Below are 54611 nucleotides of genomic sequence, written 5' to 3' on the forward strand. Positions count from 1 at the left end.
ACCGCGGGCGAGCCGCACCGGCTGCTCGGGGGCGGCGGCTTCGGGCTGGGCGGGCGCGGGCGAGGCTGGTTCCACCCACCCATTGTTAACCATGTCGCTGAGCCGAGACTTCGCGCGTCCGGGCATGTGAGGATCGGTGGACCCACCAAGCCCCGCAACGTCGCGAGGAGGCGCCCATGCCCGCACGGGTCCCGCAGGATCTCGACCGCAACATCGCCCTCGATCTGGTCCGCGTCACCGAGGCCGCCGCGATGGCGGCCGGCCGCTGGGTCGGCCGCGGCGACAAGAACGGCGGTGACGGCGCCGCCGTCGACGCCATGCGCAAACTGATCAATTCGATTCAGATGCGCGGCACCGTGGTCATCGGTGAGGGCGAGAAGGACGAGGCGCCCATGCTCTTCAACGGGGAGCAGGTGGGCGACGGCACCGGCCCCGAGGTCGACGTGGCCGTGGACCCGATCGACGGCACCACGCTGATGAGCAAGGGCATGCCCGGCGCCGTCGCGGTGCTGGCCGTGGCCGAGCGCGGCGCCATGTTCGACCCCAGCGCCGTCTTCTACATGGAGAAGATCGCCGTCGGCCCGGACTGCGCCGATGTCGTGGACATCAACGCCGGCACGGCCGAGAACCTGCGCCGCATCGCCCGGGCCAAGCGGTCCAGCATCAACGACGTGACCGTCTGCATCCTCGACCGGCCGCGCCACGCGCAGCTGGTCGAAGAGGTCCGCCAGGCCGGCGCCAACATCAAGTTCATCTCCGACGGCGACATCGCCGGGGCCATCTCGGCCGCCCGGTCCGAGTCCGACGTGGACGTGCTGATGGGCATCGGCGGCACGCCCGAGGGGATCACCGCGGCCTGCGCGCTCAAGTGCCTGGGCGGCATGATCCAGGCCAAGCTGTGGCCGCGCGACGACGCCGAGCGCGAGAAGGCGCTGGCCGCCGGGCACGACCTCGACCGCGTGCTCACCACCGACGACCTGGTCACCGGGGACAACTGCTTCTTCGTGGCCACCGGCGTGACCTCGGGCGACCTGCTCAAGGGCGTTCGTTACCGCTCGGGCGGCGCGCACACCCAGTCGATCGTCATGCGGTCCAAGAGCGGCACCATCCGGGTGATCGACTCGTACCACCGGCTCGAGAAGCTGGCCCTCTATTCGGCCGTCGACTTCGACGGCCACCTGCCGACCGTACCGCTGGGCGACGGCGACCCCGTTATCTGAGAACTAGCTGATGGCAGGGTCCGCCCATTGGCGGGCCTTGCCGTTGCCTGGAACTATCGAATGATGAGTTACGGGGCGCAAGCACGCGCGGACGCCGAGGCGAAGTTCGGCACTGATGCTTTCTACGCGTCCCTGGGCCGGGCGTTCGTGACCATGTGCGCCGTCATCCCGGTGCTCTTCCTGGTCGAGGCGATCGACGTCGGCATCGGCTCGGGCCAGCTCGACGTGGCCGGCGGCATCATCCCGCACCGCATCGACGGCCTGGACGGCGTGTTGTTCAGCCCGTTCCTGCACGCCGGGTGGGATCACCTCTACGGCAACGCCGTGCCGCTGATCCTGGTCGGCACGTTCGCGCTGGCCGGCGGCACGAAGCGGTTCATCTGGTCGACCTTCGTGATCATGCTGGTGAGCGGTCTCGGCGTCTGGTTCGTGGGCGACCCCAACAGCGTGGTCGTCGGGGCCAGCGGCGTCATCTTCGGCTATCTGGGCCTGCTGCTGACCCGCGGCCTGGTCGAGCGTTCGTGGTGGAACCTGGGTGTGGCCGCCTTCATCGGCTTGCTGTACTGGTACCAGCTCTACAACATCCTGCCGACCGACCAGCCCGTGTCGTGGCAGGGCCACCTGCTGGGCCTGCTGGGCGGTGCGATCGCGGCCATCATTTTCCGCCGCAAGCGGGTCCGCCCCGCATCCTCGGCCGGCGACACGTCGACGCTGAAGTTCTAACGCAGTTTCCGTACGGCGGCCTTGATCGCGGGGCGGAAGGTGGACAGCTGGGTGTAGACGCCCGGGTAACCGTTCCGGGCGCAGCCCAGCCCCCAGCTCACGATGCCCACCTGCACCCATTCGCCGTGCCGGCCGTGGCCGATCATCGGGCCGCCGCTGTCGCCCTGGCACGTGTCGACGCCGGGCGAGCCGGCACACAGCTGCTCGTCGGGCACAAGAGCCACACCCATTTTCTGGTACGCCGTGGCGCAGGTGCCGTCGGGCACGGTGGGCACAGTCGCGTAGTGCAGGCGCTCCTCCTGCTGGATCGAGTCCTCGCGGGTCTGGCCCCAGCCCATCACCACGTACCGCCCGTCACCGATCGCGTCGCGGCCGATGGGCAGGGTCGGCAGGTGCAGGGGCTTGTCGAGCCGTACGACCGCCCAGTCGTCCCCGTGGACCTCGTCGACGAAGCCCTCGGCTCGGATCACCCGTTCCGACCGGGCCGTCTGGGCACGACGGGATTTGAGGTCGGTGACGCCCGCGGTGACGATGATGCTCTTGTTCTTGCCGGTGCCCTCGACGCAGTGCCCCGCGGTGAGCACGACCCGGGGGTCGACCAGCGTCCCGCCGCAGCCCATCGAGAGCCGCACCGCCCACGGGAACTTGCCCTGTGGCGCCACCAGACCGCCGACCACCGGCCGGACCGTCCGGGCGTCACGACTGGCTTGAGCGGGCTGCCCGCCGATCAGGAGCAATGCGGCCAAGGCCAGCAAAGCGGCTTTTCGGACCATACGCCCATTTGATCACAGCAAAACGGGCCGCGCGGGTTCGCCGCGCGGCCCGTCATACTGCTTGTCTACTTAGTACCAACCCACGTCCTGTGAGTGGCCCCACGCGCTGCACGGGGTGCCGTAGCGACCCTCGATGTAGCCGAGACCCCACTCGATCTGGGTGGCCGGGTTGGACTTCCAGTCGCTGCCGGCCGACGCCATCTTGCTGCCCGGCAGGGCCTGCGGGATGCCGTACGCGCCCGAGCTGCGGTTGGTGGCCTTGTGGTTCCAGCCGCTTTCCTTCTTCCACAGCTTCTCGAGGCAGGAGAACTGGGAGATCTTGAAGCCGGCGTCGAGCATGAGCGAGCAACCGATGGCCCGGTTGCCGCTGAACTCGTCGCACGAGGCCGGGATGTCGCCGGTGAACTCCGGTGTGCTGCCCGAGTCCTCGTCGCTGTCGGCCTTCTTCTTGGCCGCCTCTTCCTCGGCCTTCTTCTTGGCAGCTTCCTCGTCGGCCTTCTTCTTGGCGATGGCTTTCGTCTCGAGCTTGTGCGCCTTGTCGGCGGCGACCTTGGCCGCGGTGGCGGCCTTGGCGGCGGCGTCACCCTCGGCCTCGCGGCGGGAGGCGCGCGCGGCGGCGTGCTCGGCCTGGCGCTGCTTCAGCAGCATCACGTCGTCGACGGCGGCAACCTGCGCGACGGTGCTGGCTTCGGCGGACTGCTGAACTTCGCGGTCTGTTCCGAGGTAGATGCCGGTGGCCGCACCCGCGACAAGCAGGCTGACCGAGGCAACTCGTACTCCGACCCGGCTCAAGAGCCGATTCACGAAGGTTCCCTTCGTCGGGGGCAATGACGCGGCGACCGCCACCGGAAAGGTGGCCGGACACGCCGCGAGCACCGCGACCCATCGGCTCGAAACTCGATCTTCGACCACGATGAACACGCATGGCGCTCGTCAGACACCATGGCCCACGGTGAAGTGGATGTGAAATGACGACGCGGTCTTGTGAACTTGCTCACAAGAATGACACGCTTAAACCGGGTGAAAAAGCCCGTAAATCGCGACACTCCGGAGGGGAATCCGCGCTCACGGCACGGATTCCCCCCACTACTCAGAGTGGAATTTCCTCCAGCAGATCGGTGACCACTTCAGCGATCGGCGACCGCTCGGAACGGGTCAGCGTGACGTGCGCGAAGATCGGGTGGCCCTTGAGCGCCTCGATCACCGCCGTGACGCCGTCGTGCCGGCCGACGCGCAGGTTGTCGCGCTGAGCCACGTCGTGCGTGAGCACCACGCGCGAGCCCTGGCCGATACGCGAGAGCACAGTGAGCAGCACGTTGCGTTCCAGCGACTGCGCCTCGTCGACGATCACGAAGGCGTCGTGCAGGCTGCGGCCTCGGATGTGGGTCAGCGGAAGCACCTCGAGCATCCCGCGCGCCATCACCTCTTCGACCACATTGGCGTGCACGACGGCGCCCAGTGTGTCGAAGACGGCCTGTGCCCAGGGCGACATCTTCTCGTTCTCGGTGCCGGGCAGATAGCCGAGCTCCTGGCCACCGACGGCGTACAGCGGACGGAACACGATGACCTTTTTGTGGCGGTTGCGCTCCATTGTGGCTTCGAGTCCCGCGCACAGCGCGAGCGCCGACTTGCCGGTGCCGGCCCGGCCGCCGAGCGAGACGATGCCGATCGACTCGTCCAGCAGCAGGTCCAGGGCGACCCGCTGCTCGGCCGACCGGCCACGCAGCCCGAATGCCTCACGGTCACCGCGTACCAGTCGTACGGTCTTGTCGGGGTTGACCCGGCCCAGCGCCGACCCGCGCGGCGAGTGAACGACGAGGCCCGTGTGACAGGGCAGGTGGTCGACCTCTTCCAGCTCGAGCTCGTCGCCGCTGTAGAGCGCGTTGACCTCGTCCTCGCCGAGCTTGAGATCGGCCATGCCGGTCCACGTCGGGTCGCTGGCCTGACCGTGACGGTACTCGTCGGCGGTGATGCCGACCGATGCCGCCTTGACCCGCAGCGGCATGTCCTTGCTGACCAGAGTTACCTCACGGCCCTCGGCGGCGAGCCCGAGGGCCACCGAGAGGATCCGGGTGTCGTTCGAGTCGTTGCGGAAGCCCTGCGGCAGCACGCTCTGGTCGGCGTGGTTGAGCTCGACGCGCAGCGTGCCGCCCTCGTCGTTGCAGAGCACAGGCTGGTCGAGCCGGCCGTACTTGATCCGCAATTCGTCCAGGAACCGCAGCGACTGCCGCGCGAACCACCCGAGCTCGGGGTGGTGACGCTTGCCCTCCAACTCGCTGATGACCACGAGGGGAATGACCACCTCGTGATCGGTGAAGCGGCGGAACGCCGCCGGGTCGGACAGCAGGACCGAAGTGTCCAGAACGAAAACACGGCCCTCAGGGGCCGGTTCCGCGTCAGCGTGCCTGTCCCGGGACTTGCGCCCGGTACGCGCTGTGCTGGGAGAGACTTCGGCGGCCGAGTCGCGGGCGACGTCGGCGTCTGATCGGCGAGATGTCACAGGCCTGCTCCAGCGGCGGGCGTGCAACCCGGTACGCCCGCGGTCCGCCACCTCCGGCGCCCGTCTCTCATGCACGGGGTCGGATTGCGGGGCCCCGTGGCGCACTTGTCGCAGGTCCGGGCCGGCCGGCTGGCTCGGGATGACCCCGTGCCATGACTCAAACGCTAGCGGTCAACTGCGCTGCGCGGTAGTACGCAAAAACGGGTGACGGACGACGTCCAGGCAAATTTCTCCGGCATGAAACGTCACCTCAGGCGGGTAATCTGACCCCGTGGCACAGACTCCGCGTCCGACCCATCCGCCGAGCATCGACGAGGCGTGGGCGTTCACCGCCGGCCACGCGTCGGCGACCACCTTCTTCTTCGACTTCGACGGTGTGCTCTCACCCGTCACCGACGACCCCGACGCGTCCCAGCCCGCGCCGGCCGTCCTCGGCACCCTCGAGCGCCTGGCCGAGGTGGTCCAGCGCGTCGCGATCGTGTCGGCCCGCCCGGTCAGCTTCCTGCGCTCCCGGTTCTCGTCGCTCGAGCGGGTCGACCTCTACGGCTTGTACGGCCTCGAGGTGTGGCACGAGGGCGAGGTTGTGACCAACCCGGCCGCCGAGCCCTGGGTGCCCGCCATGGCCGAGCTGGCCGAGCGGGCCAAGGCCGAGCTGCCCGGGTCGATCCTGGTCGAGTACAAGCGCCTCTCTGTGGCCCTGCACTACCGCACCGCCCCGCACGAGGCGCCAGTGGTCGAGCGCTGGGGTCACGAACAGGCCGAGAAGCTGGGCCTGCGGGTCCAGGCAGGCCGCATGGTGGTCGAGCTCAAGCCCCCCGTCGACCAGGACAAGGGCATGGTCATCACCGAGGGCGTCCGCAACGCCGGGTGCGCCTGGTATTTCGGCGACGACATGTCCGACATCAAGGCGTTCGACGCGCTGCGCGCCCGCGAGGCCGTCGACCCGTCGTTCTTCGGGGTCGCCGTGGCCGTGGCCAATCCCGAGACGGGGGCCGAGGTGTCCAGCGCGGCCGACCTCACCCTCGACTCGCCGGATGCGGTCGCGGCCTTCCTCAACGAGGGCCTGCGGAAGTTCTAGCGGTTCAGGCGCCGTAGCGGCGCTGCGTGTTGCCTCTACGACCGCAGCGCCCGGTCAGGCGCCGTAGCGGCGCTGCCGGTTGCCGTACGACCGCAGCGCCCGCAGGAAGTCGATGCGCCGGAAATCCGGCCAGTTGGCGTCGTGGAAATAGAACTCCGAGTGCGCCGACTGCCACAGCAGGAAGCCCGACAACCGCTGCTCCCCACTTGTGCGGATGACCAGGTCGGGATCGGGTTGCCCGCGGGTGTAAAGGTGCTCGGCGATGTGCTCGACGTCGAGGATCTCGGCCATCTCTTCGATGGTGCGCCCGTTGGCCGCCTGCTCGTGCAGCAGCGAACGCACGGCATCGGTGATCTCACGCCGCCCGCCGTAGCCGACGGCCATGTTGACCTCGACGCCGATCGTGCGGTCGCGCGTCTTCTCTTGCGCGGCCTTCAGGGTGGCCGCGGTGGCGGCGGGCAGCACGTCGAGCGCGCCCACCATGCGCAGGCGCCATGGGTTGCCGTCCTCGGCCAGCTCGGTGGCCAGATCCTCGATGATCTTCACCAGCGGGTCGAGCTCGGCGGCCGGCCGCTGCAGGTTGTCGGTGGCCAGCAGATAGAGCGTGACGTGCTTGATGCCGGCCTGGTCGCACCAGGTCAGCAGCTCTTTGACCCGGGCCGCGCCGACACGGTGACCGTCGTTGGGGTCGACGAAACCCATCTCGCGGGCCCACCGGCGGTTGCCGTCGCACATGACGCCGACGTGCCGCGGCACGGGTTTGCCGGCCAGCTTGCCGGCCAGCCGACGTTCGTACACGCGGTAGAACGGAGTGGAAATCAACGACCGCAGACTCATCGCTTGAAACCCTAGCCCTGTTCGGTAGCGACTCAAGGGGCGGCCGGGTGACGCTGACCCAACCGGGAGGCGATGCGACCGATCGTGCGGAGGTCGAAAACCCCGTCACCGAGGCCCAGGTCCACCATCCGGTCGAAGACCTCCGCATCTCGGGCAGCCGCCGCCACCGCCGCGTCGACCACGCGCGACTGCCGGGTGAGCAGGGCCGCGAAGCCCGAGTGCCGCAGGTGCCGGCCGAGCCGGTGGCGAAGAGCACGCCCGTACCGTTCGGCCACCCGGACGGGACCGGCGGCCGCGGCCTCGCCCGCCAGCGCCCCGGAAAGAACGGCATAAAAAATGCCCTCCCCGGTGAACGGGTTGATCAACGACAGCGCGTCCCCGGCGAGCAACACGCGCCCGCGAGCCGGCGGCGGCCGGTGAGTCGACAACGGCAGGTGGTGCCCGCGCACCCCGGTCGTCTCGCGACCAGGCAGCAGCGCGTCCAGGCGTTCGAGCAGATACGCCCGGGACAGCGGCTCACCCCGCAGAACCTCGCCGTACCCGACGTTCGCGGTGCCGTCACCCAGCGGAAATTCCCACGCGTACGCGGGCCAGCGCGCCTTCGTCGTCACGATGACCTGCTCGTCCGTGTTGGTCGTGGGCGCGTACCCGCGAATCGCGACAGCCAGATGCCCCGGCGGATTCACCGCGAACCCGAGCGCCCGCCGAACCACCGACCCGGCGCCGTCGGCCCCGATGATCACCTGCGCTCGGTAGTGCCCGTCGATCGTGATGCCCGCTTCGGTCGCTCTCACCGCCCGTACGGTGTGTCGGCGCAGTTCCGCCCCGGCCGCGACAGCTGCCCGCACCAGCCGCTCGTCGAACACCCGCCGAGGAATGGTGTGCGCCGCCCGCGGAAGCGGCCGAGCCACCGCCGACCCGCCCGGGCCGACCAGCCGCAGGCGCTCAATCGCTGGATAACCGTCGGTGATGTTCTCAACGCTAAGTCCACGTAGGACGGAGATGGCCTCGGCCGCGATCCCGTCACCGCACACTTTGTCGCGCGGGAAGTCGGCCCGATCGAGCAGCAGAACGCGCGCCCCGCCTCGGCAGGCCGCCAAGGCCGCCGCCGCCCCCGCAGGCCCCGCCCCGATAACCGCAACGTCAAACTCGCGCAAGATCGTTCTTCATCCGTCGGCCCATCCCTAACCCCCTCCCGCCAAGGGGCATGTGGGGTGGACGTTACGCCTTGTCAAGAACACCGGCCCGAGTTGTCCACAGCCCGGCGCCGAGCAAGTCCGCGGCACTATGTCTCGAGACGAGTTGTCCACAGCCGGCTCGGCTGGTTTCGCAGCACGAGGCCTATTTCGCTGTGGTGACGCCAGGAATGGGTGCAAGCCAATCGCGCCGGCTGGTCGGGATCGACCGTAAGACCGGGTATCGGTGGCGCACGGGCGCGCCTAACCGCCTGTTACGCGTGGCTTGCAGCGGCAACCTGAGGCAGTAGCCGCGAAGGCCGTGGCGGCCTCGCTACGGCATCTGTCACAAGACGACCGGGTCGTGATCGCTGACCGGTTGCGTGAGGGCGCCGGGCCGTCGTTCATCCGGCCGATCTGGGCCGTTCACCGTCGACGGTCAGTCGGGAGATCGCCCGTTACAGCGATCCTGCCGTGACTCCCCAAGCGAAGCCAGCCGCACGTATCCCACGAAACGATCTATCGGGCCCTCTAAGTTCGATGCCGCACTCGCCCTGGCAACGCCGCGACGACGAGAACACCGACGGGCTGCTGCGTCAGTACTTTCCAACAGACACCACCTGACCGCACACATCCGTGAACGTCCAAGTGCTGCCGCGGCCGATCTCAACGGCGGACCCGCAAACCTCGGCTGTGACGCCGCTGCCGAACTCATGACCACCAATGGCGTTGCAACGACCCCTTGAAATCACCCCGCCAAAGGGCATGTGGGATCAACGTTACGCATTTCAAGAAACCTCGGCCCGGGTTGTCCACAGCCCGGCGCCGAGCTCGCTCGAGACACCTGCGCGTCGAGCCGAGTTGTCCACAGCCGGCTCGGCTGGCCGGGGCAGCGCGGGGCCTAGTTCGCTCTCGTGACGCAAGATATGGGTGCCAGCCAGTCGCGCCGGCTGGTCGGGATCTCAACCGTAAGACCGGGTGTCGGTGGCGCCGGACACTCATTGCGCATGGGCGGCGGCAACGTGACGCGGCAGCGGCCTGCGCTGCGAGCCGCTCGCCCGGCCGCGATGCATACCAGCCGGGCAGTCCGCCGTCTCCTGCGGCGGCCAGGACAGCGCCACCAATATCGATTGCGCCGCCTCGGTGGGGTTTCTAGCGTCGGTCGCACTCCATGGAAAGGATTGGCGGATGCGTCTGCGGCGTCTTGAACCTGATGACTGGGAGTGCTGGCGGGACATGCGGCTGGCTGCCCTCTCGGACTCGCCGGACGCGTTTGCCTCGTCGTTGGCGGAGGAGGGGGACTACACCGAGGCTCGTTGGCGGGACTGGATTCGGCCTGCCTCTCAGCTGCAGGTTGTGGTTGAGGGTGGGGCGGGGATGGTCGGTGCCTGGAAGGCCGAGCATCAGCCGGCGGTGGAGCTCTACAGCATGTGGGTGCATCCGGAATGGCGCGGCCGCGGGATCGGTGACCTGCTGGTCGGGGAGGTTCTGGACTGGGCCGCCGCGCAAGGCCATCAGCGTGTCGCCCTCTGGGTGGCCGAGGGCAACGTGGCAGCCGAGCGCCTTTATCGGCGTCACGGCTTTCAGATGACTGACGAGCGGCAACCGCATCCTGGCTACCCGGGTGTGTTCGAGCGGGCTATGACTTTGCGGCTCGATGCAGCGCGTACAGGGTGAGGGCTGCGGCTGCCACTAGTGGGGCGCCGTCGCGGATCAGGCCGTCTGCGCCCAGCAGGAAGTAGCAGAGGGGTAGGTCCCAGGCCAGGACGAAGACGGTGAGCCAGGCCATGTAGCGCCGCGCGCCGGCCTTGCCGCGGAGCAGGAAGAACGTGCCGAGCAGGACGGCGTAGCTGACGCCGATGCCGGTGAACAGCCAGAACAGGACGGCGAGCGACCACTCCGGACGGTCGCGCAGCTGGCCGAACGAGATCAGGCAGGGCACGAGCATCAGGGGGCTGTAGGTGAAGGCCGCGATGCGGGCCGTCAGCAGCCAGCCGGTCACGGGGGCTCGGCGTGGGGTGGCTTCCTGCATGCGCAGGCCGTCGCGGGTGAACACCAGGCGGTTCGGGTGCCGCACCAGATGGGCGCGAACGACCGGGTGGCGGTAGAGCAGCGCGACCACGGCCACGCACAGGATGAGCAGCACGACGAAGCCGGCCACGCCAGGTAGCGGGGGCAGGCCGGAGCGCGGCACTATCAGGCGGCCGACGGCGAACACCGTGGTCACGGCCAGGATGAGGCCCAGTGGGCGGGCGACTGCGCGGTCGCGGCGGACCTGCCGGACGAGCAAGAGCCAGCCCAACGTACGCAGCAACGCCCAACCCGTGCGCACCGCCAAGCCGAAGCCGTGCTCCGGGGCGTACCAGTAGTTCAGCACCTCGACCACGACGGTGGCGGCCGCGGTGGCCAGCAGGAGGGCGGTCAGCGCGCTCAGCACGCGTGGCCGCCGCTCCGCTTCGATCGTCACCACCGGGTCATACCCGATGCGCGTGAACTTCAGGCCAGGCGGGCCTTCAGCGCGTCCAGCTCGGCCCACAGCACGGCCGGCAGTTTGTCGCCGAACTTTTCGAACCACTCGGTGACCTGCGGGATCTCGGCCAGCCACTCGTCGCGGTCGACCCGCAGGGCGGCTTCCAAGGCGGCGTCGTCCAGGTCCAGGCCCGTACGGTCGATGGCCGCCACCGTCGGCACGTGCCCGATCGCCGTCTCGACCGCCTCGCCCCGGCCGTCCAGCCGTTCGACGATCCACTTGAGGACGCGGCTGTTCTCGCCGAAGCCGGGCCACAGGAACCCGCCGTCCTCGTCGCGGCGGAACCAGTTGACGTAGAAGATCTTCGGCAGTTGAGCGGCGTCGCCCGGTGCGCCCTTGGCCATGTCGATCCAGTGCCGGAAGTAGTCGCCGGCGTGGTAGCCGATGAACGGCAGCATCGCCATCGGGTCGCGGCGCACCACCCCGACCTGGCCGACCGCGGCCGCCGTGGTCTCGCTGGAAAGCGTGGCGCCGAGGTAGACGCCGTGCACCCAGTCGCGCGCCTCGGCCACCAGCGGCACCGTCGTCTTGCGGCGGCCGCCGAACAGGATCGCGTCGATGGGCACGCCGCGGGGGTCGTGATATTCGTCGGCCAGGATCGGGCACTGCTCGATGGGCGTACAGAAACGGCTGTTGGGGTGGCTCGACGGGGCGTCCGAGTCGGGCGTCCAGTCCTCGCCCTTCCACGACACGAGGTGGTCGGGCGGCGTGCCCATGCCTTCCCACCAGATGTCCCCGTCGTCGGTCAGGGCCACGTTGGTGAAGACCGAGTTGCCGCGGGCCAGCGTGCGCATCGCGTTGGGGTTGGTGTGGAAGTCGGTGCCGGGCGCGACGCCGAACAGTCCGTACTCGGGGTTGGTGGCCCACAGCCGGCCGTCCTCGCCGAAACGCATCCAGGCGATGTCGTCGCCGACCGTCTCGACCTTCCAGCCGGGCAGGGTCGGTTCGAGCATCGCCAGGTTGGTCTTGCCGCAGGCCGACGGGAAGGCGCCGGCGATGTAGCGGACCTGCCCCTCGGGCGAGGTCAGCTTCATGATCAGCATGTGCTCGGCCAGCCAGCCCTCGTCGCGAGCGGCCACGCTGGCGATCCGCAGCGCGTAGCACTTCTTGCCGAGCAGCGAGTTGCCGCCGTACCCGGAACCGAACGACCAGATCTCGCGGGTCTCGGGAAAATGCGAGATGTACTTGGTCTCGTTGCACGGCCAGGCCACGTCGGCCTGGCCCGGTTCGAGCGGGGCGCCCACCGAGTGCAGGGCCGGCACGAAGTCGGCGTCGGCGCCCATCGCCTCGAGCACGGCCGAGCCCATCCGGGTCATGATGCGCATGCTGGCCACGACATACGGGCTGTCGGTGAGTTCCACGCCGAACATCGGCTGCTCGGCGTCGAGCGGTCCCATGCAGAACGGCACCACGTACATCGTGCGGCCGCGCATGCAGCCCCGGTACAGCTCGGTCATCGTCGACTTCATCCGAGCCGGGTCCATCCAGTTGTTGGTGGGACCGGCATCGGCCTCGTCGGCCGAGCAGATGAACGTGCGCTCCTCGACCCGGGCCACGTCGTTCGGGTCGGTGCGGGCCCAGAACGAGTTGGGCTTCTTCGCGGGGTCGAGGCGGACCAGCGCCCCCGACGCGACCAGCTCGTCGGTGATCGCGGCCCATTCCTGGTCGGAGCCGTCGCACCAGACGATGCGGTCGGGGGTGGTCAAGGCCGCTACTTCGTCGATCCAAGCGGCGAGGCGGGCATGCTTCTTCAAACCAGTGCTCCTTCGGTCGGCGCTGACCAATGAGATGGCTCAGCCTAAGCCGCCGACACTGTGAGTTCATCGGCCGTTGCTGTGGATAACCGCACAATCCTCGGTGTCGATGCTCGTACGCGATCGATCCTTCACCGAAGAGCGCAACTCCGCGCAACGGCCGGGCACGCCCAGCCGAAAGTCGACTTTCGCAAAACGGACGTAACCGCCTAAGCTGGGCCGCATCGGGCTTTCCTCTTACTCCCGCCGCAGGAGGCAGGAATGACGCCGGACACCGAGCTGCTGGCCGCCGTCCGAGCCGGAGACACCGCGGCGTACGGGACGCTCTACGAACGCCACCGCGCGGCCGCCCGTCAGCTGGCGTGGGGCCTGACCAACGACCCGGCCGACGTCGACGACCTGGTCGCCGAGACCTTCGCCAAGGTGTTCGCCTCGCTGCGGGCCGGCCGCGGACCCCTCGTGGCGTTCCGGGCCTACCTGAACACGACCATGCGGCACGTCTGCTATCACCGCGCCCAGCGCGACCGGCGGCTCGAGTTCACCGACGATCTGACCCGGTACGACGAGGGCCAGCCCTACGTCGACCCGGCGCTCGACCGGCTGGAGCGCACGTACGCCGCGGCCGCGTTCCGCCAGCTGCCCGAGCGCTGGCGTGACGTGCTGTGGCAGACCGCCGTTGAAGGGAACAGCCCGGCCGAGGTGGCCGGGATGCTGGGCATGACCCCCAACGCGGTGGCCGTGCTGGCCCACCGCGCCCGGGAGGGGCTGCGCAGCCTCTACCTGCAGCAACATGTGACGACCGCCGACCACCCGGAGTGCCGGTGGGCGGGCGACCGGCTCGGCGTCCACCTGCGCGGGCGGCTCGCCCCGCGCGACGGCCACCGGATGCGCGCCCATCTGGGGTGGTGCGCCGAGTGCCGGAAGAGAGTGGACGAGATTGCCGAGATCAGCGAGATCCACCCTCCGTACCGGCAGCGTCACCATGCGAGATCCAGCGGTTAAGACTCGCCAACGAAAACAGCGGCCCGTGACTACCGCCGGTACTCTCGGGACCGTGCCCGAATCCTCGTCGACGCAGCCGTCCGGCTGGCGTTCCCGGATCCGGGCACTGATTCGCGAGCTCGGCAAGTTCGGCACCGTCGGCGGCATCTCGTTCGCCATCGACGTGGCGATCTTCAACGTGCTGCTGCAGGCCGGCTTCGAGACGCTGATCGCCAAGACCATCTCGACGGTGATCGCGACCACCTTCGCGTTCGCCGGCAACCGGTTCTGGACGTGGCGTGACCGTGCCCACACCAACATGGCCCGGCAGTACACGGTCTTCTTCGTGCTCAACGCCATAGGCCTGGGTATCGGGCTCGCCTGCCTGGCCATCAGCCACTACGGTCTCGGACAGCTCTCACCCGTCTTCCAGACCCAGCTCGCGGACAACATCTCGGGCCAGCTGGTCGGCACCGCGGCCGGCTCGCTGTTCCGCTTCTGGTCGTACCGCCGGTTCGTCTTCCCGGCCACGACCCCGCCGGGCACGCCGCCACGACAGGAGAACAGGCCGGCCGGCGCCTCCCCGCCGCCTTCCCCCATTCGTGACACGGCGTAACCGCCCACTCTCCCGTAAGGTTGACCAATGCCCTCAGCTCGTGCGCTGACGGAACACGTACGCCGTCTTGCCCCTGAAGTCCTGGCGTTCGGCGTCATCGGCGCCGGAAACACGCTGCTGTACCTGGTGATCACGTGGGTCGCGCTGCCCATCGGCGCCGTGAAGGCCAGCGTGATCGCCACCGTCGTGACGACCACGCTGGCGTACATCGCGAACCGGTACTGGACCTATCGCAACCACAGCCGCACCGCGCTGCGGCGGGAGTACACGCTCTTCTTCGGCTTCAACCTGATCGGCATGGTCATCCAGTCCGGGGCGATCGCCATCGGCAAGTACGGCTTCGGGCTGACCGAGGCGAACGACGCGCACGCCTTCATGGCCGTCACGGCGGCCGGCATCGTCTTCGCCACGGTGTTCCGGTTCTGGGCCTACCGCACCTTCGTCTTCCTCAAGCCGCCGGTCGACGGGCACGAGGGCGACCTGGCCGAGCTGGACGCGGTGGCCGGCCTGGCCGAGCTGAGCACCGAGGACGAGCCTAGCCGCGCTGCTTCCTGAACAGACCTTTCCGCTGTACGGGAACCTCGGGCGCATCCTCTTCCTGGTCTTCATCCGGCCGTAGCACCCGGTCCTGCTCGATCAGCTCATAGAGCAGCGTCTGCACCTGCTGAGCGCGCGGCACGGCGGTCAGCACCGCGGCCTGCTCGCCGATCGAGTCGACCTTGAGGGTGCCCGTGCCGAACAGCCGGTCGAGCACCGACTGGGTCACCACGTGGTCGTTGACGCGGTTGAGCGGCAGGTCCCGCCGCTCCCGGGCGATCACGCCGTCCTGCAGCAGGATCCGCTCGTCGGTCAGCACGTAGTGGGTGCACCGCCAGATCACCAGCGGCGCCACCCCGTACCGGACGCCCTGATAGAGCATGATGGCCGCCACCACCAGGAACGCGATGCGGCCGCCCTCGGTGCCGGGCAGCATCACCCAGGCCACGGCGGTCACGACCACGGCCAGCAGCACGAGCAGGCCGGGGCGCAGGGCCGTCTTCCAGTGCGGGTGCAGGTGGAGGACCAGCTCTTCCTCTTCGGCCAAGACTTCAGTGGGGAACGCCACGCGGTCAGCGTACGTGCAACACGTCACCCGCCGAGACGCGATGCTCGGCGCCGTCCGCCGTCCGGACGACCAATTGGCCGGCCCGGTCCACCTCGGTCGCCTCGCCGATCAGCGTCTCGCCCGCCGGCAGCAGCACGCGCACCTGCTGGCCGATCGTCGAGCAACCCCTGCGGTACGCCGCGAGCAGCCCCGACATCTCGGCGTCGCCGCCCGCCTCACGCCAGCCCGCGTAATACGAGGCGAAGCCGCGCAGTAGTGCCCGCAGCAGCGGGTCGCGGTCGGTAACAGCAGCCCCGGCCACCCGCAGTGAAGTGGCGGGCACGCCGGTGGTTTCGGGAAGCTCTTCGGCCCGGGTGGTCACGTTGAGGCCGATGCCCACCACGACTGCGTCGCCCGACACCTCGGCCAGGATGCCGGCGCACTTGCGGTCGCCCACGAGCAGGTCGTTCGGCCACTTCAGGGCGGCCTCGACCTCGGCCACCCGCTCGACCGCGTCGCGCAGGGCGACCCCGGCCAGCAGCGGCAACCAGGCGAACGTGGCAGGCGACAGCGTGGGCCACTCGCGCTCGCGGTCGGGCCGGCCCGGTCGCAACAGGACACTCAGGGTGAGGCCGGCCCGGGCCGGTGAGACCCACTGCCGATCGCGGCGGCCACGGCCCGCGGTCTGCTGCTCGGCCACGATGACCAGTCCCTCGGGCTCGCCCTTGGCGGCCGCGGCGGCGACGTCGGCGTTCGTGGAGGCCGTCTGGGCCACGACCTCGACCCGCGACCACAGGCTGCCCGGGGTCACCAGGGCCCGGTCGAGCGAGCGCGGCGACAGCGGAGGGCGGTCGAGGTCGGTGAACGGCGAGGACATTCGCCGAGCGTAGTCCCTATCGGGGCGGAGGCTCCGCGGCGTGACGGCTGACATACACCCGGGTGCTGCGGTCCGACGGCTCGGCCGACGGGCGGGGCCGCGGGCGGGGGCGGCGCCGGCGGGCCGGTGGCGCGTCGTCGGCGAAGAGCGGGGTGGTGGGCAGAGCCTCGTTCTCGGTACGCCACTCGCGCCGCTCGCGCTTGTCGTTGCGGTCCGACCAGGTGCGGGGCAGGCGGACCCGCTGTTCGCTGCGGCGGGCGAAATCGATCTCGGTCGGCTCGTGCTCGACCGGGGCCAGGTCGAAACCGGTGGCGGGCTCGTAGTCGGGGACGGCGGGCAGGCGCTCGACGGGAGCCGGCCAGCCGTAGCCCTTGGCCGAGGGCTCGGGGTCGGGATCCAGGTCGACGGGGATGGGCGTCCAGTACTCGCCGGACGGGGGCGCGGCACGGACGGGGCGGTACTCGGGGCGGACCCAGCCCTGCACGCGGTGGCCGTAGCGGTCGCCGGAGTAGGCCGGCTCGGGGTCGTCGGGCGGCAGGTCGGGGACCAGCTCGAGACCGACCAGCTCGGCCGGCTCGGGGGCGTACTCAACCGGCGCGGGGCCGAAATCGACCGGCTCGGGGGCGTACTCGCCGGGATCAGGGGCGTACTCGCCGGGGTCGGGGGCGTAATCGCGGGCGCCGGGTTCGTCGCGGCGGGGCACCCGATCGGTGAACTCCGGCTCGTCGGGGTGCGGCTCGTCGTCGTACGGGAAACGCTCGTCGTTCTCCTCGAGGAGCCCGATCGACGCCAGCGGGCCGCGCGGATCCTCCTCGGCCGGCGGGATCAACGGCTCGGGCGCGCGGCTCCGGCGGCGGTTGCCCGGAGCCCGGCGGGACTTGGGCTGGATGTCGGCGGGCTCGGCGTCCCGGTCGCGCCGGCCGAACAGCACGGATCGGAAGCAGATCAGCGTGGCGAGGCCCCCGGCGATGAGGGCGATCCCGGCCGCGGTCATCCAGTTGGTCACGACACAGGTAACGAATGGGGCATTGAGTGCGAAACGCCACCGTAGCGGCGCGACACCTGCTAGCGCACTACGATCATTACCGATCAGTACACCGCCGCCCGTGGAGAGCGCAGGAAAGTCACAGTGACCGACATCCACACCACGGCGGGCAAGCTCGCCGACCTCGCCCGGCGCACCGACGAAGCTGTGCACGCCGGCTCGGCCCGCGCGGTCGAGAAGCAGCACGCGCGGGGCAAGAAGACGGCCCGCGAACGCATCGAGATGCTGCTCGACGAGGGCTCGTTCGTCGAACTCGACGAGCTGGCCCGGCACCGGTCGACCAACTTCGGGCTCGACAAGAACCGCCCGTACGGCGACGGCGTGGTCACCGGATACGGCACCGTCGACGGCCGGCAGGTCTGCGTCTTCTCGCAAGACTTCACGGTCTTCGGCGGCTCACTGGGCGAGGTCTTCGGCGAGAAGATCGTCAAGGTGCTCGACCTGGCCATGAAGATCGGCTGCCCGATCATCGGTATCAACGACTCCGGCGGCGCCCGCATCCAGGAGGGCGTGGTCGCGCTCGGCCTCTACGCCGACATCTTCTTCCGCAACGTCCGGGCCAGCGGGGTCATCCCGCAGATCTCGCTGATCATGGGCCCGTGCGCGGGCGGCGCGGTCTACTCCCCCGCGATCACCGACTTCACCGTCATGGTCGACCAGACCTCGCACATGTTCATCACCGGCCCCGACGTGATCAAGACGGTGACCGGCGAAGAGGTCGGCATGGAAGAGCTGGGCGGCGCGCGCACCCACAACAGCCGCAGTGGCAACGCGCACTATCTGGCCTCCGACGAGGACGACGCGATTGATTACGTACGGGCGTTGCTGTCCTATCTGCCGTCGAACAACCTGGACGAGCCGGTCGTCCTCTCCTCCGGGGAGGATCCCGGTGAGGCCGACCTCGCCCTGGACACCCTGATTCCCGACTCGGCCAATCAGCCGTACGACATCAAAACTGTTGTCGAAACGGTGGTCGACGACTTTCTCGAGGTGCAGCCGCTCTACGCGCAGAACATCGTGGTCGGCTTCGGCCGGGTCGAGGGGCGGCCGGTCGGTGTCGTCGCCAATCAGCCGTTGCATCTGGCAGGCACCCTCGACATCGCGGCCTCGGAAAAGGCGGCCCGATTCGTGCGTACGTGCGACGCCTTCAACATTCCGGTGGTGACCTTCGTCGACGTGCCGGGATTCCTGCCCGGGACGTCGCAGGAATGGGACGGGATCATCCGGCGCGGTGCGAAACTGATTTACGCGTACGCCGAAGCGACAGTCCCCAAGGTCACGGTGATCACCCGCAAGGCCTACGGCGGCGCGTACGACGTGATGGGCTCCAAGCACCTCGGGGCCGACCTGAATTTCGCGTGGCCGACCGCGCAGATCGCCGTTATGGGCGCGCAGGGCGCGGTCAACATCCTCTACCGGGCCGAACTGGGTGCCGCCGAAGACCCGGCCGGGCGCCGCTCCGAACTGATCCAGGAGTACGAGGACACGCTGGCCAACCCGTACATCGCGGCCGAGCGAGGCTACGTCGACGCGGTGATCATGCCGTCCCAGACGCGAGCCCAGGTCACCCGCGGACTGCGCACCCTACGCACGAAGCGCGAGACTCTGCCGCCGAAGAAGCACGGCAACATCCCCCTCTAGAGCGGATTTCGCAGCATCAACACACCGCCGTAGACCAGGGCGACCATCGAACCCAGCCAGAAGAACGCGACGAAGAACGCGTCCGAGAGGCCGGTCGCCTTGGACAGGTGCTGCGTGTCCGCCTCGCCGCCGTTCTTCCAGTTGCCATAGAGCTCCGGTATCTGCCGGGTGCCGCCCATGAGCAGAAACCAGATCCAGATGTACGTGAACACGAGCTGGATGTTCTCGGCGGCCCGCATCGCGACCGTCCAAATGAGCGCAATGGTCAACGGCACGGCGATGAACCCGAAGACGTTGCGCACCATGACCAGCAGCATGGCCATCAGCACCAGAGTCATGAGCAGGATCGACCGCGGGCTGATGCCACGCACCAGCATCCACGCCCCGGCCAGCCCGAAGATCGACGGACCGAGGTAGCCGGCCAGGCCCGCAGCCAGGGTCTGGAAGAACGACCACTTCTCCTGCCGGAAGCCGGTCGCGCCGGCACCGCCCCGATCCACCCGGATCTTCTTGACAAAAAGCCCGGTGAGCGAGCCGAACATGGCGTGCCCACCCTCATGGGCGATCGTGATGGCATGCGTGGTGATCTTCCACAGCGGCACGGCCGCCACAAAGGCGATCACCGCCGTCGTCCACGCCAGCCCCGGACCCTCCATGCCCGGAAGCTATCGCCGCTGGTGCAGCCACCCCATCGTCCGTTGGTGCGAGCGGATGACCTTAAAAGAGCGTTCCGTGAATGCGGCTCATCGCACTCGCACCTGTGGACGACTCCGCTTTCCACCGCCGTCACCTGTGGACAACCGAGCCCGGTCAGCTTGACACCCGCGTAACGTCCCCACCCAGTCCCCGAGGCGGGAGGGGGTTAGGGATGGGCGGCCTCGAAATTCAAGATCAGGAGGTGGCGGCGGGAAGCCACTGGCCGGCCAGCAGGAAAGCGCCGACGACCAGGGCGGCCAGGTTCACCACCAGGAAGACGCCGACCCAGAAGATCGCGGGCACGTGCGAGACGTGGGCCAGCTGGTCGGCGTCGGACTCGGGCATGCGGCCGCGGCGGCGCAGACTCTGCAGCTCGAAGACGGGGCGGATGCCGCCGAACAGCAGGAACCACACCCCGGCGTACGCGAAAGCGGCCTGCACCTGCGGCGACGCGTACCAGGAAACGGCGAAGACGATCGCGCCGGTGACGACCAGCGAGAGCACGCCGAAGACGTTCCGGATGTTGATCAGCATGAGCAGCAGAAGCACCACGGCCAGCCACAACAGCAGCGTGATGCGGTTGCCGCCGAGCAGCCAGGCGCCCAGCAGACCGACCAGAGACGGCGCGATGTAGCCGCCCAGCAGGGTCAGCATCATGCCGGGACCGGTCGGGCGGCCCGACGACAGGGTCAGGCCGGACGTGTCGAACTCGAGCCGGATGCCCCGCAGCCGACGCCCGGTGAGCAGGGCGAACAGAGCATGACCACCCTCGTGGGCGATCGTGACGGCGTTGCGGGCGACCCGCCAGACCGGGCGGAAGGCCACCGCCAGCAAGCCGGCCAGGGCGGTGAGCAGCACGAGCAGACCGGGTGGGTCCGGTTGAGCACCGAGCAGCTTGTCCCAGAAGTCAGTCATACTCTCGATCGACACAGCGCGGAACTGTATCCGATCGAGCTAAGCGTGACGCTCAGTCACGCGCGGCGGCGGGTCACGGAACGGGCGGGCACCGGGGCGGGGCGCTTCGCGCCGAGCTGCCGGGCGACGACCACGCCACCGGCCAGCACCGCGAGCGCCGCAACGACCGAGATCGTGACCAGGGCGCCCGCCGCAGCGGCGAGAATGGCCAGGTCAGCGAGGGCCACGAGCATCCACAGAGCCATCGTGGGCTTCCTGCCGTGCCGTCGGCAGATCATGTCGTACCTCCGATCGTGATGCGAAGTGAATTACCCATTCACTCGCGTCATCACTCACCGGATTTACTTTTTGGGCTGAAACCACTGGTAAACGCGCTTCAAATCGGCCTGCGAGGCGGCCCAGTCGTCGGGTGAGACGTACCATGAGATCGAGTACGCCTGGCTGTCGCTGACGATGATGTTGCGCTTCACCGCGTGCTGGGCGTTGCCGGTGCTGGTCGTGTAGTAGAACTCCCAGTCTGCGGCCTGCTTGAAGTAGTTGCTGACCGGAACGAGCTTGACCTTTTCGTAGTCCCGGTAGTCGCGGTTGGCGCGGTCCCGCTCCTGCTGCTTCCAGTCGGCCAGCGCGTCCGGCTTGGGATCGTCGGTCTGGTCGATCAGCAGGTAGCGGTTGTTCCAGCGGATCTGGGTCTCGCTGCCGGACTGCCTGATCGAGGCGCTCTTGGGCAGCGGCACCTTGTAGCCGGAGCCGTCCGAATAGATCCGCCAGGTCGAGGGCAGGGCGAGCCCGGCCGGGCTGGACGGCGGCGCGGTTGTCGTCGGCTTGGGCGACGGGGTCGAGGTCGTCGCACCGCCAGCCGCAGGCTGTTGTGAAGTGCCGCCAGCCGAAGCGGTGGGAGCGATCGCGCCCTGCTGGGTCTGGTTGTCGTCGCCGCCGTCCTCGCTGCCCAGGACGCCGATCAGCACCACCACCAGCACGATGATGAGCAGTACGACGCCACCGCCGACCGCGGCCTGTCCGTAGGTCAAGCGGGTGCCGAACACCGTGACGCCGGGTGACTGCCGCACCGGCATGGGGGTCCAGGCGGGGCGGGACGAGCGGTTGAACGCGGGGGCGGGGCTCATCGGCTCGGGGTCGTCGTGGCCGGGGCCTACCGGTGTGGTGCTGCGGTCGGTCGCTGGGGGCACTTCATTGCGCGTACGGCGGGGAGGCGCATGCGGCACGTCGGTGCTCACGCGGTCGACGGCGGCGGCGGGCGCCGCGGCGCTGTCTTTGCTCTCCGCGCCGGCGATCTTCGCTGCGTCGCTCTCATCGGCCTTCTCGGCTGCGGGCGGCTCGTCAGCCTTTGCGTTCGGGGTGCTCTCGGCCTTGGCGTCTTCCTTGGCGGGAGTGCTCTCCGCCTTTTCGACGGCCCGATCCGTCTTGGCGCCCGCGCTGGTCGGCGAGCTCCCGGCATCGCCTTCGACCGGCGTGGTTTTCGCCCGGCCGGCGGCCGGAGCGTCCTTGCCCGGGGCGCTCTTGGCGTCGGCTTCGGCCGGGGTGGTGTTCGCTTGGTCGACGGCCGGAGCGTCCTTGGCCGACCCGCTCTTGGCGTCGCCTTCGGCCGGGGTGGTCTTGGCGTCGCCCTCGGCTGAGGTGGACTTCGCGTCTTGCTCGGCCGGAGTGGACTTCGCGTCCTGCTCGCCCGGAGTGGACTTCGCGTCGAGCTCGGCCGGCGTGGACTTCGCGTCGAGCTCGGCCGGCGTGGACTTCGCGTCGAGCTCGGCCGGCGTGGACTTCGCGTCGAGCTCGGCCGCCGTGGTCTTCGCGTCCTGCTCGGCCGGGACGTTCTCGGCACTGCTCGGGGCGTTCTCGGCGTCTCCGGCGGCCGGGGCGCTTTCCGCAGGACTGGTGAGTGAGGTCGCGGCGGCGACAACGGGCTTCTCGGTCTCGGCGGCGGCCGGCTTATCAGTCTTGGTGTCCTGGGCCTTGGCGGTCGCGGGCTCGACCTTCTCGGCCGGCTTCGCCCCCGGCTTGTTCGCCGGCTTCGGCTCCGCGATCTTGGTCGTCTTGTCGACGGGTGCGTCCGAGATCTTGGTGGTCTTGTCGACCGGGGCCACGGGCTCGGAGATCTTCGTCGTCCTGTCGACCGGGGCGTCCGAGATCTTCGTCGTCTTGTCGATCGGGGCGACCGGCGGCGTCTTGGTCTTGTTGATCGGGGCGACCGGCGGCGTGTTGGTCTTGTCGACCGGAGTGACCGGCGGCGTCTTGGTGGCCGGCGGCGTGATCTTGGTGGTCGGGTCGACCGGTGCGGGGATCCTGGTCGTCTTGTCGACGGGAGCGGTGGTCGACGGCTTGGCCTGCCTGGGCGCGGTTTCCTTGGGCGGGATCGCGATCCTGGTGGTCGGGTCGACCGCCCGCTGCTCCTCGGTGGGCGCGTCGGACTTCACGCGCGGGATCAGGCTGGTCGCGTCGGACAGGGACTTCTCGTGTTCCGGAGCCGCCTTCTTGCGGCGGTTGGCGGCGACGTCGGCGGCCGTGAAGCCGGACTGCGCCCCTCGAGACGTACGGGAAAGGCCGCCGCTCGCATGCGGGCCGGGCCGGGCCGCATCGGGCGCACCAGAACCCGTACCAAGGAAGGTGGTTTTGTCGTCGCGAACCGGAGGACCGTCGACGCGGGTGGCATCCAGCTTGGGTCCGTCGACGCGGGTGGCGTCGAGGCGCGGGGCGTCAACCTTGGGAGTGTCGACGCGGGTCGGGGTCTCGGCAGCAGGGCGGCCCACCGGAGCCTTGCCCGGTGCGAAATGCGGACGGCCCTCGCCGGCGCCCGGGCGACCCGGATTGACCGGCGGCTGCGGCGGCGTAGCGGGCGCCCGGCCCTGGCTCGGCGTGACCGGCGTACGGCCGGGAGGGGTTGCTGGACGAGCCACGGGCGGACGAGGACCGGGCACCACCGGAGTCGAGGCGGTGCCACCGGTCAGCGCCGCACGGTCGCGGCCGACACCCGGGCGGCGCATGGTCGGGCTCATCGGGAAGCTCAGCTTCGACCGGCGACCGGCCGCCCGCAGCAGCAGGCGCTCCGCCTCCTCGGCGTTGATGCGGTGTGTCGGGTCCTTGCGGAGCAGGCCGTTGAGCACGGGCTTCATGGGGCCGGCGTTGCGCGCGGGCGGCGGATTCTCGGTGGCCAACGCGGCCAAGGTGGCGATCGCCGACGGGCGGGCGAACGGTGAAGCGCCCTCGACCGCGGCGTACAGCGTGGCCCCGAGCGACCACAGGTCGGCGGCCGGACCGGCGGAACCGTCACGGGCCCGCTCGGGCGCGATGTAGGCCGGAGAACCTAAGACGAGACCCGTACGCGTGACGTTGGGGTCGCCCGGAACGGTGGCCAGACCGAAGTCGGTCAGCACGACCCGGCCCTCGGCGCCGATCAGCACGTTGCCCGGCTTGACGTCGCGGTGCACCACGCCGGCGCGGTGAGCGGCCCGCAGTGCGTTCAGCACGCCCAGACCGATCTCGGCCGCGCGGACCGGGCTGAACGGCCCGTCGGCGGCCAGCGTGTCCTGCAGCGAGCGGGACGGCACGTACTCCATGACGATCCACGGGTCGGCGTCGGTGCGCAGCACGTCGAACACGCGAACCACGTTGATGTTGTTGAGCCGGGCGATCGCGCGCGCCTCGCGCAGCGACCTCTCCCGCATCTCTTGCCGCTCGGCCGCGGTCAGGCCGGGCGGCGGAACCAGCTCTTTGATGGCGACCTCACGGTGCAGGACGACATCGGTGGCCCGCCAGACACGACCCATCCCGCCCTGACCGAGCGGCGCGACAAGCCGGTAACGGTCAGCGACTACGAGCGGGGGAGAGGAAGACATCACGGAGAAAATACCCGGTCATGTCGAGCGACAGCGAATCGATCAGCCGAGTGTGGGATGCGTGTCACCGGATCTTCCCCACAAGGTCGTACGCTCGGTCGATGAATACGGAACCGCTGGTCAGCGTCGTCCGCGGCGAGCCGACCGACATCGAGCTGGCCGCGCTGGTCACGGTGCTGGTGGCAGCATCCACTTCGCTGGATCCCGAACCAGTTCAGAGGCCGGCCTCCCACTGGGCCCGATCGTCACGCCCATCGATGGCCCCGAGCTCCTGGAAGGCGTCGGCCCTCCCCCGATAGATCATCGCCCGTCACTGTCCACAGGGTCCCCGACGCTGGCAGTGACCGACTACTCTCACAGACGCTTCGAAGTTCGCACGGTGGGAGGTCGCAGATGATTCCGGACGAGGATCGCGGTCCCGCCTGGCTGAGTGACTACGGCACCACCGACTTCGGCGCCATCGAGGCCGACATCCAGGCGATGGAACAGTTCGCAGCCAAACTGGCGGCCAACGTCCAAGACAGCTACGCCCCCCACATGTCGTCAATCAGTGACTCGATGCTGACTCGACTCCCCGATCCGCCGGCCGAGTTCGCCGAGCTCTTCTCGTTCCTGACTGCCCACAACGAGGCGCAGAACGTCACCCATCAGAACGTCTACAACTACGCGAACGGCACCAAGGGCTTCGCCAGCGCGGCCGCCGACATCAGCAAGCAGTACAGCGGTTCTGACGCCTTCGCCCACGCCAAAGTCAGCGACGTTGACAAGGCTTTCGACAAGCTCGGCATCCCTGAGGCCACCACACCGCTGACGCCCACGACTAGCGAGGGGAGCCTCTGATGCTCATCGCAGGTGGCGGCGGCGGAGCCGGCGGCACGCCCTGGGGCATGCTGACCGTCGAAGAGATGCAGGTGCTCATCCAGAATCCGGACACTGATAGGCACTACGAGCTGCTGACTGGATGGAAACGTTCGGCCGACCTGCTCGTGGAACACCAGTGGCAGGTGAAGAACTACCGTGACAACTTGGCCGCGGTCTGGCCGCCGGAGAGAAACGCCGCATCAGCTGCCTACATCTCGCGCCTGGACGAGTTGATCACCAACCTCAACGAGACGTACGAAGCCGCTATCTCCAATCACGACGCCTTCGCTGCCGCGACACTGTCGATCAGTCTCGCGCAGAAGGAGATGGAAGAGATCGCGCGCGAGTACCAATCGAACGAGCTCGCGCTGGCCGACTACAACGCCAAGCAACAGAGTGCGAGCGCCCAGCCGCAGCCAAGTCCAAGCCCCAGCGGCGAACAGCCGCCGTTCGCTCCCGGTCGCCAGGAAGAGCTGTACCAGAAGGCCGTGACGCTACTGAGCGGCGTAAGCGCTGACTTGGCACAAGCCCAAGTCAGGATCCAAACGCCCCGCCCATATGCGCCCAAAAACCGCCGCGACGATCCGGGAAGCAGCGAGGGTGGGGGTTACATTGCTCCACCGATTCCACCTATCACGCCTGACTATGCGCCAAGTACATCCACCTCGGGCACACCGATCCGGCCGTCTGCCACCTTCCCGAGCAGCGGGAACGTTCCAACGCCGCCTCCCCCACAACCGCCGACACCACAGCCGGGTCTGATCCTTGGCGGAGCTAACCCGCCCACGACGCCACCATCACCGGGCCTTACCTCGCCACTGGGAACGGCACCAGTGGGCCCTCCCGCACCTTCACAGAGCCCCGGCCTTTTCGCACCCACGCCGACCACCTTCACGCCGAGCAGAAGCACTCCTCTCCAGCCGATCACACCTCCGTCTGGGAGAGGCCTGATTGGCCCTCGAGACGGCATCGTTCGCCCTGGCGGACTACTGCCGGGCAGCAGTCCTGCGTTGCCGCCCGGCGGGGTTATTGGGGCAACACCTGGAATGGGCGCTGCACGGCCGGGACCTTCCAGGACAAACGCCCAACGAATAAATCCGATCGGTGGAGTTATTGGAGGCGCTGACCCATCCGGCAGAGTCGGCGCAGCAAACGCGGCAGTCCCCCATCCGGGGGTTGGAGCCCCTATCGGCCAAGCGCAACGCGGCAGCACGCGGCGCAAGCAGGATGAGCAACTTCGCTGGGATCCGGACGACCCTTGGCAGACGGCAACGGGCGTTGACCCTGTCGTGCTTCCTCCACAGGTTAAACGGGTCGATCCCGGACCGGCGATTGGCCTGAGTTGAAGAACTCCCGCAGGATATGGTCGGCACTTACGATAGCTTGTATCGCCGTCGCATTAACTCCAAGCAACCCCGTATTTGCAGATTCTGTTCGCGACCGACAATGGTACTTGAAAAGCCTAAATCTGTCGGCCACTCGAACGATCTCAACCGGGTCCGGCGTTACTGTTGCCGTCTTAGACTCTGGCTCTTTTCCGCATCCCGACATCCGCAAGAATCTCCTTGCAGGCAGCGATCAAACCTCATCTCATCATCGAGATGGGCGATCAGACAATGACGGCCACGGGACGCGGATGGCAGCTTTAATCGCAGGACACGGTCGAGGGACGACCCGTGGGATACAAGGCATAGCGCCGTCAGCCAAAGTCTTGCCAGTAGTCATCACTGCTGACGGACGCGGCCACGCAGACCTTATGGCGAGGGGCGTCGCCTGGGCTTCCAGTCAAAAAGCCCAGATCATAAACATCTCGGGGGTCGCAGGGCCAGGCTTCGAACTACAAGACGCGATCGACGAAGCGCTAGACGATGACATCGTCGTGGTGGCCGCAGTAGGCAACACTTCATCCGATGCGATCATCAACTATCCCGCCGCATTCGATGGCGTTCTGGCAGTCGGCGCTACTGGACGGGACGGGGACTATTCTTCAAGCTCGGTCAAAGACGAAAAAGTTCAGATCTGCGCGCCCGGCGTTGACATCATTTCCGCTCAACCTCCAGATCGTTATGGATCAGCCACCGGCACTTCCGATTCTACCGCTATCGCTTCCGGCGCCGCTGCACTTATACGAGCCAAATTTCCGAACCTGTCCGCTAAAGAAGTTGTTCACCGGCTTACGGCCACTGCGGACGATATTGGGCCGCCGGGGCGGGATGATGAATGTGGGTTTGGGCGGCTCAACATCGTCAAAGCGTTGACTGCTGACGTTCCGCCGCTTGAGGGTGGGGGGAACGCTTCTTCCGCGCCTACTTCTGGGGCCAGCAGCGCCGCGGGGGCGGTTCGGCCTGAGTTTGCTTCGCCTGGTGCGGCGGCGGCCTCTGAGCCGGCCAGCAGCAACAACGGTTGGCTTTGGGGTGGGCTGGCGGGCGTAATCGCAGCCGTCGGGGTCGTTGTGGGGCTTGTGTTGCGTCGGCGGCGGACGTAGCCGGTGGGCTGGTCTCGTTTGGGGCGTAAACGCCGGGTTGTGTGCTCCTTGGACCGTCTGGGGCTTGTAGCCTTCTCGGCGTGGAGAAGGACATCGCGTACCGGTTGATTCTTGCTTCGGCCAGTCCGGCTCGGCGGGGGCTGCTCAGTGCGGCCGGCATCGAGGCCGAGGTGATGGTCAGCGGCGTCGACGAGTCGACTGTCGAGGCCGAGGACGCGTACTCGCTCTGCCTTGCACTCGCACGCATGAAAGCGCGCACCATCGCCGCCCAGTTGAACGCCGACCCGGGTGTTGTCGTGCTCGGCTGCGACTCCGTGCTGGCCTTCGAGGACGAGATCTTCGGCAAGCCGGCCAACGCTGACGAGGCCACCAAGCGTTGGATGCGCATGCGCGGCCGCTCCGGGGTGCTGCACACCGGGCATCACGTGACCAGCCTCGTCACCGGCAAGCAGGCCGAGGCGGTCGGCACCACCACCGTCCACTTCGCCGACATCAGCGACGCCGAGATCGCGGCCTATGTGGCCAGCGGCGAACCGTTGCACGTGGCCGGCTCGTTCACGCTCGACGGTCGCGGGGGCGCCTTCGTCGACCGCATCGAAGGCGACCCCGGCAACGTCATCGGGCTTTCGCTGCCCCTGCTTCGTAACCTGCTGGCCGAGATGGGCGTGCCCTACATCGCCCTCTGGAAATAAGGAAGTAGCAGCTCAGCGCACGCTTCGGGCGAACTCCCGCGCCGCCCACGCCACGGCCAGGACGGCCAGCACGGCCATGATGAGCAGGCCCTGCCAGACGTCCGGCGCGCCCAGGTCGCCTCGGAACAGGGCCCTCGTACCGTTGACCGCCCACGAGAACGGGTTCCAGTCGGCCACGCCCTGCAGCCAGCCGGGGGCGTACGTCAACGGCAGCAGGATGCCGCTGAGCAGCAGCACCGGCTGAGCGACCGTGTTCATGAGCGGGGCCAGCGCGTCCTCGCTCTTCACGACCAACGCCACGCCGTACGAGACCGCGGACGTCATCAGCGAGATCAGGGCCAGCATCAGGTAGGCCAGCAGCAGGTTGGGCAGGAACACCCGCAGGTCGAAGACCAGCGCCAGCAGCGTGATGATGACCGCCTGGGCGATCAGCGACACCACGTCCCGCAAGGAACGGCCCAGCAGCAACGCCAGGCGGCTCACCGGCGTCACGCGGGAACGCTCGATGACGCCGGCGCGCAGTTCGGCGATGAGGCCGAAGCCCTGGAACAGGCCGCCGAAGATGGCCAGCAGCACCAGCAGGCCGGGCACGAAGATCTCGTACGCCTCGGCGTTGGTCGGCACCTGCAGGGCCGGCTTGAGCAGCGGGGCGAACAGCAGCAGGTACATCACCGGCTGGAAGACGCCGACAAGGATCCAGACGGGGTTGCGCAGCAGCAACTGCATCTGGCGGTTGAAGATCAGTGAGGTGTCGCGCAGCAGCTTCATCGGTCAGCTCTCCCGCAGCGATCGGCCGGTCTTGGTGAGGAACACGTCGTCGAGGCTGGGCCGGTGCAGCTCGATGGTGCCGAGCGGGACGCCGGCCGCGTCGAGGGCGCGCAGGATCTGCGGGATCGCCACGGCGCCGTCCTCGACGTAGAGGCGCACGTTGTCCTCGTACTTCTCAATTTTGTACGAGCTGAGGGCCTCGACCGCGGCCGGGACCGCATCGACCGGCAGTCCCACGCGGACGACGTCGCCCGAGATCTCGCGCTTGAGCTCAGCCGGCGTGCCGGACGCGACGATCTCGCCGTTGTCCATGATGGAGATGCGGTCGCAGAGCGCGTCGGCCTCGTCCAGGTAGTGGGTGGTGATGAAGACGGTCATGCCCTCCGCACGCAGCCGTCTGATCTCGTCCCACATGTGGGCCCGGCTCTGCGGGTCGAGGCCCGTGGTCGGCTCGTCGAGGAAGACGACCTTGGGCTCGTGGATGATGCCGAGCGCGATGTCGACCCGCCGCCGCTGACCGCCCGAGTACGTCTTGCACTTACGGTCCGCGTACTCGGAAAGCTGGAACCCCTCGAGGACGCGCGCCGCCCGCGCCAGCGCGTCGCCTTTCGACGCGCCGTAGAGGCGCGACTGCAGCACGAGCTCTTCCCGAGCGGTGGAATCATCCCAGGTGCTGCCGCCCTGCGCGACGTAGCCGATGCGGCGGCGCACCTCGCCCGGATCGGCGCGCAGGTCGGCGCCGGCGATCGTGGCCGTGCCGTCGTCGGGCACGATCAGCGTGGCCAGCATGCGCAGCGTGGTGGTCTTGCCGGCCCCGTTGGGACCCAGGAAGCCGAAGATCTCGCCCTCGGCGACGGTGAGGTCGACCCCTCGTACGGCTTCGACCTTCTTCTTTTCGCGCCCCTGGCGCGAGACGAACGACTTGCGTAGCCCGCGAGTCTCAATCATGCGACGCAGCCTACGACCGTCAAGTTTTACTAGTCAAACTTGATTACTGACGAATCCGCCCCGCGGGCCTCGTTCAGCGTCTGCCAGGAGTCGCCCATGGTCTCAATACGCTTCGCCGTACGTTCGCACCAGGCAATTTCCGCCTCGGCCATCGCGATGTTGCGCTCCCACATCCACGCCACGAACGCCGGCTTGTCGTCGGCCCAGTCGGCCGTCATCGCGGATTCGAGCTGCTGAGCGCCGGCCCGCAGCTGGTTGGCCCGGTTCCGCAGCGCCGCCGCCGACTCCTCGCGAGAGAGTGCAGGCAGGAAGGAGAACGCGGCCATGAACGGGTCAGGACCCGGCGTGAGGTTCCACCAGCCGTTGCGCAGCAGAGATTGGAACTCCGCCCTCCCCTTGTCGGTTATTTCGTACGTCGTACGCGCGGGACGGGCGCCCACCTGCTCGGTGGCGACTTCTCGCAGCAGGCCCTCGTCGGTCAACTTGCGCAGACCGTGATAGATCGACCCGGGTTGGACGTTCGCCCATTTGTCGGCACTCCAGCTCAGCAGCTCACGGCGTACGTCGTAGCCGTGCACCGGCTCGAGCCACTGCACCAGGCCGAGGATCATCATGCGGGTCGCTGACACTCTCTCAGGGTAAAACTGTCGGCCGCTGCGACTAGGCTCAGGCCGTGCGCAAGGTATTGATCGCCAACCGTGGCGAGATCGCCGTCCGGGTCATCCGGGCCTGCCAGGACGCGGGTCTGACCAGCGTCGCCGTCTACGCCGACAGCGATCGTGACGCGCTGCCGGCCCGGCTCGCCGACGAGGCGTACGCGCTGGGGGGCGAAACCGCGACCGAGACCTACCTGCGCATCGACAAGCTGCTCGAGGTCGCCGCCCGCAGTGGCGGCGACGCGGTCCATCCGGGCTACGGCTTCCTCTCCGAGAACGCCGAGTTCGCCCAGGCGGTGCTCGACGCCGGCCTCACCTGGATCGGCCCGACCCCGCAGGCCATCCGCGACCTGGGCGACAAGGTCACCGCCCGGCACATCGCTCAGCGGGCCGGGGCGCCGCTGGTGCCGGGCACGGCCGAGCCGGTGGCCGACGCGGCCGAGATCGTCGCATTCGCCGAGCAGCACGGCCTGCCCGTCGCGATCAAAGCGGCGTTCGGCGGGGGTGGGCGCGGGCTCAAGGTCGCCCGGACGATCGAAGAGATCCCGGCTCTTTTCGAGAGCGCGACGCGGGAGGCGGTGGCCGCCTTCGGGCGGGGCGAGTGCTTCGTCGAGCGCTATCTCGACCGGCCGCGGCACGTCGAGGCGCAGGTGCTGGCCGACACGCACGGCACGGTCATCGTCGTCGGCACGCGTGACTGCTCCCTGCAGCGCCGGCATCAGAAGCTGGTGGAAGAGGCGCCGGCTCCCTTCCTGAGCGACGAGCAGCGCGCGTCCATCCACGAGAGCGCGAAGGCCATCTGCCGCGAGGCCGGCTATCACGGCGCCGGCACGGTCGAATACCTGGTCGGTCAGGACGGCACCATCTCGTTCCTCGAGGTGAACACCCGCCTGCAGGTCGAACATCCGGTGAGCGAGGAAACGGCCGGCATCGACCTCGTCCGCGAACAGTTCCGCATCGCCGCGGGCGAGCCGCTGCTGTTCACGAGCGATCCGGCGCCCCGCGGGCACTCCATCGAATTCCGCATCAACGGCGAAGACCCCGGCCGCAACTTCCTGCCGGCCCCGGGCGCGGTCGAATCGCTGGTGTGGCCGCTCGGCCCGGGCGTCCGGGTCGACGCCGGCGTGGTGGCGGGCAGCGTCGTCGGCGGCAACTTCGACTCGCTGCTGGCGAAACTCATCGTTTCCGGCCGTACGAGGGAAGAGGCGCTGGAGCGGTCGCGTCGGGTGCTCGACGAGACGGTGATCACCGGGCTCGCCACCGTGCTGCCGTTCCACCGGGCCGTGGTGCGCGACCCGGCCTTCACGTCCGAGCCGTTCACCGTCCACACCCGATGGATCGAGACGGAGTGGGCGGGCGGGGTCGAGCCCTTCACGCCGAGCGGCGCGGACGCGGCGGGTGCGGAGGATCGCGAAACGGTCGTGGTCGAGGTGGGCGGCAAGCGCCTGGAGGTCAAGCTGCCCGCCAAGTTGCTGCGGGGCGGCCCGGCGCCGGCGGCAGCAGCGCGACCGGCCGCACGCCGGAGTGGCGGCGGTGCTCAGGCCCAGGCGGGCGGGACTGCGCTGACGGCCCCCATGCAGGGCACGGTGGTCAAGGTGGCGGTGGCCGACGGCGACAGCGTGTCCGAGGGCGATGTGATCGTGGTCGTCGAGGCCATGAAGATGGAGCAGCCGCTGACCGCCCACAAGGCCGGCACCGTGTCGGGCCTGTCGGTGAAGGTCGGCGAGTCGGTCACCGCCGGCTCAGTGGTCTGCAGCATCGACTGACCGGGCCGCCGCGGGCTCAGGCGGTGGGGAGCCAGTACCGAAGCTTTTCGTCCTGGCGGGGAGCGGGCAGGCCGCCGTTGCGTTCGATGGTTCGGCGGGACGGGTCGTTGTCGAAGTCGCACGTGATGAGGACCCGGGGCAGACCGAGGGCGGCCGCCAGCGGGCGGGACGCCGCCAGCATGGCTGTGGCGTGCCCCCGGCGGCGGGCCGAGGGGCGTACGTCGTAACCGATGTGGCCGTTGCGCTCGCCGGCGGAACCGGGGGCGAGGCGGTGGCGGATGTTCAAGCGGCCCAGATACTCGTCGCCGTCGAGCCACCACAGCACCGTCGTGGGGACGAAGCCGGGCGGCCGCTGCGTCTCTTCGAGCCGCTGGGCCAGCAGGAAGTCGACGAATCGGGCGAACCCAGCCGGAGTCGACCAGGTCGCCGCGTACGCCCGCAAGTCGGCGCCGATGTTGCTGAAGTCGTCGAGCCCACCCCGGCCCTCGGCCACGTACTCGTCCATGGCGACCAGGAACGAGCGGTGAGCGTCGACTGTGGGCGGCAGCAGCGAGGGCACGCGCACAGCGTAGGCGAGGGGTGGGCCGCCCGTACGGGACCTACGGACGGCCCACCGGCCGGCACACCGAGAACGGGGGACCCGGGGTTCCGGCCACTTCACGGTACGCCCGCTCCGCCGCACCGGAAAATCGAAGGGACGAACCGGGACCGAACGCCCTTACGAGACGACAGCGTCTAGAAAATGACAGGCGAAGAGGGGGATCGAGACCTTACCGTGTCAGGCATCACCGACGACCGGGTCTGATCAGGGAGCATGCTGAACACAGCACATTCTCAGGTGACTCCACGAACAATGTCGTGAGGCCCCGAAACAGCCGAGGTGGCGAGAACCGATGACCGACCTGTTGACCATGATGGCAACACCGGCATGGGCGTACCTTGCTCTTTTCGGCTTCCTCGCCGTCGATGCGCTGATTCCGGTCGTGCCGATCCAGGCGATCATGATCACATCCGGCGCGCTGACTGTCTACGGGAATCTTGATCTTGCTCTGGTCATCCTGATCGGGGCGCTCGGCATGTTCACCGGCGACGCCATCGCGTTCGTCCTCGGCCGCAGCAGCGCCGACCGGGGAACGGGCCGCCTGGCCGCGTTACGCGCCCGCTACGCCCCCAAGCACGACGAAGAGGCCAAAGAGGCTTCCCGTACGAAGCAGGCCGCCGCCCGCTTCACCCGGGGCCTTCGCCGCCCCGGCCCGCTCGTCCTGCTGCTCTGCCGCTTCGTGCCCGGCGGGCGCATGGCGGCCGGCTTCCACGCCGGGCGCCGCGGTTACCCGGTCAAGCTGTTCGTGCTCTACGACGGCGCCGCCGCGCTGGCCTGGGGCTCGTACGGCGGTCTGGTCGGCCACATCGGCGGCACCGCCATCACCCAGTCGGCGTGGCGGCTGTTCGCGATCGCCGCCACCGCCGCCGTGGTCTTCGGCACCGCCGGCTGGATCCTCGCCCTCTTCGGCGGCCGTAAAGAGGCCGCCGAAGAGCTGAGGCTGGCCGCCGCAGCCGGGGCGAAAGACCTTACTGCAGCTCGTGCTGCATCAGCTGACGTGCCGCTTCCGCAATCGACCCCGACAACGACGGGTAGATAGTGATCGTGTGGGCCAGCTGGTCCACGGTCAGGTTGTTCTCGATCGCCATCGTGATCGGCAGGATCAGCTCGCTCGCCTTGGGCGCGACCACCACCCCGCCCACGATCTGCCCGGTCGCCGGGCGGCAGAAGAGCTTGACGAAGCCGTCGTGCAGGTCGGCCATCTTGGCCCGCGCGTTGCCGGTCAGCGGCAGCATCACCTGACGGGCCGGCACCCGCCCGGCGTCCACGTCGTTCTGTGAGACACCCACCGTGGCCAGCTCGGGGTCGGTGAAGACGTTGGCCGAGACCGTGCGCAGCCGCAGCGGCGCCACCGCCTCGCCCATGGCGTGCCAGATGGCGATGCGCCCCTGCATGGCGGCCACACTGGCCAGCGGCAGCACGCCGGTGCAGTCGCCGGCGGCGTAGATGCCGGGAACGTTGGTGCGCGACACGCGGTCGACGGTCACGTAGCCGCCGTCGCCTACTTGAACGCCGTACTCCTCGAGCCCGAGCGACGCCGTGTTGGGCACCGCACCCACCGCGATGAGCGCGTGCGAACCCTCGATGACCTTGCCGTCGCCCAGCGTGACCTGCACCCCGGAGCCGGTGTTGACCACAGACTTGCCGCGCGACTGACTGAGAATGGTCATTCCGCGCTCGCGGAAGACCCGTTCGATGGCCATGGCCGCGTCGGCGTCCTCGTGCGGCATGACCCGCTCGCGGCTGGAGACCAGCGTGACCTGCACGCCCATGGCCAGGTAGGCGCTGGCGAACTCGGCGCCGGTCACACCCGAACCGATCACGATCAGGTGGGACGGCAGCTCGGTGAGGTCGTAGAGCTGACGCCAGTCGAGGATGCGCTCACCGTCGGGCTGGGCGGTGGCGAGCACGCGCGGCGTGGCGCCGGTGGCCAGCAGCACGGTGGTGGCCTCGACCGCGTACGTCTCCCCGCCATGAGGCGTCACGAGCACCTGGTGGGTGTGGCCCAGCGTGTCCTCGCCCAGCCGCGCGTGGCCGTGCACCACGTCGACCCCGGCCTTGACCAGCTTGGCCTGGATGTCGGCCGACTGGGCCAGGGCCAGCTTCTTCACCCGCTCGTTGACCGCCACCGCGTCCACCGAGACGCCGTCGAGCCCGGCCGAGCGGATGCCGAAGCGCTCGTTGTGCCGGTACCCGGTCATGACCTCGGAGCTCGCGATGAAGGTCTTGGACGGCACACAGTCGGTCAGCACGCAGGCGCCGCCCGGGCCCTCCGCTTCGACGAGGGTGACGTCCGCGTCGAGTTGCGCGGCGACCAGGGCCGCCTCGTACCCGCCCGGTCCCCCACCGATGATCACGATCCGGCTCACGACGTTCCAACCTCTTCCCGCATGGCAGTTGTGCCGACACGCACTCCTTGTATTCTCCACGACCGCCGTGTCCGGCTATCGTCATCGCCGTGCGTCATTACGCCGCGTATGGCTCAAACCTCGACCCGGCCCGCATGCGGGCCTACTGTCCGCACTCGCCCATGGTGGGCGTGGGGTGGATAGAAGGCTGGCGCCTGACCTTTGCCGGTGAGGGGGAAATCGGCAGCGAGGGCGCCGTCACGACGATCGTCGAGTCGCCCGGCGACCGCGTCTTCGTGTCGCTCTACGACGTCCACCCGTGGGATGCGTCACAGCTCGACGAGGTCGAGGGCGTGACGGCCGGCGCGTACCAGAAGGTCACTGTGCGTGTGGTGACGCTCGAGGGTGAGTTCAGCGCCTGGGTGTACGTCTTCGACGGCTACGAGGGCGGCCTGCCCACCGCGTGGTACCTGAGCGAGATAGCCACCGCGGCCGAGAAGGCGGGCGCTCCCGACGACTACGTCGAGGAGCTGCGCCGCCGTCCCACCGGCACCGCGTCACCCGAGGTCTAGGTCCACTTCTGGTAGATGTTGGCCTCGTACAGCGGCTTCATGCCGACGGCGAAATAAAGCCGGGCGGCCCGGGTCGGGTTGTCCATGTCGACGCCCAGCCCCGCCTTGTCGCGCCCTTTCGCGGCATAGGCGGCGAATGCCCGGCGCAGCAGGGCCTCGCCCAACCCCTTCTTCCGGTACGGGCCCAGGACCGCGAGCCGCTTGACCCAGCCCTCACCGGCGTCCCCGTCACTGTCGTACGAGGACTCGAGCACCCCGGCCACGACGCCGTCCACCTCGGCCACGAACCACTCGTCGAAGACCGGCGCCGGGTCGTCGTCGACCTGCTTGCGCCAGCTCTCGTAGGAGGAGCTGCGGTGGTCGGAGTCGAGGAAGGCCCGCTCGACGACGGCGTGGAAGGTGCGCATGTCGGCCTCGTCGTCGGCCCGGACCGTACGCAGGGTGACGCCCGCCGGGGGCTCGGGGGCCACCGGCGACACGCCTTCCAGCGAGAGCTGCATGCGGGCGTTCTGCTTGAGGAAGGCGAACCCGTGCTCGGTCAGCAGGTCGATGTACGTGGTCTCGGACGGCACCGCCCCGGCCCGCACCTCGTACTTCTCGTGGCCGAACTCCGCCTTGCGCTCGGCCACCCGGGCCAGCATCAGCTCGAGCAGCGGGCGCATGGCCGGCACGCCATCGCCCGGCCAGACGTACACCTCGATGAAGTCGCGGTTCTCGCCGGTCGCGTTGCCCGGATAGGCCCAGCCGACGATCCGCCCGTCCGCGTCGAGCGCGACCCAGACGTCGCGGTTCAGGTCGGTGTTGGGCTCGGTGAGCGCCTCCCGCACCTCTTCGGCCGTGTAGTCGGGGTAGCCGACGGCCGCGATGTCGCTCGCGTGCACCAGCGCGAGCAGGGCGGGGGCGTCGTCGAGGGTGGGCCGGCGCACGCTCCAGCCGTCGGGAAGCTCAGTCACCCCGGCATGGGACCACGACGCGGAGCCGGCGAGCCAGCGTTTATTGGGCCAGGCGATGCCGCAGCGATTCCAGCAGGCCGATGAACTCCACGCGTTCGCCCAGGTCGAGAGCCGCGTACGCCTGACCCGCCATGGCGTCGGCAACGGACTCGGCCCAGATCAGGCGCCGGACGATCGGACCGGCGGGCGGGTAGGGCGGCTGCCAGCCGAACGCGACAGCGCCCGTCTCACCCTCGGGCCCGGCGATGATCGCCTGCAGCGGGGTCAGACCACTGGCCCGTACGGCGACCAACTGCACACCGAGCCGGTGCTCATGCAGCAGGTGGAGCAGCACCGCGGTCTGCGCGCCGGGCGCCTGGTCGGGCACCGGCATGGCGCGCCAGGCGGCGAACAGCGGCAGCCCGGCATAGTCGACCGCGCTCACCACCCGCCGGGTCAGCTCGTGCAGCCGGGTCAGCCGGGGGAAGCCGCCGAGCTGCTCGACACCCCAGGTGCACAGCTCATGCAGGTGCCAGGCGGCCACCTCCATGGGCGCGGAGGTCTTCGCGGTCGCCTCCCAGCCGTCGATGACGGCCTCGGGCGCGATCATGCCGATCGACGCGGCGACGGTCTCGGGACGGACGTCGCCGAGCGCGCCGGCGCGGGCGGACACGTGATAGGCCCAGCCGGACAAGCCCAGGAGGCGGGCCCGGCGCAGGGTCTGGGGCGACTCGGCAAAGGCGCCCACGATCGTCGCGAGTCCCGTCTTGGCAGTGGCGGCAGCCTGTTCGGGTGTCACCCGCCCGATTCTGCTCCCCCTGGCACGTTCTGGAAAATATTCTTTCTTTTCCGGTGGATGATCCGGATCAATCTGACTCTTCCGATTCGAGGTCTTCCAGGGCGGCTTGCACGTCGCCTACCTGGCGCCTAGCTGCGGCGGCCTCTCGTTCGGCGAGGCGGCGGGCCTGCTTGCGGCGGGCCACATCGGCTTGAGCTTCCGTGCGTCGTCGTTCGAGCTCAGCCAACTCGGCGTCCAGGTCTTCGACCAAGTGACCCGCGTCACGTTCAGCCTCTTCGGCCTTCTCGAGCTGGGTGTCGGCCCGCTTCTCGGCCGACTGCGCGTTGCTCAACTCGCGGCGCAGCTCACGGCGGCGCTGCTCCCACTCCCGCTTACGCCTTTCCTCGGCCGCCCGCTCCCGCGCCGACTGCTGCGGGAACTCGACGACCTCGCCGCCCTCGTCCTCGGCCTCGTCCTCGTCGGTGTCAACGTCGGCCTCGTCGGTGACCAGGCGCAGCCGGGGCCGCGGCACCTCGCCGAAGCCGGCGTAGGTGGCGGCCCGGATCAGCCGCCCGGTGCGCACCTGGGCCGCGATCTCGGGCTCGGCCAGCGCGGCCGTCAGCGTCGACTCGACCTCGCCCAGCGGCAGCTTGGCCGACGGATCCTCGTCCCGGGCCAGCTTGCCGGCCGCTGACACCAGGGCCGAGACGACCTGACGGCGCTGGGCGGTGAGCTCGCGCAGGGCCGAGCCGTCCAGGCCGCGCTGGGCGTCGCGCAGCGCGGTCGACAGCTCGACCAGCTCCTCGATCAGCTCGGGCCGGCGCAGGGCGAGCAGGTTGACCACCCAGGCGGCCACGGTCGGCTTCTTGAGCGCGGCCAGGCGCTTGGCGGTCGCCTTGTCGCCGACCTTGCGGGCCTGCTCGATCGCGGCCGTGCGGGCCGCGACGAAGCCCTCCGGCGGGGACTCGTACAGCCGCTGGATCAGTTCGTCGGTGGCACTGGGCACGTCAGGCGATGCTAGTGCCCGGCGCGACGTGTGCGTACTTCGTGCCACCGAGTCGTTCCAGGTGTCCGTCCGACACCTTGGCCCCGGTCTCGGTGAGCAGATAGTCGTGCAGGGCGTAGGCCCGGCCCGGCTTGACCGCGCGGACGAAGTCGATGGATTCGGAAAGCTTCATCCAAGGAGCATTCAACGGCGCGAAAAGCGTGTCCACCGTGGTGTCCTCCGGCACGGTGAACGAGTCACCGGGGTGATACAGATTCGTGGACTCGTCGGCGATCAGGTAGCCCACGTTGGCGATGCGCGGGATGTCCGGATGAATCACCGCATGCTGACCGCCGTACACCCGAATTCGGTAGCCCGCAGCCTCGAACGTGCCGCCCGGCTCGACGGCGGTGGCCACCCCGGCGAACTGCGGATGCTGGGCCAGCACGTCGGCGTGGGCGAAGAGCCGCAGCTCGGGCCGCTTGCCGATCGCCTCGCCGAGCGCATCCGGGTCCAGGTGGTCGAAGTGCTCGTGGGTGATCAGCACCGCGTCGGCGCCGTCCAGGGCCGCCCGCTCGCTGAACGCGCCGGGGTCGACCACGAGGACGCCCGCGCCCTCGACCCGCAGACAGGAATGGGTGAACTTCGTGATGCGCACGGGATCCCTCCGCTGCCGATTCGTAACCGCTCATCTCGCAGTCTGCCGGAACCGGAATGGCTTCGCCGCACGTCCTAAGACGTGTTTCGTCACTGGGCCCGACCCGCGCCGGGGCCCAGATTCCGCCTGCGCACGTCCCGCGAAAGGCCGGTTACAACACCGGTAGCCGGCCTTCCGCGGGCCGCACGCAGACGAAATCTGGACCTCGCCGCAAGCCGACCCCAGTAACGAAACACGTCTTGCGCACACCGAAACGGGGATGGGGAGAAAGCATGCGTGCTCGCTCGCGAACCACATATTTGCTCGGAACAGTCGTCTTGACCGGTCTGCTGCTCGCCGGGTGCGGATCGGACGACTCACAGAACTCGGCCGGCATGTCCGCGGCCGACGCCCCTGCCGTGGGCGAGGCCGCGCCCCAGGTGGGCGAGGCACAAAAGGCAGAGGGCGCCGACACCGCGGCCAAGGCGCCCGACCTGCGGGTCGACCAGCGCTCCATCATCTATCGGGGCACGATCACCGTACGGGTCGAGAACGTAGACGCCGCGGCCGGTCAGGCCACCGGCGTCGCCAAGACGGCCGGCGGCTTCGTCAGCGGGGACAACCGGAGCAGCGGCTCCGGGGCGGACACGGCGACGATGGAACTGCGCGTCCCGGCCGACAAGTTCGGGGCGACGGTCGACCAACTGTCCAAGCTGGGCACCGAGGAACAGCGGCAGATCAGCACCGAGGACGTCACCGAGCAGACCATCGACCTGGATGCCCGGATCACCGTGCAGCAGGCCCGGGTCGACAGCGGGCGCAAGCTGCTGGCCCAGGCCAAGTCGCTGAACGACCTGGTGATGCTCGAACGTGAGGTGGCGACGCGGGAGGCCGACCTCGCCTCGCTGCAGGCCAAGAAGCGCAACCTGGCCGACCTGACCGCCCTCTCGACGATCACCGTGACGCTGCTCGACCCCGAGGCCGACGCGGTGGTCGAGGAGGGGCCGCCCGGCTTCCTGAGCGGGCTGGGCGCGGGCTGGGACGCCCTGCTGGCCTCGCTGAAGGTGCTGCTGACGGTGCTGGGCGCGCTGCTGCCCTGGCTGATCGCGTTCGGCCTGCCGATCTGGGGCATCGTCTACGCCGTACGGCGCTACAACCGCACCCGTCGGGCGGCGCGACCGGCCCCGGCCTTCGCCCACCAGCCCCCGCCGGCGGTGCAGCCCCCGGTTTCGGGGCCGCCCGCGCAGCAGGACGAGCCCTAGAAAGCGCCTGCCGCGCTGAGGTGCCGTCGGCGAGCGCGGCGGACCCTCTAGAAAGCGCCTGTCGCGCTGAGACGCCGCCGGCCAGGGCGGCAAGATCTCTAGAACGCGCCTGTCGCCAGAGCGGCCAGAGCGGTGTGGACCATGACCCGGACTCCGTAGCCGATGCAGGTCTCGTCCACATCGAAGTCGCCCTGGTGCAGGTCGTGCTTCTCGTCCGAGCCGGGCACGCCCGTGCCCAGCCGGATCATCGCGCCCGGCACCTGGTCGAGGTAGAACGCGAAGTCCTCCCCGCCCATGCTGATCTCGGCCTCGACCACCCGCTCGGCGCCCAGCGCGGCCCCGGCCGCACCGGCGATCACGGCGGCCGCCATCCGGTCGTTGATCACCGGCGGGACGCCACGGTGGTAGCCCACCTCGACCTGGGCCCCGGTCGGCGCGACCACATCCTTGATCAGCTGGGTGACCAGCTCGGGCGCCGTCCGCCAGGCCTCGCGCGAGAGGATGCGCACGGTTCCGCGGGCCACACCCTCGCCCGGGATCGCGTTGAACGCCTCGCCCGCGTGCACCGCGCCCCACACCATCGACAGCCCGGCCCGCGGGTCGACCCGGCGGCCGAGCAGGGCCGGCACGTCCACGATGACCTTGCTCAGCGCGTACACCAGGTCGGCCGTCAGGTGCGGGCGGGCGGTGTGCCCGCCGGGGCCGCTCAGCTTGATGTCGACCGTGTCGGCGGCCGCGGTGAACGGGCCCGAGCGCACGCCGATCAGGCCGGACGGCAGCTGCGGGTAGCAGTGCAGCGCGAAGATCGCGGCGACGTCCTTGAGCGCGCCCGCGGCGATCAGCTTGGGCGCGCCGGAGGGAACCGTCTCTTCGGCGCACTGGAAGATCAGCCGGACCCGGCCCGGGAGCTGACCGCTCTCGGCGAGCTGCTGCAGGGCCAGACCGAGGCCGAGCATCACAGTGGTGTGCACGTCGTGACCGCAGGCGTGCGCCACCTTGGGCACCGTGGACTTGTAGGGCACGTCCTTGAGATCTTGCAGGGGCAGCGCGTCGAGGTCGGCGCGGAACGCGATGACCCGGTCGCCCTCGCCGATGTCGCAGATCAGACCGTTGCCCTCGGGCAGCATCCGCGGCGACAGCCCGGCCACGGCCAGCTCGCGGGCGACCAGGGCGGCCGTCTCGAACTCGCGGTAGGACGGCTCGGGGTGGGCGTGAATGTGCCGACGAATCGCTACGAGCTCCGCGCCACGGGTGGCGAGCCAGCGGTCGAGCTGGCCGGGCAGGGGCTCGGCGCCGGGCAGAGGCCCGGGCCACTCCGCATGGGCCCCTTCGGGCTCCGTCAGAGTAGTAGTCACGTCGGTTTCCGCACTCTCGAAGTTTTGTCAGGTTTTTGCGACGCGCGACAGCTTAGACCGTTTTAGGTGACGCTGTGCAACGCCATTCCCGTGCCCGATGGATAGCGCACGGTGACAAAAACCCTGGGTACGGGAGCTGGTGGCTCCCTCACCCCCGACAACCGGTTACGAATGCGAGGGGTGACGCAGGTTCAACGGTGCCACGCGATGGTCAGAAACGCTCGACCGGGTGGTAGACGCCCCACACACCGCGCAAGGTGTGGCATACCTCGCCCACAGTGGCACGAAGACGCAACGCCTCTTTCATCAACGGTAGGACGTTCTCGGTTCCACCGGCGGCCTTCGCCAAATCCGCCAGGGCCGCCTCGACCGCCTCGTTGTCGCGCGCGGCCCGCAGCGCGGCCAGCCGGGCCACCTGGGCCGCCTCGATCGCCGGGTCGACGCGGAGCGGCTCGTAGCGCTCCTCCTCGTCGGCCGCGAACCGGTTGACCCCGACCACGACCCGCTCGCCGTTGTCGATCTCGTTGGCGATGCGGTAGGCCGAGGCCTCGATCTCTTGCTTCTGGAAGCCCTGCTCGATGGCGTCGACCGAGGACCCGTACGAGAAAACGCGCTCGATCAGCTCGGTGGCCTGCTTCTCGACCTCGTCGGTCAGAGCCTCGATGGCGTACGAGCCGGCGAACGGGTCGACCGTGCCGGTGAGGCCCGATTCGTAGGCCAGGACCTGCTGGGTGCGCAGGGCCAGGCGGGCCGACTTCTCGGTGGGCAGGGCGATCGCCTCGTCGTAGGCGTTGGTGTGCAGCGACTGGGTGCCGCCGGCCACCGCGCCGAGCGCCTGGATGGCCACCCGCACCAGGTTGACCTCGGGCTGCTGGGCGGTGAGCTGCACCCCGGCGGTCTGGGTGTGGAAGCGCAGCATCAGCGATTTTGGATCTTGGGCGCCGAACTCGTCCCGCATGATCCGGGCCCACATGCGCCGGGCCGCGCGGAACTTGGCGATCTCTTCGAGAAGCGTCGTACGGGCGACGAAGAAGAACGACAGCCGGGGCGCGAAATCGTCGACGGCCAGACCCGCGGCGAGTGCCGCCCGCACGTACTCGATGCCGTTGGCCAGCGTGAAGGCGATTTCCTGAGCGGGCGTGGCCCCGGCCTCGGCCATGTGATAGCCGGAGATCGAAATAGTGTTCCATTTCGGGATCTCGGCCCGGCAATACGCGAATGTGTCGGCGACCAGCCGCAACGACGGTTTCGGCGGGAAGATGTACGTGCCGCGCGCGATGTATTCCTTCAGGATGTCGTTCTGGATCGTGCCCTGCAGGGCCGAACCGGGAACGCCCTGCTCCTCGGCCACCAGCTGATAGAGCAGCAGCAGCACCGAGCCCGGCGCGTTGATCGTCATCGAGGTCGAGACCCGGTCGAGCGGGATGCCGTCGAAGAGTTGCCGCATGTCGTCGAGCGAGTCGATGGCCACGCCGACCTTGCCCACCTCGCCGTGCGCGATCGCGTCGTCCGAGTCGTAGCCCATCTGGGTGGGCAGGTCGAACGCCACCGACAGGCCCATCGTGCCCGCCGCCAGCAGCTGGTGATAGCGCGCGTTGGACTCGGCCGCCGTGCCGAAGCCGGCGTATTGCCGCATGGTCCACGGGCGTTTCGTATACATCGTCGGGTAGACGCCGCGGGTGTACGGGAACTCGCCCGGCTCACCGATCGGCGCGTCCGGAGCGACGTCGCCCTCCCGGTACACCGGCTTGATCTCGAAACCCGACTCCGCGTTCACATCGGGAATCCTAAGGCTTCGTTCAACCCTGGAGCGTGAGGACTTTCGCACTCTGCGTCCGAATCGGTGGACACAATGCGATTTCACCGTCACCTACCGTCGAGTTCACCGGAACACGTCGGCGGTGACTTTCAAATCGGGGCGGGGGCACGGCAAGATAGCGGGGTTGGTCGACGGCCCCCTACACCCCCTCGGTGGCATCCTCAGTGACTCAGATTCCGACGTGGAGCGGCGGCAACAACGCTCCCACCAGCGGACGCGCAGCCCCGGGCACGCTCATCGGCGGGCGATACACGTTGCGTGCCGCGGTGGGCCACGGTGGCATGGGCACGGTGTGGCGCGCAGCTGACACGCTGCTGCGACGCGACGTGGCCATCAAAGAAGTCATCCTCCCGCCCGGTCTCGCCCCCAGCGACCGCGACGCGATGTACGAGCGCACCATGCGTGAGGCCCGCGCCGCGGCGGCCCTCCAGCACCCCGCCGTGGTGCAGGTCTACGACGTCGTGCACGAGAACGGCCGGCCGTGGATCGTGATGGAGCTGCTCGACGCGCGCAGCCTGGCCGACATGGTCATCGAGGACGGCCCGGTGCCCCCGCGGGTGGTCGCCAAGATCGGCATCGCGCTGCTCGGCGCGCTCGAGGTCGCGCACGCCCACGGCGTGCTGCACCGCGACGTCAAGCCGGCCAACGTGCTCATCTGCGGTGACGGCCGCTGCGTGCTGACCGACTTCGGCGTGGCCCGCATGCCCACCGACGTGCAGCTGACCACCCCCGGCATGGTGCTCGGCTCGCCCCACTTCATCTCGCCCGAGCGGGCCATGGGCAGCGAGTTCGGCCCGCCGAGCGACCTGTTCTCGCTGGGCGTCACGCTCTACACCGCGGTCGAGGGCCGTCCCCCGTTCGACAAGGGCGACCCGATCGAGACCATGCACGCGGTGGTGGAAGACCCGCCGACCCCGGCCGTACGGGCCGGCTCGCTCACCCCCGTGCTGATGGGCCTGCTCGAGAAGGACCCGGCCCGCCGGATGGACGTGGGCACCGCCCGCACCCTGCTCCGGCAGCAACTGGCCGGCCCGCTGGCCAGCAAGAGCCCGCCGCACATGATGACCGACCCGTACTCGGTGGTCCCGGCTCAGCGCCCGCCCGCGGCGCCGGTCGAGACCCAGCCGATCCCGCCGCAGCCCAGCGGCCAGATCGGCGGCCGGGCCATGCTCGCGCCGGGCGACTCGCTCACCGACCACCTGAACAAGCTGCAGCAAGAGAACGCCCCCACCTCGGGCGGCGGCCGCCGCCGGGCCGCCGAGCCGGCGCCCACCGGGCTGATGCCGGCCACGGGTGACACCACGAGCATGCTCCCGCCGCGTCAGGCCTGGAACGGCGCCCGCGCGGCGCACGACCCGATGCCCGGCACCGTGGTGGCCAGCCCGGCGGCCAAGCGCAAGGCGATGATCGACAAGGCGGTCACCACCGCCCGCGAGACCACCGGCAAGGCGGTCACCACGGTCAAGGGCTGGCCGCGCAAGCAGCAGCTCATCGCCGGCGGTGGCGCGCTGGCCGTGGTCGTGCTGCTGATCGTGGTCTTCTCGCTGGTCGGTTCCGGCAGCAATGACCCCGGCACCCCGCAGGCCGGCCCCACGGCCGCCGCGGTCAAGCCGGCCGCCCTGCCGACCCAGCAGTACAACGACCGCGGCATCACGGTGGCCGTGCCCAAGGCGTGGACCCGCAAGTCGTCGGGTGGCGTCTGGGTCGACTACGTGGACCCGGCCGACGCCAAGCGCAAGGTGCGCATCCTGGTCGAGGACGCCTCGTCCCGGGCCACCCCGCAGTCGTTCCTGGGCGTCGCCGAGAACACGCTGCGGACCAAGTCGGCGAACTGCCCCAAGCCGTACGCGCAGGTCGGCCTGACCGACACCAAGATCGCCGGCCGGGACGGTGCCGTGCTCGAGTACAAGTGCGGCACCGGCGAGCAGGCCCGGCACGGTCTCTGGGGCGCGGTGATCGCGGGCGGCAAGGCGTATTCGTTCTTCCTCACCTCGAACGAGTCGCAGTTCGCGGCCAGCAAGCCGATCTTCGACCAGATGATCAAGACCTACGCCCTGCAGGCCTCCTGAGGGTTCGCGGCGTGCTATCAATCCCTGATGGCGCCTGACGACGAACTGCGTACCCTCGCCGAGGCCTGGCTGGCCGACGACCCCGACCCGGCCACCCGGGACGAGCTGACCCGGCTGGTGGCCGGGCTGCCCGGCACGGCGTCCGAACTGCGCGACCGGTTCGCCGGCCCGCTGACCTTCGGCACGGCCGGGCTGCGCGGACGGCTGCGAGCCGGGCCGAACGGCATGAACCTCGCGGTCGTCACGCGGGCGGCGGCCGGGCTCGTCGGCTGGCTCGCCGCGCAGGGCGGGCAGGGCCCACTGGTGATCGGCTACGACGCCCGGCACGGCTCGAAAGAGTTCGCCAAGCAGACGGCCCGGGTTGCCACCGGCTCGGGCCGGGACGCGCTGATCATGCCGTCGCTGCAGCCGACCCCGGTGCTGGCCTACGCCGTCCGCGCGCTCGACGCCGTGGCCGGGGTCATGGTGACCGCGAGCCACAACCCGCCTCAGGACAACGGCTACAAGGTGTATCTGGGCCGTGAGCTGGGCGGACCGGCGGGCGACGGCGCTCAGATCGTGCCGCCGGCCGACGCCGGCATCGAGGCGGCCATCCGGGCCATCGGGCCCATCGCCGACATCCCGCTCGGCTCGGCCGGCACGCTGGTCGACGAGAAAACTATTGAGGGGTACGCCCGGAGCGCGGCCGCCGTGCTCGATGCCGACGGTCCGCGTGACCTCACCGTCGCCTACACGCCCATGCACGGCGTCGGCGGCGCCACACTGCTGGCCGCGTTCGCCGCCGCCGGCTTCCGGGCCCCGGCCGTGGTGGCGGCCCAGGCCGAGCCCGACCCGGAGTTCCCCACCGTCGCCTTCCCCAACCCGGAGGAGCCGGGCGCGATGGACCGGCTGCTCGCGCTGGCCGCCTCGTCCGGGGCCGACCTGGCCATCGCCAACGACCCGGACGCCGACCGGTGCGCGGTGGCCGTTCCCACGGCCGGCGGCGGGTGGCGGGCGCTGCGTGGCGACGAGCTGGGCGCACTGCTCGGTGATCACCTGATCCGGCGGGGCGTTCCGGGGACGTACGCGACCACGATCGTTTCTTCGCAGCTGCTGGGCCGCCTCTGCGCGGCCCGGGGAGTGCCCTACGCCGAGACGCTGACCGGCTTCAAGTGGATCGTGCGGGCGGCCGAGGAGCTGGCGTACGGCTACGAGGAGGCGCTCGGCTACTGCGTGGCCCCCGGCATGGTGCGCGACAAGGACGGCATCACGGCGGCGCTCACCGTGGCCGAGCTCGCGGCCGGGCTCAAGGCCGAGGGGCGTACGTTGCTGGATCGTCTCGACGAGCTGGCCACCGAGTTCGGCGTGCACGCCACCGACCAGCTCTCGGTGCGGGTCGACGACCTGGCCGAGATCGGGGCGGCGATGACCCGGGCTCGGCAGGCGCCGCCGGCCACCCTGCTCGGGGCGCCCGCGAGCATCACCGACGACACCGCCAACAACGTGCTGACCTTCCGCACCGGGGCGGTCCGTGCGGTGATCCGGCCGTCCGGCACCGAGCCCAAGCTCAAGGCCTACCTCGAGGTGGTCGAGCCGGTGGCCGAGGGAGATCTGGCCGCCGCCCGGTCAAGGGCGAGCGACGGCCTGGCCGAGCTGCGGCGGGAGATCGCCGCCGCGCTCGGAGTCTGATCAGGCGGGCTTCGGCGCGCCCAGCGCGGCCTGGATCGCCTTGCCCAGCGTCGCCACCACGAGGGCCACGCTGGGCCGGACGATCGAGTCCTCCAGGTTGCCGCCGGCCATGAAGCCGGCGCCCGAGGCGATCTGCTCGAGCCGCTCGTGCGCCCGGGCAACCTCGTCGGCGGGAAGGCGCAGGTTGGGCTCCATGCGGCACGCGACCAGCAGGGTGGCCAGCGCGGCGGTGCGCTCGTCGCACGGCGCCTGGCTGGTCAGGGCGTCGGCCAGCCGGCCCCGGATCTCGGCCTCGAAGGCCGGGTCGGTGGTCGGGTAGCGGTGCACGTGGATGACGCCCATCTGGGTCTCGTCGATGTCCTGGATCACGCCGCGGGCGACGAGGTCTTCGAGGACACGGGTGCGCAGGCGGTGCCGCAGGCGCTGGACCCACTGGGCGGGGGTGTGCGGCTCGTCCTCGGCGGCCTTGGCGAGCACGGCGTCGGCGATCGCGTCACCGATCGGGCTGGGGTCGATGACTTTCAGGTACCCGTCGACGTACGCGATCCGCCCGGCCAGCGCGAGGTCGACCAGCACGGCCGCGGCCATGCCGAGGTCGAGCCCGATGCGGGAACCGGTCGCCTTGCCGGTCTGGTCGTCGTACGCGAGGAGGAGCAGTTCCTCGGCGAGAGGCATGGAGGTCATGGATCGAAACGATAGTGTCCCCAGTCACGCAATCAGATCGCCAGGTCGGTTATATCCCGGTTGTAACGGGTCTTCTAGAGTGCTGGCGTGCAGGCGATCATCGCGACCCTCGGGTACGTCCTGTCCGCCGACGGCCGTGAGGTGCTGATGGTCCGGCGGGACACGCGGCCCGACGACCTCCACTACGGCAAGTACAACGGGCTGGGCGGCAAGCTCGAACCGGACGAGGACGTGGTGAGCGGGCTGCGGCGCGAGATCCGCGAGGAGGCCGGCATCGAGTGCACGGCGGTCGAGATGGCGGGCACGATCTCGTGGCCCGGCTTCGGCCGCGGCGGCGCCAACTGGTTCGGCTTCCTGTTCCGCGTCACCGCCTGGACGGGCACCCCGCTGACCGGCAACGACGAGGGCAGCCTGCACTGGGTGCCGATTGACGACGTGCTCGCGGGCAAGGTGCCGATGTGGGAGTCCGACCGGCACTTCCTGCCGCTGGTCTTCGCCGACTCCCCCACCGTCTTCCACGGCGTCATGCCGTTCGCTCAGGGGAAGGCTCTCAGCTGGAGCTTTACCTCTTAGAACCTCCGCATGCCGCCGAACTGGCGGTCGCCCGCGTCGCCCAGGCCGGGGACGATGTACTTCTTCTCGTTCAGGCCCTCGTCGATCGAGGCGGTGACCAGGCGCAGCGGCAGGCCGGACTTCTCGAGCCGGCTGATGCCCTCGGGGGCGGCCAGCACGCAGCAGATGATCACGTCGGTGCACCCGCGGTCGACCAGCAGCTGGCAGCAGTGCAGCAGCGAGCCGCCGGTGGCCAGCATCGGGTCGAGCACCAGCACCGGCTGGCCCGAGAGGTCGCCAGGCAGCGATTCCATGTACGCCCGGGGCTCGTACGTGTGCTCGTCGCGCGCCAGGCCGACGAAGCCCATCGACGACTCGGGCAGCAGCGCCAGCGCCGAGTCGGCCATGCCCAGGCCGGCCCGCAGCACGGGCACGATCAGCGGCGGGTTGGCCAGCCGGATGCCCTCGGTGGGAGCGACTGGCGTGCTGATCGGGTACGTCTCGGTGGCGAACGAGCGCGCCGCCTCGTAGACCACCATCGTGGTCAGCTCGTGCAGGGACGCCCGGAACACGCCGGAGTCCGTCTCGGCCTTGCGCATGGCGGTGAGCCGGGTCTGAGCCAGCGGGTGATCTACGACGAGTACGTCCACGCCGATCAACCTACCGGTCATTCAAGATCAACTGTCGGGGGCCCGCGTAGAATCGTTCTCATGACTGCGACAGCGACGTCAAGGCTGTCCGGCCTGCCCGATTCACCCGCCGATCTCCGGACCTTCCTGCACGGTCTGCCCGGTGTCGACAAGGTGGGCATCGAGGCCAGGGCGGCGGCGCTGGGCACCCGATCGGTGAAGACCAGCAGCAAGGCGCAGGCCATCGACCTGGCCATCCGCATGGTCGACCTCACCACCCTCGAGGGCGCCGACACCCCCGGCAAGGTCCGCGCGCTCTCGGCCAAGGCCCTGCGGCCCGACCCGGCCGACCCCACCTGCCCGCCCGTCGCCGCGGTCTGCGTCTATCCGGCCATGGTGCCGACGGCGGCCGCCGTGCTGGCCGGCTCCGGCGTCCACCTGGCCAGCGTGGCCACGGCCTTCCCGTCCGGCCAGGCCCCGCTCGAGGTCAAGCTGGCCGACACCCGTGACGCGGTGGCCGGCGGCGCCGACGAGATCGACATGGTGATCAGCCGCGGCGCCTTCCTGGCCGGCGACTACGGCAAGGTCTTCGACGAGATCGTGGCGGTCAAAGAGGCGGCCGGCCCGGCCCACCTCAAGGTCATCCTCGAGACGGGCGAGCTCGGGACGTACGACAACGTCCGCCGCGCGTCCTGGCTGGCCATGCTGGCCGGCGCCCACTTCATCAAGACGTCCACCGGCAAGGTCGACGTCAACGCCACCCTGCCGGTCACGCTGGTCATGCTCGAGGCGGTGCGTGACTTCCGCGAGCGCTACGGGCGGCAGGTCGGCGTCAAACCGGCCGGCGGCATCCGTACGACCAAGGACGCCATCAAGTATCTCGTGATGATCAACGAGACCTGCGGCGACGACTGGCTGCACCCCGACTGGTTCCGCTTCGGCGCCTCCTCGCTGCTGAACGACCTGCTGATGCAGCGCACCAAGCTCACCACCGGCCACTACGCCGGTCCGGACTACTTCACCCTGGACTGAGGCCGATGTTCGAATACGCTCCCGCTCCGGAATCCCGCTCGATCGTCGACATCGCCCCCTCGTACGGGTTGTTCATCGACGGCGAGTTCGGTGAGGCCAAAGACACCTTCAAGACGATCAACCCGGCCACCGAAGAGGTGCTGACCGAGGTCGCCCTGGCCGGCCCGGAAGACGTCGACCGCGCCGTCGCCGCCGCCCGCCGCGCCTTCACCAGTTGGTCGGCCCGGCCCGGCTCCGAGCGCGCGAAATACCTGTTCCGCATCGCCCGGATCATCCAGGAGCGCTCGCGCGAGCTGGCCGTGCTCGAATCGCTGGACAACGGCAAGCCGATCAAGGAGTCCCGCGACGTCGACCTGCCCCTGGTCGCGGCCCACTTCTTCTACTACGCCGGCTGGGCCGACAAGCTGAAGTACGCCGGCTTCGGCCCCGAGCCGCGTCCGCTCGGCGTGGCCGGCCAGGTCATCCCGTGGAACTTCCCGATGCTGATGCTGGCCTGGAAGATCGCCCCGGCCCTGGCCACCGGCAACACCGTGGTGCTCAAGCCGGCCGAGACGACCCCGCTCTCCGCGCTCTTCTTCGCCGACGTGTGCCGCCAGGCCGAACTGCCGCCGGGCGTGGTCAACATCGTCACCGGCGCCGGCGACACCGGCCGCTACCTGGTCGAGCACCCCGACGTGAACAAGGTCGCCTTCACCGGCTCGACCGAGGTGGGCCGTCAGATCGCCCGCTCGGTGGCCGGCACCGGCAAGAAGCTGACGCTCGAGCTGGGCGGCAAGGCGGCCAACATCGTCTTCGACGACGCGCCGATCGACCAGGCCGTCGAGGGCATCGTCAACGGCATCTTCTTCAACCAGGGCCACGTCTGCTGCGCGGGCTCCCGCCTGCTGGTGCAAGAGTCCATCGCCGACGAGCTGCTGTCCTCGCTCAAGCGGCGGATGGCCACCCTGCGCGTCGGCGATCCGCTCGACAAGAACACCGACATCGGCGCGATCAACTCGCGCGCCCAGCTGGACAAGATTGTTGAATTGTCGGAAATCGGCGGCCAGGAAGGCGCCGAGCGCTGGTCGCCGCCCTGCGAGCTGCCCGACCGTGGCTTCTGGTTCGCCCCGACGATCTTCACCGGCGTCACTCAGGCCCATCGCATCGCCCGGGAAGAGATCTTCGGCCCGGTGCTGTCGGTGCTGACCTTCCGTACGCCGGCCGAGGCGATCGAGAAGGCCAACAACACGCCGTACGGGCTGTCGGCCGGCATCTGGTCCGAGAAGGGCTCCCAGATCCTGGCCGTGGCCGACAAGCTCCGGGCCGGCGTCGTCTGGGCCAACACGTTCAACAAATTCGATCCCACGTCGCCGTTCGGCGGTTACAAAGAGTCCGGTTACGGTCGCGAGGGCGGCCGGCAGGGCCTGGAGGCGTACCTTGCCTGAGTCTTCGACTTCAGCCCGCCTGGCGGTGCGGAAGACCTACAAGCTCTACGTGGGCGGCAAGTTCCCACGCAGCGAGTCAGGACGGACCTATCTGGTGGACGGCGACAACGTGGCCCTCGCCTCCCGCAAGGACGCCCGCGACGCGGTGCTCGCCGCCCGGGCCGCCCAGCCCAAGTGGGCCGGCGCCACCGCGTACAACCGGGGTCAGGTTCTCTACCGCATCGCCGAGATGGTCGAGGCCCGCCGGGCCGAGTTCGCCTCTCTCGGCGTGCCCGCGGCCGAGGTGGACGCCGCGATCGACCGCTGGGTCTGGTACGCGGGCTGGTCCGACAAGATCGCCCAGGTGGCCGGCAACGCCAACCCGGTCGCCGGGCCGTTCTTCAACATCTCGGCCCCCGAGCCCACCGGCGTGGTCGGCGTGATCGCCCCGTCGTCGCTGCTCGGCCTGGTCAGCGTGATCGCCCCGGCCGTGGTCACCGGCAACACCGTGGTCGTGGTCGCGTCCAACCCGCAGGCCGCGATCACCCTGGCCGAGGTGCTGGCCACCTCCGACGTCCCGGGCGGGGTGGTGAACATCCTCACCGGAAAGGCCGCCGAGATCGCGCCGTGGCTCGCCTCGCACGACGACGTGAACGCGCTCGACCTGTCCGGCGTGGACGACCCCGAGCTGGCCACCGAACTCGAAAGGGCGGCGGCCGGCACTTTGAAGCGGGTCCTTCGCCCCACTTCGGGCGTTGACTACACGGACGACCCGGGCACGGCCGCCATGACCGCTCTGCTGGAGATCAAGACGGTCTGGCACCCGAAGGGTTTCTGACCGTTTCTCACCGGTCAATGGGGAAGTGCGGGGGACGGTCAGCCCTCGCCCAGGCACGCCCACTAGGGTGTGTCGGCAGTATCACTAGTCCCGTAGGCCAGAAAAGACCCCGGAGGTCACCGTGACCAGCCAGTCCGACGAGCCCGTGGCGTCCGCGCCCGAGGCCGCGAAGTCCGAGTCCGGACTCTCCGGGCGTGACCTCTGGGACAAGGTCGGCGTCGAGCCGGTCGAGATCGCGCTGCCCGGCGGCGTGGCGCTCACCCTGCGGGCCTACCGCAAGGCCTCCACGCTGACCCCGACCGAGATCGAGACCGAGACCGAGGACGACCCGTTCGAGCGCAAGCGCGCCACCGCCGTCCGCGACGAGGACGACGACGAAGAGGTCATCGTCGACGAGGAGTTCCAGGCGCTGCTGGCCGAGGGCGAGGCCGATGGCCGCAAGAGCGGCGACGCCGAGACCGCCGACGAGCCCGATCCGTCCGACTTCGAGGACGAGCCGGACGACGAGGCCGCCGCCCAGGCGGACGACGAAGAGGTACCCGCCTTCCTCAGCCACAAGGGCCGGTTGATCGCCTTCAAGAGCCCGGAGTCGCTGGTCTCCTTCATTCGTTCGGGTGCTCCGCACGACCTCGCACAACTCGACTCCTGGAGCACCCTGGCCGAGCAGGTACAGTCGACCGACGTCGACCCCCTGCCGGAGGACCGCTACGAGCTCGACCTCGTGGTGGAAAACCTGCGGGGCGGCCACGACACGTGGGACCTGCCGCTCCTCATCGCCGCCGGCGAGGTGGCGCGTGACCTGGGTCACGCCCTTCGGCTCAAGCCGGTGATCCTGGCACTGTCGCCCGGTTCGCCGCTCGATGATCTGGACGAATCCCTTCGGTCCGCGGAAAGTGGCGGAATGGGGGGTTTCTTCGGTCGCCGCCGATTGAAGAAAATCGGGGCACAACAGGCAAGTCTCGGTTGGCGCTCGGTAATCGGCAAGATCTCTGCAGCTGTGGACTGGCGCGACTGACCCCTCAACAGGGACCATCATCTCTTGGCCATACAGCTGCCTCGGGGAGGAGGACGACGCCGTGGCGCTCGTGCGCGTGTACTGCGGTCTGGCGTCGGCGGATGAATCGGTGCGTGGGGCCTCGGCCACACCTCTGACCATCGCCGTGGTCGACGACGCAGGACGACTGCTCGGCGTTCACGAGATAGGTGACGATCCCGGCGGCTACGCCGAGCTCGGCGCGATCCTCGTGGAACGTACGAGTGGATTCACCGACGCCGCGGTCGCCGCCGACAGCGACGACCACCTGGTCACCTCCCTGCTCACCGCGGCCGGCCGGCCGCTGGTCGTGGCCGACGACGACACCACCGACGACTTCGCCGAGCGGTTCGCCGACGACGACTCCGTCGAAGAGATGCAGGCCCCGCCGGCCGCCCGGCGGGCCGTCGGCCTGGCCCGGGCCCTGCAGGCCGGCGCGCTCGAGGCCGGCAGCCTGCCGGTGCCGCGCGATCTGGTCAGCTACAAGCCGGTGCTGGCCGCGCACGTCGCGCTGCTCAGCGGCCGCCACGCCGCAGCCATCGCGCTGCGCGAGGTGCTGCGCGAGCTCTATCCGGCCGCGCTGCGCGCCTACCCCGATCCGTCCCACCCGCTCGCGCTGGCCGTGCTCGACGCGCTGCCCGAGCCGGGCCGGCTGACCGCCCAGGGCGAGCCGCAGCAGATCGCCGAGCAGGTCGCCGTCGAGCTCACCCGGGCCGGCGCCGGCTCCGAAGACGAGATCATCGCCGCCGTCACCGCCCTGCAGGTCGCGATCAGCGAGTCGCCCCGCCGCGGCGGGGTCAACAAGTCGCTGGCCCCGGCGGCCGGCGAGACGGTGCGTCAGTCGGTCGCCTCGGTACGGGCCTGCGACGCCGCCTGCGCCTCCCTGATCGGCACGCTCGCCGCCCGCGCCTCCGCCGTCGAGGCGGGGCCCCCTTTCCCGCGGGG

Annotated in this window: 52 protein-coding genes and 1 pseudogene (1 of these 53 cut by a window edge); 25 read left to right on the forward strand and 28 right to left on the reverse strand. The window is 69.5% G+C overall.

Annotated features, from left to right (window positions below):
- Positions 1 to 75, reverse strand: the start of a protein-coding gene (locus OWR29_RS22425; protein WP_267565032.1) for a DUF4245 domain-containing protein. The gene continues 504 nt to the left of window position 1, outside the view; 75 of the gene's 579 nt are visible here — the first part of the coding sequence; it begins with the start codon at positions 73 to 75; its stop codon lies off the left edge, out of view.
- A 101-nt stretch (positions 76 to 176) separates the two neighbouring features.
- Here OWR29_RS22425 and glpX point away from each other — a divergent pair, with 101 nt between their 5' ends.
- Both glpX and OWR29_RS22435 read left to right on the forward strand, forming a co-directional pair.
- Positions 177 to 1220: a class II fructose-bisphosphatase gene (glpX, locus tag OWR29_RS22430; RefSeq protein ID WP_267565033.1), complete on the forward strand. Its 1044-nt coding sequence runs from the start codon at positions 177 to 179 to the stop codon at positions 1218 to 1220.
- A 63-nt stretch (positions 1221 to 1283) separates the two neighbouring features.
- Complete coding sequence (locus tag OWR29_RS22435; RefSeq protein ID WP_267565034.1) at positions 1284 to 1943, forward strand: rhomboid family intramembrane serine protease; 660 nt, start codon at positions 1284 to 1286, stop codon at positions 1941 to 1943.
- Here OWR29_RS22435 and OWR29_RS22440 read toward each other — a convergent pair.
- The 3 genes from OWR29_RS22440 to phoH2 form a co-directional block, all read right to left on the reverse strand.
- Complete coding sequence (locus OWR29_RS22440; protein WP_267565035.1) at positions 1940 to 2716, reverse strand: S1 family serine peptidase; 777 nt, start codon at positions 2714 to 2716, stop codon at positions 1940 to 1942. The two genes, OWR29_RS22435 and OWR29_RS22440, sit on opposite strands and share 4 nt — an antisense overlap.
- A 69-nt stretch (positions 2717 to 2785) precedes the next feature.
- Positions 2786 to 3520 carry an aggregation-promoting factor C-terminal-like domain-containing protein gene (locus tag OWR29_RS22445; protein WP_267565036.1) on the reverse strand — a complete coding sequence of 245 codons (735 nt, stop codon included), beginning with the start codon at positions 3518 to 3520 and terminating at the stop codon, positions 2786 to 2788.
- Positions 3521 to 3806: 286 nt separating this feature from the next.
- Positions 3807 to 5216, reverse strand: coding sequence for an RNA 5'-3' helicase PhoH2 (gene phoH2 / locus OWR29_RS22450; RefSeq protein ID WP_267565037.1), 1410 nt, complete (start codon positions 5214 to 5216; stop codon positions 3807 to 3809).
- A 271-nt stretch (positions 5217 to 5487) separates the two neighbouring features.
- Between phoH2 and otsB the strand changes: the two genes are divergently transcribed.
- Positions 5488 to 6294 (forward strand): trehalose-phosphatase, encoded by an 807-nt coding sequence (gene otsB / locus OWR29_RS22455; protein ID WP_267565038.1) that lies wholly within the window; start codon positions 5488 to 5490, stop codon positions 6292 to 6294.
- Between the two features lie 54 nt (positions 6295 to 6348).
- Here otsB and OWR29_RS22460 read toward each other — a convergent pair whose 3' ends face one another.
- Together OWR29_RS22460 and OWR29_RS22465 are read right to left on the reverse strand one after the other, a co-directional pair.
- Positions 6349 to 7131, reverse strand: coding sequence for an isoprenyl transferase (locus OWR29_RS22460; RefSeq protein WP_267565039.1), 783 nt, complete (start codon positions 7129 to 7131; stop codon positions 6349 to 6351).
- Between the two features lie 32 nt (positions 7132 to 7163).
- Entirely contained in the window at positions 7164 to 8291 is a 1128-nt protein-coding gene (locus tag OWR29_RS22465; RefSeq protein WP_438872642.1) for an NAD(P)/FAD-dependent oxidoreductase, read from the reverse strand.
- Between the two features lie 1203 nt (positions 8292 to 9494).
- On the opposite strand from OWR29_RS22465, the gene OWR29_RS22475 reads away from it, so the two are divergent.
- The gene (locus tag OWR29_RS22475) at positions 9495 to 9983 is read left to right on the forward strand and encodes a GNAT family N-acetyltransferase (RefSeq protein ID WP_267565041.1); all 489 of its coding nucleotides are present in this window, start codon (positions 9495 to 9497) and stop codon (positions 9981 to 9983) included.
- Here OWR29_RS22475 and OWR29_RS22480 read toward each other — a convergent pair.
- Both OWR29_RS22480 and OWR29_RS22485 read right to left on the reverse strand, forming a co-directional pair.
- Complete coding sequence (locus tag OWR29_RS22480) at positions 9946 to 10773, reverse strand: hypothetical protein (RefSeq protein ID WP_267565042.1); 828 nt, start codon at positions 10771 to 10773, stop codon at positions 9946 to 9948. The two genes, OWR29_RS22475 and OWR29_RS22480, sit on opposite strands and share 38 nt — an antisense overlap.
- A 29-nt stretch (positions 10774 to 10802) precedes the next feature.
- Positions 10803 to 12626: a phosphoenolpyruvate carboxykinase (GTP) gene (locus OWR29_RS22485; RefSeq protein WP_267565134.1), complete on the reverse strand. Its 1824-nt coding sequence runs from the start codon at positions 12624 to 12626 to the stop codon at positions 10803 to 10805.
- A gap of 225 nt (positions 12627 to 12851) precedes the next feature.
- Here OWR29_RS22485 and OWR29_RS22490 point away from each other — a divergent pair, with 225 nt between their 5' ends.
- Genes OWR29_RS22490 through OWR29_RS22500 form a run of 3 tightly spaced genes read left to right on the forward strand, consistent with a single transcriptional unit; the run spans position 12852 to position 14742 of the window.
- Positions 12852 to 13592 carry a sigma-70 family RNA polymerase sigma factor gene (locus tag OWR29_RS22490; protein WP_267565043.1) on the forward strand — a complete coding sequence of 247 codons (741 nt, stop codon included), beginning with the start codon at positions 12852 to 12854 and terminating at the stop codon, positions 13590 to 13592.
- Between the two features lie 52 nt (positions 13593 to 13644).
- A complete protein-coding gene (locus tag OWR29_RS22495; RefSeq protein WP_438872638.1) occupies positions 13645 to 14187 on the forward strand; it encodes a GtrA family protein in 543 nt (180 codons plus the stop codon).
- Positions 14188 to 14214: 27 nt separating this feature from the next.
- On the forward strand, positions 14215 to 14742 hold the full coding sequence (locus tag OWR29_RS22500; RefSeq protein ID WP_267565045.1) for a GtrA family protein: 528 nt from the start codon (positions 14215 to 14217) through the stop codon (positions 14740 to 14742).
- Here the strand turns inward: OWR29_RS22500 and OWR29_RS22505 are convergent.
- From OWR29_RS22505 to OWR29_RS22515, 3 genes are read right to left on the reverse strand one after another with little or no spacing between them, the layout of a single operon-like run.
- A complete protein-coding gene (locus OWR29_RS22505; protein ID WP_267565046.1) occupies positions 14723 to 15292 on the reverse strand; it encodes a PH domain-containing protein in 570 nt (189 codons plus the stop codon). The genes OWR29_RS22500 and OWR29_RS22505 overlap by 20 nt on opposite strands.
- 4 nt (positions 15293 to 15296) lie before the next feature.
- Positions 15297 to 16148: a biotin--[acetyl-CoA-carboxylase] ligase gene (locus OWR29_RS22510; RefSeq protein WP_267565048.1), complete on the reverse strand. Its 852-nt coding sequence runs from the start codon at positions 16146 to 16148 to the stop codon at positions 15297 to 15299.
- A 16-nt stretch (positions 16149 to 16164) separates the two neighbouring features.
- The gene (locus OWR29_RS22515) at positions 16165 to 17154 is read right to left on the reverse strand and encodes a hypothetical protein (RefSeq protein WP_267565049.1); all 990 of its coding nucleotides are present in this window, start codon (positions 17152 to 17154) and stop codon (positions 16165 to 16167) included.
- Positions 17155 to 17277: 123 nt separating this feature from the next.
- Between OWR29_RS22515 and OWR29_RS22520 the strand changes: the two genes are divergently transcribed.
- Complete coding sequence (locus OWR29_RS22520; RefSeq protein ID WP_267565050.1) at positions 17278 to 18834, forward strand: acyl-CoA carboxylase subunit beta; 1557 nt, start codon at positions 17278 to 17280, stop codon at positions 18832 to 18834.
- On the opposite strand, the gene OWR29_RS22525 is transcribed toward OWR29_RS22520, so the two are convergent.
- The 4 genes from OWR29_RS22525 to OWR29_RS48300 all read right to left on the reverse strand — a co-directional run bounded on the left by OWR29_RS22525 (position 18831) and on the right by OWR29_RS48300 (position 24293).
- A complete protein-coding gene (locus tag OWR29_RS22525) occupies positions 18831 to 19490 on the reverse strand; it encodes a M50 family metallopeptidase (RefSeq protein WP_267565051.1) in 660 nt (219 codons plus the stop codon). The genes OWR29_RS22520 and OWR29_RS22525 overlap by 4 nt on opposite strands.
- Before the next feature lie 235 nt (positions 19491 to 19725).
- Positions 19726 to 20445 carry a M50 family metallopeptidase gene (locus tag OWR29_RS22530; RefSeq protein WP_267565135.1) on the reverse strand — a complete coding sequence of 240 codons (720 nt, stop codon included), beginning with the start codon at positions 20443 to 20445 and terminating at the stop codon, positions 19726 to 19728.
- 56 nt (positions 20446 to 20501) lie between these two features.
- Complete coding sequence (locus tag OWR29_RS22535; RefSeq protein ID WP_267565053.1) at positions 20502 to 20690, reverse strand: hypothetical protein; 189 nt, start codon at positions 20688 to 20690, stop codon at positions 20502 to 20504.
- Between the two features lie 96 nt (positions 20691 to 20786).
- Entirely contained in the window at positions 20787 to 24293 is a 3507-nt protein-coding gene (locus tag OWR29_RS48300; RefSeq protein WP_438872639.1) for a serine/threonine-protein kinase, read from the reverse strand.
- Between the two features lie 101 nt (positions 24294 to 24394).
- Here OWR29_RS48300 and OWR29_RS22545 point away from each other — a divergent pair, with 101 nt between their 5' ends.
- The 5 genes from OWR29_RS22545 to OWR29_RS22565 all read left to right on the forward strand — a co-directional run bounded on the left by OWR29_RS22545 (position 24395) and on the right by OWR29_RS22565 (position 28331).
- Positions 24395 to 24592, forward strand: a complete 198-nt coding sequence (locus tag OWR29_RS22545; protein ID WP_267565054.1) for an acyl-CoA carboxylase subunit epsilon — start codon at positions 24395 to 24397, stop codon at positions 24590 to 24592.
- A gap of 94 nt (positions 24593 to 24686) precedes the next feature.
- On the forward strand, positions 24687 to 25133 hold the full coding sequence (locus OWR29_RS22550) for a hypothetical protein (protein WP_267565055.1): 447 nt from the start codon (positions 24687 to 24689) through the stop codon (positions 25131 to 25133).
- Positions 25133 to 26500, forward strand: coding sequence for a hypothetical protein (locus OWR29_RS22555; RefSeq protein WP_267565056.1), 1368 nt, complete (start codon positions 25133 to 25135; stop codon positions 26498 to 26500). Before OWR29_RS22550 ends, OWR29_RS22555 begins: the two co-directional genes overlap by 1 nt.
- 107 nt (positions 26501 to 26607) lie before the next feature.
- Positions 26608 to 27639: a S8 family serine peptidase gene (locus OWR29_RS22560; protein ID WP_267565136.1), complete on the forward strand. Its 1032-nt coding sequence runs from the start codon at positions 26608 to 26610 to the stop codon at positions 27637 to 27639.
- Positions 27640 to 27719: 80 nt separating this feature from the next.
- The gene (locus OWR29_RS22565) at positions 27720 to 28331 is read left to right on the forward strand and encodes a Maf family protein (RefSeq protein ID WP_267565057.1); all 612 of its coding nucleotides are present in this window, start codon (positions 27720 to 27722) and stop codon (positions 28329 to 28331) included.
- Between the two features lie 12 nt (positions 28332 to 28343).
- Here OWR29_RS22565 and OWR29_RS22570 read toward each other — a convergent pair whose 3' ends face one another.
- Genes OWR29_RS22570 through OWR29_RS22580 form a run of 3 tightly spaced genes read right to left on the reverse strand, consistent with a single transcriptional unit; the run spans position 28344 to position 30676 of the window.
- Positions 28344 to 29099, reverse strand: a complete 756-nt coding sequence (locus OWR29_RS22570) for an ABC transporter permease (RefSeq protein WP_267565058.1) — start codon at positions 29097 to 29099, stop codon at positions 28344 to 28346.
- A 3-nt stretch (positions 29100 to 29102) separates the two neighbouring features.
- Positions 29103 to 30047 carry an ATP-binding cassette domain-containing protein gene (locus tag OWR29_RS22575; protein ID WP_267565060.1) on the reverse strand — a complete coding sequence of 315 codons (945 nt, stop codon included), beginning with the start codon at positions 30045 to 30047 and terminating at the stop codon, positions 29103 to 29105.
- Positions 30048 to 30076: 29 nt separating this feature from the next.
- Positions 30077 to 30676: a helix-turn-helix transcriptional regulator gene (locus OWR29_RS22580; protein ID WP_324291263.1), complete on the reverse strand. Its 600-nt coding sequence runs from the start codon at positions 30674 to 30676 to the stop codon at positions 30077 to 30079.
- Positions 30677 to 30720: 44 nt separating this feature from the next.
- Here OWR29_RS22580 and OWR29_RS22585 point away from each other — a divergent pair, with 44 nt between their 5' ends.
- Positions 30721 to 32469, forward strand: coding sequence for an acetyl/propionyl/methylcrotonyl-CoA carboxylase subunit alpha (locus tag OWR29_RS22585; RefSeq protein WP_267565062.1), 1749 nt, complete (start codon positions 30721 to 30723; stop codon positions 32467 to 32469).
- A 16-nt stretch (positions 32470 to 32485) separates the two neighbouring features.
- Here the strand turns inward: OWR29_RS22585 and OWR29_RS22590 are convergent, their stop codons facing one another.
- The gene (locus OWR29_RS22590; RefSeq protein WP_267565063.1) at positions 32486 to 33028 is read right to left on the reverse strand and encodes a GNAT family N-acetyltransferase; all 543 of its coding nucleotides are present in this window, start codon (positions 33026 to 33028) and stop codon (positions 32486 to 32488) included.
- Positions 33029 to 33362: 334 nt separating this feature from the next.
- Here OWR29_RS22590 and OWR29_RS22595 point away from each other — a divergent pair, with 334 nt between their 5' ends.
- Positions 33363 to 34109: a DedA family protein gene (locus OWR29_RS22595; RefSeq protein ID WP_267565064.1), complete on the forward strand. Its 747-nt coding sequence runs from the start codon at positions 33363 to 33365 to the stop codon at positions 34107 to 34109.
- On the opposite strand, the gene OWR29_RS22600 is transcribed toward OWR29_RS22595, so the two are convergent.
- The gene (locus tag OWR29_RS22600) at positions 34039 to 35439 is read right to left on the reverse strand and encodes an NAD(P)H-quinone dehydrogenase (RefSeq protein ID WP_267565065.1); all 1401 of its coding nucleotides are present in this window, start codon (positions 35437 to 35439) and stop codon (positions 34039 to 34041) included. The two genes, OWR29_RS22595 and OWR29_RS22600, sit on opposite strands and share 71 nt — an antisense overlap.
- An 89-nt stretch (positions 35440 to 35528) precedes the next feature.
- Between OWR29_RS22600 and OWR29_RS22605 the strand changes: the two genes are divergently transcribed.
- On the forward strand, positions 35529 to 35990 hold the full coding sequence (locus OWR29_RS22605; RefSeq protein ID WP_267565066.1) for a gamma-glutamylcyclotransferase: 462 nt from the start codon (positions 35529 to 35531) through the stop codon (positions 35988 to 35990).
- Here the strand turns inward: OWR29_RS22605 and OWR29_RS22610 are convergent.
- The 4 genes from OWR29_RS22610 to OWR29_RS22625 form a co-directional block, all read right to left on the reverse strand.
- The gene (locus OWR29_RS22610) at positions 35987 to 36943 is read right to left on the reverse strand and encodes a GNAT family N-acetyltransferase (RefSeq protein WP_267565067.1); all 957 of its coding nucleotides are present in this window, start codon (positions 36941 to 36943) and stop codon (positions 35987 to 35989) included. The genes OWR29_RS22605 and OWR29_RS22610 overlap by 4 nt on opposite strands.
- A 40-nt stretch (positions 36944 to 36983) precedes the next feature.
- Positions 36984 to 37721, reverse strand: coding sequence for an SCO6745 family protein (locus OWR29_RS22615; RefSeq protein WP_267565068.1), 738 nt, complete (start codon positions 37719 to 37721; stop codon positions 36984 to 36986).
- Positions 37722 to 37788: 67 nt separating this feature from the next.
- On the reverse strand, positions 37789 to 38706 hold the full coding sequence (locus OWR29_RS22620; protein ID WP_267565069.1) for a hypothetical protein: 918 nt from the start codon (positions 38704 to 38706) through the stop codon (positions 37789 to 37791).
- A gap of 1 nt (position 38707) precedes the next feature.
- Complete coding sequence (locus OWR29_RS22625; protein ID WP_267565070.1) at positions 38708 to 39343, reverse strand: MBL fold metallo-hydrolase; 636 nt, start codon at positions 39341 to 39343, stop codon at positions 38708 to 38710.
- A 272-nt stretch (positions 39344 to 39615) separates the two neighbouring features.
- Here OWR29_RS22625 and OWR29_RS22630 point away from each other — a divergent pair, with 272 nt between their 5' ends.
- Positions 39616 to 40584, forward strand: coding sequence for a DUF4349 domain-containing protein (locus tag OWR29_RS22630; protein WP_267565072.1), 969 nt, complete (start codon positions 39616 to 39618; stop codon positions 40582 to 40584).
- 98 nt (positions 40585 to 40682) lie between these two features.
- Here the strand turns inward: OWR29_RS22630 and OWR29_RS22635 are convergent, their stop codons facing one another.
- Both OWR29_RS22635 and OWR29_RS22640 read right to left on the reverse strand, forming a co-directional pair.
- Positions 40683 to 41939, reverse strand: a complete 1257-nt coding sequence (locus OWR29_RS22635) for an amidohydrolase (protein ID WP_267565073.1) — start codon at positions 41937 to 41939, stop codon at positions 40683 to 40685.
- 211 nt (positions 41940 to 42150) lie between these two features.
- Positions 42151 to 43716 carry an acyl-CoA mutase large subunit family protein gene (locus OWR29_RS22640; RefSeq protein WP_267565074.1) on the reverse strand — a complete coding sequence of 522 codons (1566 nt, stop codon included), beginning with the start codon at positions 43714 to 43716 and terminating at the stop codon, positions 42151 to 42153.
- A 206-nt stretch (positions 43717 to 43922) separates the two neighbouring features.
- Between OWR29_RS22640 and OWR29_RS22645 the strand changes: the two genes are divergently transcribed.
- Positions 43923 to 45827 carry a serine/threonine-protein kinase gene (locus OWR29_RS22645; RefSeq protein ID WP_267565076.1) on the forward strand — a complete coding sequence of 635 codons (1905 nt, stop codon included), beginning with the start codon at positions 43923 to 43925 and terminating at the stop codon, positions 45825 to 45827.
- A gap of 27 nt (positions 45828 to 45854) precedes the next feature.
- Positions 45855 to 47495, forward strand: coding sequence for a phospho-sugar mutase (locus OWR29_RS22650; protein ID WP_267565077.1), 1641 nt, complete (start codon positions 45855 to 45857; stop codon positions 47493 to 47495).
- Here the strand turns inward: OWR29_RS22650 and OWR29_RS22655 are convergent, their stop codons facing one another.
- A complete protein-coding gene (locus OWR29_RS22655; RefSeq protein WP_267565079.1) occupies positions 47496 to 48179 on the reverse strand; it encodes a GOLPH3/VPS74 family protein in 684 nt (227 codons plus the stop codon).
- A gap of 87 nt (positions 48180 to 48266) precedes the next feature.
- Here OWR29_RS22655 and OWR29_RS22660 point away from each other — a divergent pair, with 87 nt between their 5' ends.
- Positions 48267 to 48752, forward strand: coding sequence for an NUDIX hydrolase (locus OWR29_RS22660; protein ID WP_267565080.1), 486 nt, complete (start codon positions 48267 to 48269; stop codon positions 48750 to 48752).
- On the opposite strand, the gene upp is transcribed toward OWR29_RS22660, so the two are convergent.
- Positions 48749 to 49381 carry a uracil phosphoribosyltransferase gene (upp, locus tag OWR29_RS22665; RefSeq protein WP_267565081.1) on the reverse strand — a complete coding sequence of 211 codons (633 nt, stop codon included), beginning with the start codon at positions 49379 to 49381 and terminating at the stop codon, positions 48749 to 48751. The genes OWR29_RS22660 and upp overlap by 4 nt on opposite strands.
- A gap of 60 nt (positions 49382 to 49441) precedes the next feature.
- On the opposite strand from upp, the gene deoC reads away from it, so the two are divergent.
- The 5 genes and pseudogenes from deoC to OWR29_RS22690 all read left to right on the forward strand — a co-directional run.
- Positions 49442 to 50392: a deoxyribose-phosphate aldolase gene (gene deoC / locus OWR29_RS22670; protein ID WP_267565082.1), complete on the forward strand. Its 951-nt coding sequence runs from the start codon at positions 49442 to 49444 to the stop codon at positions 50390 to 50392.
- 5 nt (positions 50393 to 50397) lie between these two features.
- Entirely contained in the window at positions 50398 to 51816 is a 1419-nt protein-coding gene (locus OWR29_RS22675; protein WP_267565083.1) for an aldehyde dehydrogenase family protein, read from the forward strand.
- A complete protein-coding gene (locus OWR29_RS22680) occupies positions 51809 to 52633 on the forward strand; it encodes an aldehyde dehydrogenase family protein (RefSeq protein ID WP_267565084.1) in 825 nt (274 codons plus the stop codon). Before OWR29_RS22675 ends, OWR29_RS22680 begins: the two co-directional genes overlap by 8 nt.
- A 121-nt stretch (positions 52634 to 52754) precedes the next feature.
- A complete protein-coding gene (locus OWR29_RS22685; RefSeq protein WP_267565085.1) occupies positions 52755 to 53648 on the forward strand; it encodes a SatS C-terminal domain-containing protein in 894 nt (297 codons plus the stop codon).
- A 61-nt stretch (positions 53649 to 53709) separates the two neighbouring features.
- Positions 53710 to 54611 (forward strand): annotated as a pseudogene (locus tag OWR29_RS22690) (transposase); the annotation flags it as partial.

Source organism: Paractinoplanes pyxinae, assembly GCF_026626335.1.
Lineage (GTDB): Bacteria > Actinomycetota > Actinomycetes > Mycobacteriales > Micromonosporaceae > Actinoplanes > Actinoplanes pyxinae.

What these genes read in the sequence shown, in the direction of transcription:
- OWR29_RS22575 (WP_267565060.1), bottom strand. Translation starts at nt 30,047, where the DNA reads ATGATTGAGACTCGCGGGCTACGCAAGTCGTTCGTCTCGCGCCAGGGG.
- OWR29_RS22490 (WP_267565043.1), top strand. Translation starts at nt 12,852, where the DNA reads ATGACGCCGGACACCGAGCTGCTGGCCGCCGTCCGAGCCGGAGACACC.
- OWR29_RS48300 (WP_438872639.1), bottom strand. Translation starts at nt 24,293, where the DNA reads ATGTCTTCCTCTCCCCCGCTCGTAGTCGCTGACCGTTACCGGCTTGTC.
- OWR29_RS22525 (WP_267565051.1), bottom strand. Translation starts at nt 19,490, where the DNA reads ATGGAGGGTCCGGGGCTGGCGTGGACGACGGCGGTGATCGCCTTTGTG.
- OWR29_RS22630 (WP_267565072.1), top strand. Translation starts at nt 39,616, where the DNA reads ATGCGTGCTCGCTCGCGAACCACATATTTGCTCGGAACAGTCGTCTTG.
- OWR29_RS22675 (WP_267565083.1), top strand. Translation starts at nt 50,398, where the DNA reads ATGTTCGAATACGCTCCCGCTCCGGAATCCCGCTCGATCGTCGACATC.
- OWR29_RS22435 (WP_267565034.1), top strand. Translation starts at nt 1,284, where the DNA reads ATGAGTTACGGGGCGCAAGCACGCGCGGACGCCGAGGCGAAGTTCGGC.
- OWR29_RS22595 (WP_267565064.1), top strand. Translation starts at nt 33,363, where the DNA reads ATGACCGACCTGTTGACCATGATGGCAACACCGGCATGGGCGTACCTT.
- OWR29_RS22555 (WP_267565056.1), top strand. Translation starts at nt 25,133, where the DNA reads ATGCTCATCGCAGGTGGCGGCGGCGGAGCCGGCGGCACGCCCTGGGGC.
- OWR29_RS22650 (WP_267565077.1), top strand. Translation starts at nt 45,855, where the DNA reads ATGGCGCCTGACGACGAACTGCGTACCCTCGCCGAGGCCTGGCTGGCC.
- OWR29_RS22475 (WP_267565041.1), top strand. Translation starts at nt 9,495, where the DNA reads ATGCGTCTGCGGCGTCTTGAACCTGATGACTGGGAGTGCTGGCGGGAC.
- deoC (WP_267565082.1), top strand. Translation starts at nt 49,442, where the DNA reads ATGACTGCGACAGCGACGTCAAGGCTGTCCGGCCTGCCCGATTCACCC.
- OWR29_RS22655 (WP_267565079.1), bottom strand. Translation starts at nt 48,179, where the DNA reads ATGACCTCCATGCCTCTCGCCGAGGAACTGCTCCTCCTCGCGTACGAC.
- OWR29_RS22550 (WP_267565055.1), top strand. Translation starts at nt 24,687, where the DNA reads ATGATTCCGGACGAGGATCGCGGTCCCGCCTGGCTGAGTGACTACGGC.
- OWR29_RS22460 (WP_267565039.1), bottom strand. Translation starts at nt 7,131, where the DNA reads ATGAGTCTGCGGTCGTTGATTTCCACTCCGTTCTACCGCGTGTACGAA.
- OWR29_RS22440 (WP_267565035.1), bottom strand. Translation starts at nt 2,716, where the DNA reads ATGGTCCGAAAAGCCGCTTTGCTGGCCTTGGCCGCATTGCTCCTGATC.
- OWR29_RS22535 (WP_267565053.1), bottom strand. Translation starts at nt 20,690, where the DNA reads ATGGCTCTGTGGATGCTCGTGGCCCTCGCTGACCTGGCCATTCTCGCC.
- OWR29_RS22530 (WP_267565135.1), bottom strand. Translation starts at nt 20,445, where the DNA reads ATGACTGACTTCTGGGACAAGCTGCTCGGTGCTCAACCGGACCCACCC.
- glpX (WP_267565033.1), top strand. Translation starts at nt 177, where the DNA reads ATGCCCGCACGGGTCCCGCAGGATCTCGACCGCAACATCGCCCTCGAT.
- OWR29_RS22500 (WP_267565045.1), top strand. Translation starts at nt 14,215, where the DNA reads ATGCCCTCAGCTCGTGCGCTGACGGAACACGTACGCCGTCTTGCCCCT.
- OWR29_RS22570 (WP_267565058.1), bottom strand. Translation starts at nt 29,099, where the DNA reads ATGAAGCTGCTGCGCGACACCTCACTGATCTTCAACCGCCAGATGCAG.
- OWR29_RS22510 (WP_267565048.1), bottom strand. Translation starts at nt 16,148, where the DNA reads ATGTCCTCGCCGTTCACCGACCTCGACCGCCCTCCGCTGTCGCCGCGC.
- OWR29_RS22545 (WP_267565054.1), top strand. Translation starts at nt 24,395, where the DNA reads ATGAATACGGAACCGCTGGTCAGCGTCGTCCGCGGCGAGCCGACCGAC.